At 67.8% G+C, this 56,663-nt stretch carries 50 protein-coding genes (2 of these 50 cut by a window edge); 21 read left to right on the top strand and 29 right to left on the bottom strand.

The genetic code is table 11. The annotated features are described in order from the left end of the window. From ACTOWK_RS03200 to glyA, 3 genes are all read right to left on the bottom strand, one after another. On the bottom strand, positions 1-595 hold the 5' end (the start) of the coding sequence (locus ACTOWK_RS03200; RefSeq protein WP_441328752.1) for a hypothetical protein. 602 nt of this gene lie to the left of the window's left edge; only the first 595 of its 1,197 coding nucleotides appear in the window; its start codon is at positions 593-595; the stop codon falls past the left edge of the window. A gap of 49 nt (positions 596-644) precedes the next feature. After that, entirely contained in the window at positions 645-1,163 is a 519-nt protein-coding gene (nrdR, locus tag ACTOWK_RS03195) for a transcriptional regulator NrdR (protein ID WP_441328751.1), read from the bottom strand. A gap of 147 nt (positions 1,164-1,310) precedes the next feature. After that, positions 1,311-2,564, bottom strand: a complete 1,254-nt coding sequence (glyA, locus tag ACTOWK_RS03190; RefSeq protein ID WP_441328750.1) for a serine hydroxymethyltransferase — start codon at positions 2,562-2,564, stop codon at positions 1,311-1,313. A 227-nt stretch (positions 2,565-2,791) separates the two neighbouring features. Between glyA and lpxO the strand changes: the two genes are divergently transcribed. From lpxO to pyrF, 4 genes are all read left to right on the top strand, one after another. Beyond that, entirely contained in the window at positions 2,792-3,694 is a 903-nt protein-coding gene (gene lpxO / locus ACTOWK_RS03185; RefSeq protein WP_441328749.1) for a lipid A hydroxylase LpxO, read from the top strand. A gap of 289 nt (positions 3,695-3,983) precedes the next feature. Beyond that, complete coding sequence (gene ettA / locus ACTOWK_RS03180) at positions 3,984-5,645, top strand: energy-dependent translational throttle protein EttA (RefSeq protein ID WP_441328748.1); 1,662 nt, start codon at positions 3,984-3,986, stop codon at positions 5,643-5,645. A gap of 376 nt (positions 5,646-6,021) precedes the next feature. After that, a complete protein-coding gene (gene map / locus ACTOWK_RS03175) occupies positions 6,022-6,759 on the top strand; it encodes a type I methionyl aminopeptidase (RefSeq protein WP_057916911.1) in 738 nt (245 codons plus the stop codon). Between the two features lie 186 nt (positions 6,760-6,945). After that, positions 6,946-7,758, top strand: coding sequence for an orotidine-5'-phosphate decarboxylase (gene pyrF / locus ACTOWK_RS03170; RefSeq protein WP_441328747.1), 813 nt, complete (start codon positions 6,946-6,948; stop codon positions 7,756-7,758). 12 nt (positions 7,759-7,770) lie between these two features. Here the strand turns inward: pyrF and ACTOWK_RS03165 are convergent, their stop codons facing one another. Next, the gene (locus ACTOWK_RS03165; protein WP_441328746.1) at positions 7,771-8,640 is read right to left on the bottom strand and encodes a hypothetical protein; all 870 of its coding nucleotides are present in this window, start codon (positions 8,638-8,640) and stop codon (positions 7,771-7,773) included. A gap of 184 nt (positions 8,641-8,824) precedes the next feature. Between ACTOWK_RS03165 and ACTOWK_RS03160 the strand changes: the two genes are divergently transcribed. Beyond that, positions 8,825-9,790 carry an MBL fold metallo-hydrolase gene (locus ACTOWK_RS03160; RefSeq protein ID WP_441328745.1) on the top strand — a complete coding sequence of 322 codons (966 nt, stop codon included), beginning with the start codon at positions 8,825-8,827 and terminating at the stop codon, positions 9,788-9,790. Between the two features lie 52 nt (positions 9,791-9,842). Here ACTOWK_RS03160 and ACTOWK_RS03155 read toward each other — a convergent pair whose 3' ends face one another. The 17 genes from ACTOWK_RS03155 to xerD form a co-directional block, all read right to left on the bottom strand. Beyond that, positions 9,843-10,808, bottom strand: a complete 966-nt coding sequence (locus ACTOWK_RS03155) for a glycosyltransferase (RefSeq protein ID WP_441328744.1) — start codon at positions 10,806-10,808, stop codon at positions 9,843-9,845. Further along, positions 10,792-11,631: a glycosyltransferase family 2 protein gene (locus tag ACTOWK_RS03150; protein WP_441328743.1), complete on the bottom strand. Its 840-nt coding sequence runs from the start codon at positions 11,629-11,631 to the stop codon at positions 10,792-10,794. Before ACTOWK_RS03150 ends, ACTOWK_RS03155 begins: the two co-directional genes overlap by 17 nt. Before the next feature lie 271 nt (positions 11,632-11,902). After that, complete coding sequence (gspD, locus tag ACTOWK_RS03145) at positions 11,903-14,152, bottom strand: type II secretion system secretin GspD (protein ID WP_441328742.1); 2,250 nt, start codon at positions 14,150-14,152, stop codon at positions 11,903-11,905. 9 nt (positions 14,153-14,161) lie between these two features. Continuing rightward, on the bottom strand, positions 14,162-14,980 hold the full coding sequence (locus ACTOWK_RS03140) for a type II secretion system protein XpsN (protein WP_441328741.1): 819 nt from the start codon (positions 14,978-14,980) through the stop codon (positions 14,162-14,164). Then, a complete protein-coding gene (gene gspM / locus ACTOWK_RS03135; protein WP_441328740.1) occupies positions 14,970-15,635 on the bottom strand; it encodes a type II secretion system protein GspM in 666 nt (221 codons plus the stop codon). The genes ACTOWK_RS03140 and gspM overlap by 11 nt, the downstream gene beginning before the upstream one ends. Further along, positions 15,625-16,797 carry a PilN domain-containing protein gene (locus ACTOWK_RS03130; protein ID WP_441328739.1) on the bottom strand — a complete coding sequence of 391 codons (1,173 nt, stop codon included), beginning with the start codon at positions 16,795-16,797 and terminating at the stop codon, positions 15,625-15,627. Before ACTOWK_RS03130 ends, gspM begins: the two co-directional genes overlap by 11 nt. Beyond that, positions 16,794-17,780 (bottom strand): general secretion pathway protein GspK, encoded by a 987-nt coding sequence (locus ACTOWK_RS03125; RefSeq protein ID WP_441328738.1) that lies wholly within the window; start codon positions 17,778-17,780, stop codon positions 16,794-16,796. Before ACTOWK_RS03125 ends, ACTOWK_RS03130 begins: the two co-directional genes overlap by 4 nt. Beyond that, entirely contained in the window at positions 17,780-18,445 is a 666-nt protein-coding gene (locus ACTOWK_RS03120; protein ID WP_441328737.1) for a prepilin-type N-terminal cleavage/methylation domain-containing protein, read from the bottom strand. Before ACTOWK_RS03120 ends, ACTOWK_RS03125 begins: the two co-directional genes overlap by 1 nt. A gap of 29 nt (positions 18,446-18,474) precedes the next feature. After that, positions 18,475-18,963: a type II secretion system protein XpsI gene (gene xpsI, locus ACTOWK_RS03115; protein ID WP_441328736.1), complete on the bottom strand. Its 489-nt coding sequence runs from the start codon at positions 18,961-18,963 to the stop codon at positions 18,475-18,477. After that, positions 18,960-19,394 (bottom strand): type II secretion system protein XpsH, encoded by a 435-nt coding sequence (gene xpsH, locus ACTOWK_RS03110; RefSeq protein WP_441328735.1) that lies wholly within the window; start codon positions 19,392-19,394, stop codon positions 18,960-18,962. Before xpsH ends, xpsI begins: the two co-directional genes overlap by 4 nt. Before the next feature lie 151 nt (positions 19,395-19,545). Further along, positions 19,546-19,980 (bottom strand): type II secretion system major pseudopilin GspG, encoded by a 435-nt coding sequence (gene gspG, locus ACTOWK_RS03105; protein WP_441328734.1) that lies wholly within the window; start codon positions 19,978-19,980, stop codon positions 19,546-19,548. A 227-nt stretch (positions 19,981-20,207) separates the two neighbouring features. Next, the gene (gene xpsF / locus ACTOWK_RS03100; RefSeq protein ID WP_441328733.1) at positions 20,208-21,425 is read right to left on the bottom strand and encodes a type II secretion system protein XpsF; all 1,218 of its coding nucleotides are present in this window, start codon (positions 21,423-21,425) and stop codon (positions 20,208-20,210) included. Positions 21,426-21,564: 139 nt separating this feature from the next. Beyond that, on the bottom strand, positions 21,565-23,319 hold the full coding sequence (gspE, locus tag ACTOWK_RS03095; protein ID WP_441328732.1) for a type II secretion system ATPase GspE: 1,755 nt from the start codon (positions 23,317-23,319) through the stop codon (positions 21,565-21,567). A gap of 313 nt (positions 23,320-23,632) precedes the next feature. After that, positions 23,633-23,869: a hypothetical protein gene (locus ACTOWK_RS03090; RefSeq protein WP_441328731.1), complete on the bottom strand. Its 237-nt coding sequence runs from the start codon at positions 23,867-23,869 to the stop codon at positions 23,633-23,635. A 181-nt stretch (positions 23,870-24,050) separates the two neighbouring features. Further along, the gene (gene purL, locus ACTOWK_RS03085; protein WP_441328730.1) at positions 24,051-28,079 is read right to left on the bottom strand and encodes a phosphoribosylformylglycinamidine synthase; all 4,029 of its coding nucleotides are present in this window, start codon (positions 28,077-28,079) and stop codon (positions 24,051-24,053) included. A 260-nt stretch (positions 28,080-28,339) separates the two neighbouring features. Further along, a complete protein-coding gene (locus ACTOWK_RS03080; protein WP_441328729.1) occupies positions 28,340-29,224 on the bottom strand; it encodes a DsbC family protein in 885 nt (294 codons plus the stop codon). 570 nt (positions 29,225-29,794) lie between these two features. After that, a complete protein-coding gene (xerD, locus tag ACTOWK_RS03075; protein ID WP_441328728.1) occupies positions 29,795-30,742 on the bottom strand; it encodes a site-specific tyrosine recombinase XerD in 948 nt (315 codons plus the stop codon). A 45-nt stretch (positions 30,743-30,787) separates the two neighbouring features. On the opposite strand from xerD, the gene ACTOWK_RS03070 reads away from it, so the two are divergent. Then, positions 30,788-31,291: an RDD family protein gene (locus ACTOWK_RS03070; RefSeq protein WP_441328727.1), complete on the top strand. Its 504-nt coding sequence runs from the start codon at positions 30,788-30,790 to the stop codon at positions 31,289-31,291. Positions 31,292-31,574: 283 nt separating this feature from the next. Here the strand turns inward: ACTOWK_RS03070 and lptG are convergent, their stop codons facing one another. After that, positions 31,575-32,723 (bottom strand): LPS export ABC transporter permease LptG, encoded by a 1,149-nt coding sequence (gene lptG / locus ACTOWK_RS03065; RefSeq protein WP_441328919.1) that lies wholly within the window; start codon positions 32,721-32,723, stop codon positions 31,575-31,577. After that, the gene (lptF, locus tag ACTOWK_RS03060; RefSeq protein WP_441328726.1) at positions 32,672-33,754 is read right to left on the bottom strand and encodes an LPS export ABC transporter permease LptF; all 1,083 of its coding nucleotides are present in this window, start codon (positions 33,752-33,754) and stop codon (positions 32,672-32,674) included. The genes lptG and lptF overlap by 52 nt, the downstream gene beginning before the upstream one ends. Positions 33,755-33,953: 199 nt before the next feature. Here lptF and ACTOWK_RS03055 point away from each other — a divergent pair, with 199 nt between their 5' ends. The 5 genes from ACTOWK_RS03055 (at position 33,954) to ACTOWK_RS03035 (ending at position 40,455) form a co-directional block, all read left to right on the top strand. Then, on the top strand, positions 33,954-35,423 hold the full coding sequence (locus ACTOWK_RS03055) for a leucyl aminopeptidase (RefSeq protein ID WP_441328725.1): 1,470 nt from the start codon (positions 33,954-33,956) through the stop codon (positions 35,421-35,423). Positions 35,424-35,425: 2 nt separating this feature from the next. After that, a complete protein-coding gene (locus ACTOWK_RS03050; protein WP_441328724.1) occupies positions 35,426-35,803 on the top strand; it encodes a hypothetical protein in 378 nt (125 codons plus the stop codon). A gap of 9 nt (positions 35,804-35,812) precedes the next feature. Further along, on the top strand, positions 35,813-36,238 hold the full coding sequence (locus ACTOWK_RS03045) for a DNA polymerase III subunit chi (RefSeq protein WP_441328723.1): 426 nt from the start codon (positions 35,813-35,815) through the stop codon (positions 36,236-36,238). Positions 36,239-36,372: 134 nt separating this feature from the next. After that, positions 36,373-39,141, top strand: coding sequence for a valine--tRNA ligase (locus tag ACTOWK_RS03040; protein ID WP_441328722.1), 2,769 nt, complete (start codon positions 36,373-36,375; stop codon positions 39,139-39,141). 432 nt (positions 39,142-39,573) lie between these two features. Beyond that, complete coding sequence (locus tag ACTOWK_RS03035) at positions 39,574-40,455, top strand: DUF2785 domain-containing protein (protein ID WP_441328721.1); 882 nt, start codon at positions 39,574-39,576, stop codon at positions 40,453-40,455. Positions 40,456-40,484: 29 nt separating this feature from the next. On the opposite strand, the gene rimI is transcribed toward ACTOWK_RS03035, so the two are convergent. From rimI to pssA, 3 genes are read right to left on the bottom strand one after another with little or no spacing between them, the layout of a single operon-like run. Then, positions 40,485-40,919: a ribosomal protein S18-alanine N-acetyltransferase gene (gene rimI, locus ACTOWK_RS03030; protein ID WP_057919919.1), complete on the bottom strand. Its 435-nt coding sequence runs from the start codon at positions 40,917-40,919 to the stop codon at positions 40,485-40,487. 53 nt (positions 40,920-40,972) lie between these two features. Beyond that, positions 40,973-41,341, bottom strand: coding sequence for an alanine acetyltransferase (locus ACTOWK_RS03025; RefSeq protein WP_441328720.1), 369 nt, complete (start codon positions 41,339-41,341; stop codon positions 40,973-40,975). Further along, complete coding sequence (gene pssA / locus ACTOWK_RS03020) at positions 41,338-42,114, bottom strand: CDP-diacylglycerol--serine O-phosphatidyltransferase (protein WP_441328719.1); 777 nt, start codon at positions 42,112-42,114, stop codon at positions 41,338-41,340. The genes ACTOWK_RS03025 and pssA overlap by 4 nt, the downstream gene beginning before the upstream one ends. Before the next feature lie 112 nt (positions 42,115-42,226). Between pssA and ACTOWK_RS03015 the strand changes: the two genes are divergently transcribed. The 3 genes from ACTOWK_RS03015 to ACTOWK_RS03005 all read left to right on the top strand — a co-directional run bounded on the left by ACTOWK_RS03015 (position 42,227) and on the right by ACTOWK_RS03005 (position 45,439). Beyond that, positions 42,227-42,709 carry a DUF4124 domain-containing protein gene (locus tag ACTOWK_RS03015; RefSeq protein WP_441328718.1) on the top strand — a complete coding sequence of 161 codons (483 nt, stop codon included), beginning with the start codon at positions 42,227-42,229 and terminating at the stop codon, positions 42,707-42,709. Positions 42,710-42,894: 185 nt separating this feature from the next. Then, positions 42,895-44,607: a proline--tRNA ligase gene (locus ACTOWK_RS03010; RefSeq protein ID WP_441328717.1), complete on the top strand. Its 1,713-nt coding sequence runs from the start codon at positions 42,895-42,897 to the stop codon at positions 44,605-44,607. A 448-nt stretch (positions 44,608-45,055) separates the two neighbouring features. Further along, positions 45,056-45,439: an H-NS histone family protein gene (locus tag ACTOWK_RS03005; protein ID WP_441328716.1), complete on the top strand. Its 384-nt coding sequence runs from the start codon at positions 45,056-45,058 to the stop codon at positions 45,437-45,439. A 73-nt stretch (positions 45,440-45,512) separates the two neighbouring features. Here ACTOWK_RS03005 and ACTOWK_RS03000 read toward each other — a convergent pair whose 3' ends face one another. Continuing rightward, positions 45,513-46,781 (bottom strand): threonine/serine ThrE exporter family protein, encoded by a 1,269-nt coding sequence (locus ACTOWK_RS03000; RefSeq protein WP_441328715.1) that lies wholly within the window; start codon positions 46,779-46,781, stop codon positions 45,513-45,515. Positions 46,782-46,907: 126 nt separating this feature from the next. Between ACTOWK_RS03000 and ACTOWK_RS02995 the strand changes: the two genes are divergently transcribed. The 6 genes from ACTOWK_RS02995 (at position 46,908) to ACTOWK_RS02970 (ending at position 52,941) form a co-directional block, all read left to right on the top strand. Further along, on the top strand, positions 46,908-48,029 hold the full coding sequence (locus ACTOWK_RS02995; RefSeq protein ID WP_441328714.1) for an MlaE family lipid ABC transporter permease subunit: 1,122 nt from the start codon (positions 46,908-46,910) through the stop codon (positions 48,027-48,029). Between the two features lie 79 nt (positions 48,030-48,108). Continuing rightward, positions 48,109-48,942 carry an ABC transporter ATP-binding protein gene (locus ACTOWK_RS02990; RefSeq protein ID WP_441328713.1) on the top strand — a complete coding sequence of 278 codons (834 nt, stop codon included), beginning with the start codon at positions 48,109-48,111 and terminating at the stop codon, positions 48,940-48,942. After that, the gene (locus tag ACTOWK_RS02985; protein ID WP_441328712.1) at positions 48,939-49,823 is read left to right on the top strand and encodes a CPBP family intramembrane glutamic endopeptidase; all 885 of its coding nucleotides are present in this window, start codon (positions 48,939-48,941) and stop codon (positions 49,821-49,823) included. Before ACTOWK_RS02990 ends, ACTOWK_RS02985 begins: the two co-directional genes overlap by 4 nt. A gap of 46 nt (positions 49,824-49,869) precedes the next feature. Then, the gene (locus ACTOWK_RS02980) at positions 49,870-50,799 is read left to right on the top strand and encodes an MlaD family protein (protein ID WP_441328711.1); all 930 of its coding nucleotides are present in this window, start codon (positions 49,870-49,872) and stop codon (positions 50,797-50,799) included. A gap of 92 nt (positions 50,800-50,891) precedes the next feature. Next, a complete protein-coding gene (locus tag ACTOWK_RS02975; RefSeq protein WP_441328710.1) occupies positions 50,892-51,578 on the top strand; it encodes an ABC-type transport auxiliary lipoprotein family protein in 687 nt (228 codons plus the stop codon). Positions 51,579-51,753: 175 nt separating this feature from the next. After that, a complete protein-coding gene (locus ACTOWK_RS02970) occupies positions 51,754-52,941 on the top strand; it encodes a glycoside hydrolase family 16 protein (protein WP_441328709.1) in 1,188 nt (395 codons plus the stop codon). A gap of 101 nt (positions 52,942-53,042) precedes the next feature. Here ACTOWK_RS02970 and ACTOWK_RS02965 read toward each other — a convergent pair whose 3' ends face one another. After that, entirely contained in the window at positions 53,043-53,636 is a 594-nt protein-coding gene (locus ACTOWK_RS02965; protein WP_441328708.1) for an alpha-ketoglutarate-dependent dioxygenase AlkB family protein, read from the bottom strand. A gap of 231 nt (positions 53,637-53,867) precedes the next feature. Between ACTOWK_RS02965 and ACTOWK_RS02960 the strand changes: the two genes are divergently transcribed. Beyond that, complete coding sequence (locus ACTOWK_RS02960; protein ID WP_441328707.1) at positions 53,868-55,517, top strand: electron transfer flavoprotein-ubiquinone oxidoreductase; 1,650 nt, start codon at positions 53,868-53,870, stop codon at positions 55,515-55,517. A gap of 127 nt (positions 55,518-55,644) precedes the next feature. Here ACTOWK_RS02960 and ACTOWK_RS02955 read toward each other — a convergent pair whose 3' ends face one another. Continuing rightward, positions 55,645-56,663: the 3' portion of a ricin-type beta-trefoil lectin domain protein gene (locus ACTOWK_RS02955; RefSeq protein ID WP_441328706.1), read on the bottom strand. It continues 1,234 nt past the right edge of the window; 1,019 of the gene's 2,253 nt are visible here — the last part of the coding sequence; its start codon lies off the right edge, out of view; the stop codon is at positions 55,645-55,647.

Raw genomic sequence — 56,663 nt, 5'->3', positions numbered from 1 at the left:
GCGCTTGCCAGGCTTTCGGTTTCGTCTGCGCAGCCGTCGCTTCCAGCGCCAGCCGCGACTGTTCGAGCGCCGCCAGGGCCGGCGCCAGCGATGCTTCGGCCGCGCTGCGGCCTGCGCGATCGGCCGGGGCGGCCTCGGGCAAGCTGGCCGCGAGCAATTCGGCATATTCGAAACCGGACCGGTAGGTCTTCAAGTAACCGCAGGCCTCTTCGATCAAAGTGTCCTGCCGTTCTACCGCGAACTCGTCCAGGCGCTTTTGCGCGTCCGCCGTCCAGGCGACGGTCTGATCGAGCGAGAACACCGTCTGGCCGCCCGCGGGTGCTTGCACGCTCAACACGATGCCGTTGCCGCCGACGTTCCATTGGCCGCTGGCGGACTCGACCATCAAGCCGTAGCTGAGGCTCCACTGGAAACGTCCATCGGGCTCGAGCACCAGCTCCGAGCCGGCGTCGTCGGCGCCTTCCAGGTAATAGTGGCCGGCCAGCGCCGCACGCTGCCGCTGCTCGATCGGATCGGCGGCCAAGGCCCAGCATGGCAGCAGGGCCAGCATCAACAGGGCGAGCGTCAGCAGTGCGGATCGGTATGCCTTCAACATGCGCGAACTCCCTTCGCCGCGTAACAGTGGCCCGCGCCGGCCGAAGCGCTCAGCGCTTCTTCTTGTCCGGACGCGGCTCGTCCTCGCCGAGCAAGGGCAGTTGCCCCTCGCCCGGTATGTCGCGTTCGAGCCGGTCGAGCTCTTCGCGGAAATCGGCGACGTCCTCGAACGAGCGATACACCGAAGCGAAACGCACGTAGCCGACGTGATCCAGCTTGCGCAGTTCGGCCATGACGAACTCGCCGACCCGGCGCGAGGCGAGCTCGCGCTCGGCGGTCATGCGCAGTTGGTGAACCACCGCGCGCACCGCCGATTCGATCTGTTCTTCCGAGACCGGCCGCTTCTGCAGGGCGCGGTCGAAACCGGCGCGCAGCTTGCGCGCGTCGAAAGCCTCGCGGCGGCCGTCGCCCTTGATGATGACCGGCAGCTTGAGTTCGATCGTCTCGATCGTGCTGAAACGCTCCCCGCACGCCTCGCAGACGCGACGGCGGCGGATCGTCGCGCCGTCGTCGGACACGCGCGAATCGATGACGCGGGTGTCCTGGTGCTGGCAGAAGGGGCAATGCATCAGCGCTCCACCCGGGACTCGGGATTCGGGACTCGGGACTCGGATGAAAGCTCGGCTGCGCCCTGCAGTCGTTGCCTGACGATACGCTCAGATTCGGGACTCGGCGCTTCGCCGAGTCCCGAACCCCGAGACCCGAGTCCCGAGGGCTTACTCATACACCGGGAACTGGGCGCACTGCTTGGTCACGTTTTCGCGGACCCCGGCGATGACGTTCTCGTCCTTCGGGTTGTCGAGCACGTCGCAGATCCATTCGGCCAGGGCGACGCAATCGGCTTCCTTGTAGCCGCGGGTGGTGACCGCCGGGGTGCCGATGCGCAGGCCCGAGGTGACGAAGGGCTTTTGCGGGTCGTTCGGCACGGCGTTCTTGTTGACCGTGATGTGGGCCAGGCCCAGCGCGGCTTCCGCGTCCTTGCCGGTGATGCCCTTGCCGATCATGTCGACCAGCATCAGGTGGTTCTGCGTACCGCCGGACACGATCTTGTAGCCGCGCGCGATGATGGTCTTGGCCATCGCCTGAGCGTTCTTGACCACCTGCGCCTGGTATTCCTTGAATTCCGGCTCCAGCGCTTCCTTGAAGGCGACCGCCTTGGCCGCGATCACGTGCATCAGCGGACCGCCCTGGATGCCCGGGAAAACGATGCTCTGCAGCTTCTTGACCAAGTCCTCGGACGGGTCCTTGGCGACGATGATGCCGCCGCGCGGGCCGCGCAGGGTCTTGTGGGTGGTCGAGGTGACGACGTGGGCGTGCGGCAGCGGGCTCGGGTAGACGCCTGCGGCGATCAGGCCGGCGACATGGGCCATGTCGACGAACAGGATCGCGCCGATCTTGTCGGCGATGGCGCGGAAACGCGCCCAGTCGACGACCTGCGAATAGGCGCTGAAGCCAGCCACCACCATCTTCGGCTTGTGCTCGACCGCCAGGCGCTCGACTTCGTCGTAATCGATCAGGCCCTGGTCGTTGACGCCGTACTGCACAGCGTTGAACAGCTTGCCGCTGGCATTGACCTTGGCGCCGTGGGTGAGGTGACCGCCGTGAGCCAGGCTCATGCCGAGGATGGTGTCGCCCGGATTGAGCAGGGCGAAGTACACGGCCTGGTTGGCCTGCGAGCCCGAATGCGGCTGGACGTTGGCGTAATCGGCGCCGAACAGTTGCTTGACGCGGTCGATCGCCAACTGCTCGGCGATATCGACGTATTCGCAACCGCCGTAGTAACGCTTGCCCGGATAGCCCTCGGCGTACTTGTTGGTCAGGACGCTGCCCTGGGCTTCGAGGACGCGCGGGCTGGCGTAGTTTTCCGAGGCGATCAGCTCGACGTGGTCTTCCTGGCGACGGACCTCGGCGGCGATGGCCTGGGCGAGTTCATCGTCAAATCCGGCAATACGGGTGTGGCTCGGGAACATTACGCGGCCTCGGGAGGGGAGAGAACGGACGGGAGGGAGGGGGAACCTCGCATCAGGCCGGGCCGTATGGATCCGCGGGCGGGCTTGACGTAAGACTTGAAATGTTAGCCTAGGGGCGTATGGCGGCCAACCGCCAAAGCGGGGCTGCCACCGGCCCCGGTGCCGACGGACAATACAGCCTGCGCGCTCCGTCGCCTCCCCCTGCCTTGCTTCTGGATGTCCCGACCGTGAAATGGGTCTTCGTTTTCCTGTTCCTCGCCAGCGCGGTGTATGTGCACCTGCGCGGCCGCGTACGCCACCGTCTTGGCCGCCAATTGCTCGATCATTCGACCTTCATGGCGCCGATCAACGTGCTGATGTACGCCTGTTCGCGCGTGCCGACCACCGCCTTCCTGAGCCCGGACCAGCACTTCCCCGAGCTCGAACCGCTGCGCGCGCGCTGGCGCGACATCCGCGCCGAAGCCCTGCATCTGCGCGCGATCCAGCAGATCAAGGCCGCCGACGGCTATAACGATGTCGGCTTCAATTCGTTCTTCCGCCGCGGCTGGAAGCGCTTCTACCTGAAGTGGTACGACGACGCCCACCCCTCGGCGGCCGAGCTGTGCCCGGTCACCACCGAACTGCTGCGGCAGATCCCGGGGGTCAAGGCGGCGATGTTCACCGAGCTGCCGCCCGGCGGCGAGCTGCGCCCGCACCGCGACCCCTATGCCGGCTCGCTGCGCCTCCACCTGGGCCTGGACACGCCCAACGACGACGCCTGCTTCATCGACGTCGACGGCACCCGCTACAGCTGGCGCGACGGCGAGTGGACCATGTTCGACGAGACCTATATCCACTGGGCCCAGAACGGCTCCGAGCAGAACCGGATCATCCTGTTCTGCGACATCGAACGGCCGATGCGCTGGGGCTGGGCGCGCGGCCTGAACCGGTTCATCGCCAAAAACCTGATCGCCGCGGGCGCCTCGCCGAACATGGAAGGCGACAAGACCGGTGGCATCAACCGCCTGTTCAAGTACTTCTACGCCCTGCGCCTGAAGACCAAGGCCCTGCGGGCGCGCAGCAAAGGCACGTATTACGCGCTCAAGTACGCCCTGGTCGCCGGCGCGATCGCGCTGATCGTCTGGCTGTAACCCCATCGGCGAAGCTGAACCCAGGCACGGCAGGGCTTTCGAGCTTTCCGACCCTGCCCGCAACGAGGCGCCGGCCGTCTGAGGCGCCGATCCGGCCGCCGTACCGCCCCGGCGGCCCTTTCCGGGCCTCGCCAGCGGGGTCTCGGCGGTTCCCCGTCCCGCTACATCCGTGCCATCCCGCCGGCCCTCGCGCTGGAACGCAGCCAGCGCCTGCGGGATAATCGCGGTTTCCCGCCCCGCCCCAGGCCATCCTCGGCCCGGCTCGGCGCGTCCATGCTTCGGAGCCCGCATGCAATACATCTACACCATGAACGGCGTCAGCAAGACCGTGCCGCCGAAGCGTCAGATCATCAAGGACATCTCGCTGTCGTTCTTCCCCGGCGCCAAGATCGGCCTGCTCGGCCTCAACGGCGCGGGCAAGTCGACGGTGCTGAAGATCATGGCCGGCGTCGATACCGATTTCAGCGGCGAAGCGCGCCCGGCCACCGGCATCAAGGTCGGTTACCTGGCCCAGGAACCGCAGCTCGACCCGACCCAGACCGTACGCGAAGCGGTCGAAGTGGGCGTCGGCGACGTGCTCAGCGCGCAGGCCGCGCTCGACAAGATCTACGAGGCCTACGCCGAAGAAGGCGCCGACTTCGACAAGCTCGCCGCCGAACAGCAGCGCCTGGAAGCGATCCTCGCCTCCGGCGATGCGCACACCCTCGAGCACCAGTTGGAAGTCGCCGCCGACGCGCTGCGCCTGCCGCCGTGGGACGCGATCATCGGCAAGCTGTCGGGCGGCGAGAAGCGCCGCGTCGCGCTGTGCCAGCTGCTGCTGCAGAAGCCCGACATGCTGCTGCTCGACGAACCCACCAACCACCTCGACGCCGAATCGGTCGAATGGCTGGAACAGTTCCTGGCGCGCTACACCGGCACCGTGGTGGCGGTGACCCACGATCGCTACTTCCTCGAAAACGCCGCCGAGTGGATTCTCGAACTCGACCGCGGCCGCGGCATTCCGTGGAAAGGCAACTACACCGCGTGGCTGGAGCAGAAGTCCGAGCGCCTGAAGCAGGAAGAGTCCGGCGAAAAGGCGCGCCAGAAGGCGCTGGCCAAGGAACTGGAATGGGTGCGCAGCAACGCCAAGGGCGGCCGCAGCAAGGGCAAGGCCCGTCTGGCCCGCTTCGAGGAACTCAACTCGGTCGAATACCAGCGCCGCAACGAAACCAACGAGATCTTCATCCCGCCGGGCGAGCGTCTCGGCAATTCGGTGATCGAGTTCAAGAACGTCTCCAAGTCGTTCGGCGACCGCCTGCTCATCGACGACTTGAGCTTCATCATTCCGCCGGGCGCGATCGTCGGCATCATCGGCCCCAACGGCGCCGGCAAGTCGACCTTGTTCAAGATGATCACCGGCCAGGAAACCCCTGACACCGGCGAGATCGCCAAGGGCCCGAGCACCAAGATCGCCTACGTCGACCAGAGCCGCGACAAGCTCGAAGGCAACCACAACGTCTTCCAGGAAGTGTCCGGCGGCGCCGACATCCTCAACATCAACGGGGTCGAGATCCAGTCGCGCGCCTACATCGGCCGCTTCAACTTCAAGGGCCAGGACCAGCAGAAGCTGGTCGGCACGCTCTCGGGCGGCGAACGCGGTCGTCTGCACCTGGCCAAGACCCTGCTGCAGGGCGGCAACGTGCTGCTGCTCGACGAACCGTCCAACGACCTCGACGTCGAAACCCTGCGCGCACTCGAAGACGCGCTGCTGGAGTTCCCGGGCTGCGCGGTGGTCATCTCGCACGACCGTTGGTTCCTCGACCGCATCGCGACCCACATCCTCGCCTTCGAGGGCGACTCGCATGTGGAGTTCTTCCAGGGCAACTACCGCGAGTACGAGGACGACAAGAAGCGTCGCCTCGGCGAAGAAGGCGCACGTCCGCACCGCCTGCGCTTCAAGGCGCTGAAGTAAGGTCCCGGGCCGCCCGCGCTCAGCGCGCGGGCGGCTTGGCCGCATCGACCCTGTCGACGATGCAGCTGTCGTTCGCCCTCTCCGAGGGCCGTGGTGCTGCCGCTGTCGGCCATCTTCGGCCTCTCGATCGGCATCGCCCGGTTCGAAGGTCTCGCTGCGATCGCGATCTTCGTCATGTTGTCGGGCTCGTTCGTCGCCGCCTTCATGCCGGCTTTGCACACCAGCCTGGAGGACAGTGCGATCATCGCCTCGATCACCACCGTCGCCAGCGCGGCGATGGCGATGCGGGTCCGCGCACTGGCCTCAGCCCAGGCCCGACGATGCGCACCGACCGATCGCCGCCGCCCAGCCTCCCCCACCGACCGAGGAGCGCATCATGACCGTCGAACAAGCCTACGAACTCGAAGGACTGCGCCGTGCGGGCGCGTTGGTCTCGGGCATTCTCGCGACCATGCGCGAAGCCGCGGTGGCTGGCGCGGTCTCGCGCGACCTCGATGCGATCGGCGCGCAGATGATGCGCGCGGCCGGCGCGCGCTCGGCACCGGCGCTGACCTACGACTTCCCCGGCGCGACCTGCATCAGCATCAACGCGGTCGCCGCGCACGGCATTCCCGACGGCAGCGTGTTGCGCGACGGCGACCTGGTCAACATCGACGTCTCGGCCGAACTCGACGGCTACTTCGCCGACACCGGCGGCAGCTTCGTGGTCGGCACCGCGAGCGAGGCGCAACAGCGCCTGCTCGATGCCACGCGCGAAGCCCGCGATGCGGCGATCGCGCAGTTGCGCGCCGGCAACCTGATCAACAGCATCGGCCGCACCGTCGAAGGCATCGCCGCGCGGCGCGGTTTCCGGGTGATCCGCAACCTCGGCAGCCACGGCGTCGGCCGCTCGCTGCACGAGGCGCCCGGCAGCATTCCCGGCTACTACGACCCGCGCGACACCCGCCGTCTGCACGACGGCATGGTGATCACGATCGAACCCTTCCTGGCCACCCATTGCACCCAGGTCGACGAAGGCGACGACGGCTGGGCGATGCGTTGCCGGCGCGGTTATGCCGCGCAGTTCGAACACACCGTGGTCGTTACTCATGGGGCGCCGATCATCGTTACTTAAGGGATTCGGGATTCGGGACTCGGGGACTCGGGACTCGGGACTCGGGATTCGGGATTCGGGAAGCGGGAAGCGGGAAGCGGGAAGCAAATCGCAGCGGGGGGATAGGACTCCTGCGGCGGCGTTGAAAACGAAACAGGCGCGTTCGTAGTCCACCTAAACACGGCATCACCACGAGGAAGGGTATCGATGAGCTTCATGCAGGCATTGCGTCAACGTTGGCAACAGGCCGGCACTCTGGTCTGCGTCGGTCTCGACCCCGAGCCGGCGAAGTTTCCGGCGCGTTTCGCCGGCGATGCCGATGCGGTGTTCGCCTTCAATCGCGACATCATCGACGCGACCGCCGAATACGCCTGTGCGTTCAAGCCGCAGATCGCTCACTTCGCCGCGCTCGGCGCCGAAGACGCCCTCGCCCGCCTGGTCGCCTACGCGCACGCGAACCATCCCGGCATCCCGGTGATCCTCGACAGCAAGCGCGGCGACATCGGCAGCACCGCCCAGCATTACGTCACCGAAGCCTTCGACCGCTACGGCGCCGATGCGGTCACCGCCAACCCCTATCTCGGCCGCGATTCGGTCCAGCCCTTCCTCGACCGCGCCGACCGCGGCGTGGTGGTGCTGTGCCGCACCTCCAATCCCGGTGCCGGCGATCTGCAGGACCTCGACGTCGCCGGCCGCCCGCTGTACCAACACGTCGCCGAGAAGGTCGCACGCGAATGGAACGGCCACGGCAATTGCGCGCTCGTGGTCGGCGCGACCTGGCCGTCGCAGTTGCGCGAAGTGCGCGCGATCGTCGGCGAGGTGCCGTTCCTGGTGCCCGGCGTCGGCGCGCAAGGCGGCGATGTCGAAGCGGTGGTGACGAACGCCAAGACCGCCGACGGCACCGGCCTGATGGTCAGCAGCTCGCGCGCGATCCTCTACGCCTCCAGCGGCGACGACTATGCCGCCGCCTCGGCCGCGGCGGCGAAATCCCTGCGCGACGAGATCAACCGCTACCGCTGAGCTACCGCCTGACTAGCTGGCGAACACCTGCAGCCCGCCGTCGCGATGGGTGAACAAGGCGCGCGACAGGTTGTAGCTCGACGACAGCGCGATCTCGTCGGCGATGTCGCGCAACGAGGCGACGCTGTCGTCGTCCTCGCTGCCGCACAGCATCAGCTCGTCGCGCGCGGCGATCGCGAACACCGGGTCGCCCTTGATCTCGATGCGATCGCGCCAGTGATCGAACAACAGCACCATGCTGGCGTCGTAGTTACGGTCGAGCCGCGCGACGTAGCGCCCGCCGCCGCCCTGCACGTCGAGTTCCGGCAGGAACCGGGTCAGGTTGTCGAGCGCCTGGGTATACAGGCTCTCGCGGTCGAGACCGCGCCGCTCGGCCTCCGACGGCGACAGGAAACTCATCGAATCCGGGGTGTCCTCGACATAGGTCAGGACCAGGTCGCCGGCCAGGGGCTCGACGATGAAGGGCAGCATCGACTCGGTGCCGAACGAGCGCGCCTGCTGCAACGCGGTCTCGTGCCAGCCGCGCGTCTTCAGCACCGGCAGGATCACCGCGTTCGCGGCCTCGGGCCCGCTGACGAAATCGCGCTGGATCGCGCGCGCGCCGGCCAATTGCTCGGCGAAGATCGCGTCGAGCTCCTGCGGCGCGCCGAGATAACGCAGGTAACTGTTGCCGAGGAAGTGGGTGGCCTTGAAGCCGTCCGGCAGGTGCCAGTCGACCCGGGTATCGGCCGTCGCCGCGCCATGCCCGATCTCGACCCGGGCCTCGGGCCAGGCCGTGCGCACCGCCGCGGCGTAGCGCTCGGCGAAGGTCACCAGATCCATCGGCGCCGCATGTTCCGAACCGGTTGGCTTGCTGCCGAACAGCTTGCTGAAGATAGACATGACCGACTCCCTGTCGATTGACCGACCCCCTGTGGTCGCCCGACCGACTATACGGCCGGGTTCGAGCCCGCAACGGCGCGACACCGCATTTTCCGACTGGCGGCACAGGCGGCGAGCGAGCGCCGCCGCAGAAGCGTCTGCTCCGATGTGACTTGGCCCGGGCCCGAGGCATTAGGCTGTGCGCATGGCCGCCATCGATACCCTGTCCCGCAGACGTTTTCTCGCCGCCACCGGTGGCTTGGCCCTCGCCGGGCTTGCCGCGCCGAATGTTCGCGCCGCGCTGGCCGAGTCCGCCGCGGCGTCCCGGCGCTCGCGCCTGATCCTGCTCGGCACCGCCGGCGGCCCGACCCCGAAGGCGCTGCGCGCGGCGCCCGCGCAGGCGGTGGTCGTCGACGGCGCGGTCTACATCGTCGACTGCGGTAACGGCGTCGCAAGGCAGATGGCCCTGGCCGGACTGGCGCTCGGCGCGATCCGCGAGGTCTTTCTTACCCACCACCATTCCGACCACAACGCCGACTACGGTAACCTGTTGTTGTTGGCCTGGGCCGCCGACCTGCGCCGGCCGGTCGGCACCTGGGGCCCGCCGCCGCTCGCACGCATGACCCGGCGCTTCCTGCAGCTCAACGCCGAAGACATCCGCACCCGCATCGCCGACGAAGGACGCCCGCCGCTGGCGCCGCTGATCCGTCCGCACGAACTGCGCCGCGGCGGCGTGGTGATGCAGGACGAACGAGTCAAGGTCACCGCGGCCCTGGTCGATCACCCGCCGATGGCGCCGGCCTTCGCCTACCGCTTCGACTGCCCGGACCGCTCGATCGTGTTCTCCGGCGACACCCGGCCGTCGCCGGCCCTGGTCGAACTCGCCCGCGATGCCGATGTGCTGGTGCACGAGGTCATGTACCTGCCCGCGCTGGAACGCCTGATCGCCAGCGAAGCCCAGGCCGAGCGCTTGCGCCGACACCTGCTCGACAGCCACACCACCACCGAGCAGGTCGGCCGCCTCGCCACCGAAGCCGGAGTGAAGACCCTGGTGCTGAGCCACTTCGTTCCGGGCGGCGACCCCTCGCTCACCGACGAGGTCTGGCGCGACGCGGTCGCACCGCACTACGCCGGGCGCCTGGTGATCGGCCGCGATCTGATGGAGCTTTGAGGCCTGAGGCTCGACAGCCCTCAGCGATGAAGCATCGACGCAACGCTGCTGCTCAACGCCACCACGCGCGCAAAGCCGCGACCGGGAAACGCCCCCAGATCGCCGCGAATACGCCGGCACGCACCAACGGGCCGCGCCGCGCCGCTTCGAACTTGCGGAAATAGCGCCACAGGCCACGATGCTTGTGCCACTCGACGAAGAACGGCCGCGAGCGGCTGGATACGCCGCGCACGTGCACGACGCGGACCCGATTGGCGACCGCGACGACCGCACCGGCTTCGCGCACGCGCCGGCACAGGTCCAGGTCTTCGGCGTGCAGGCGATAGCCCTCGTCGAAGCCGCCGATGCGAGCGAATAGTCGCCTCGGCATCAGCATCAACGCGCCCGAGGTCGCCTCGACCTGCTGCACGGCCTGCGCATCGTCCGGCGCGACCGCCATCTTCGGCGCCGCCCACGGACGCAGCACGCCGGCCAGCATCGCGCCGAAATCGGGGTCGCGGCGGCGCACGGCGACATCGCGCTCGCCTTGTTCGTTGATCAGGTCGGCGCTGAGCAAGGCCTCTCCGAGCGGCACCGCCAAGGCATGCAGTTGCAGCAAGGTATCGCGCTCGACCATGCAGTCGGGATTGACGAAGACCAGCCAGTCGTCCTCGTCCGCCGACGGCTCCAGATCGGCCACGCCCTGGTTGCAGCCGACCGAAAAGCCGGGGTTGTCCGGGTTGGCGATGAAGCGCAGGCGCGGGTCGGCGGAGGCGTGGCGCTGGACGATGTCGAGGGTGCCGTCGTCGGACTGGTTGTCGACGACGCGGATCGCCTGGATGCCGAGGCTGTCGCGCAGCCGGCTCAGGCATTCGTCGATCGTCGCCGCGCTGCGGTAGGTGACCACGATCGCCTTGAGTGCTGGTTCGTTGAAAGCTGGCTCGTTGAAACCTGGCTCGTTGAGAGCAGGCCCGGTGACAGCCGGCGCGCGCTCGCCGGCGCCGATGCGCGCCTGGCCGGGGTCAGAGGAAGAGATCACGTTGCGGTTCCGGTGGGCCGACGCGGTCGAGGCGTTCGGCGAGTTGTTGGCGCAGGTCGCGCAGAGGGTCGTGCATGAGGAAGTTCGCCAGGCGCGCATGCCAGTCCGGCCAGCGCGCGGCCAGCGCGTCCATGTCGCCGTCGCCGGGCCGGCCTTCGCCGCCGCGCGCGACATAGGCGGTATCGCACAACACGTTGCGCCAGCCCAGTCCGGACAGGCGCAGGGACAGATCGGTCAGGGCCGCATACCAGGAACCGTAGCTCGCCGCGTCGAGGCCGCCGGCTCGGCGGCGCGCGCTGCCGCGCAACAGCACCGCATGGCCGATCGCGGCCGGCAGTTCCGGGTGCAGCGCCGGCATCTGCTGCAAGGCCCGCGACAGGCGTTCGGCGTCTTCGGCATCGGGCAAGGGGGAGATTTCGCCGATCCTCGGCCAGGCCGCGGCTTCGCCGGCGTTGCACCAGGGCGTGGCCGAGGCGATGGCGCCGTCGGCGGCCAGGCACGCGCTCATGCGCGACAGCCAGCCCGGCGCCGGCACCGCGTCGGGCGCGAGCACCGCCACGTCGGCATCGCCACAGACGCTCAGCACTTCATCCAGGTGGGCGACCTCGCCCAGGCTGCGCTGGCGGCGGCTGTAGTCGGCCTTGAGCGCGGTGCGCTTGAGCCAGCGCTCGACGATCGCGTAGCCGCGAGGCCCGGCGCGGGCGTCGTCGGCCAGCCATACCCGCGCACCCGGCGGCGTGCACAGTTCCAGTGCGGCGAGGCAGGCATCGAGTGCGTCGTCGTCGGCACCGACCGGCACTACGACGATGGGCAATTCAGTCATGGCGGGGTTCTATCACGAAGCCGCATGGTCCCATAGCCGGCCGGGCAAGGGAGTGTTCGTCAAGGCGGTCGTGGGCGGCGGGCATGGTCCGAGGTATTCGACCCGATGCCGGGTCACGACGGCGTGGTCGCCGCGCCGGCGACCTGCAGAACAATGGAGGCAGCAAGCCGGCGACGATCCACAAAGCAATGAGGCCGGCAAACCGGCGGCGGCCCGCAAATGCAATGGGGCCGGCAAGCCGACCCCATGCAAACACTGCGCAGCGCGAGGCTTACTTCCTCGGCTTGGGCTGCCTGGGTTGCAACGGTTCCATGGCGCGGAAGCGACGGCTGTACTCATCGGTCAGGTCGCGCGATTCCTGCGGGTTGCGCACCAGAGTCGGGGTCAACAGGATGATGGTCTCGCGACGCGTGGTCGCCGACTTCTGCGTGCCGAACAGTGCGCCGAACACCGGGATGCGGTTCAGACCCGGCAAGCCGCCCGAACTGCGTCGGGTTTCGTCGTTGATCAAGCCCGCGAGCATCACCGTCTCGCCGCTCTGCACCGCCGCCTCGGTCTTGAGCTTGCGGGTGTTGACGGTAACGTTGGGGCTGTTGTTGTTGAGCCGTGGGCCGACCGAGCTGACTTCCTGGACGATGTCCATGAACACCATGCCGTCGCGGCTCACCCGCGGACGTACCTTGAGGATCACGCCGGTATCGAGGTACTGCACCTGGCTGACGGTGTTGTTGTTGCCGGTGCCGGCGTTGACCGAGACCGATTCGATCGGGATCTTGGTGCCGACGTTGAGCGAACCCTCGGCGTTGTTGCGCACCAACAGCGACGGCGTCTGCAGCATGTGCACGTCGGTGACCGCATCCAAGGCCTTGAGGATGGCCGCGGCGTTGTTCTTGATCAGAGACCACGACAGACCGTCGCCGGCGACGCCGCCGATGCTCGCCGCAACCGTGCTCCACTTCGGCGGCACCGCCGGATTGGTGCTGCGGTTGAGGTCGCCGAAGCCGTTGTCGATGGTGGCGCGGTCGAGGAACCACTTCACGCCGTACTCGAGCGTACCGTTGAGTTCGACCTCGGCCACCTGCGCTTCGATGTGCACCTGCATCGGCATGACGTCGAGCTTCTCGATCACGCCGCGGATCGACTTCCAGGCCTGCGGGCTGCTGCGCACCAGGATCGAATTGGTTTCCTCGACGGCGGACACGCCGACCTTGGCGCCGTCGACCTCGAGCGTGACCGTGCCGTTGCCGGACTGGCGCGAGCCCAGCGATGCGCCGCTGCCGAGGCCGCCACCGCCGGAGTCCGAGCCGCCGTCGCTGCCGCTCTTGCCGATGTCGGCACTGGAGCCGTTGTCGCTGTCGCGCAGCTCGACCGATTCCAGCCCGGGCATCAGCGAAGGCGCGCCGTCGCCGCCACCGCCGTTGCCGCTGCGGTTGGAGCCGTACACTTCGGCGAGGCGGTCGGCGAGGTCCTTGGCCTTGATGTATTTGAGTTCAAGGGTGAACAACTGGACGTTGTCGCCGGCGCTGTCGATGCGGTCGAGCCAATCCTTGATGTCGTCGAGGTAATCGGCCTGCGGCGTGATCACCATGACCGCGTTGGCGCCCTCCAGCGGCATGAAACGGAACATGCCCGAGACCGGCGACTTGCTCTGTTCGCCGAACACTTTTTCCAGGTCGGCGACGACCTTGGTGGCCTTGCCCGACTGCAACGGGAACACGCCGACCGACATGCCCGACAGCCAGTCGACGTCGAACACTTCGATCGTGCGCAGGTAGTTTTCGAGTTCGGCGCGGGTGCCGCCGACGCTGATCACGTTGCGCGAGTTGTCGACGGTGACGATCGCGTTCGGACGCGCGTACGGCTTGAGGATCTTTTCCATCTCGGTGGCCGAGATGAACTTCAGCGGCACCGTGCGCACTTCGAAGCCGCGCGCGGCCGTGGCCGAGCCGGTGCGCGGCGCGACGTTGCCGGCCAGGGCCTGGTCGGACGGAACGATGTTGTAGCGACCGCCGGTGTAGACCAGGCGCGCGTTGTTCCAGCTCAGCACCATCTCGAGCAGGTTCAGCGCCTCCGCGGCGCTGACCGGCTTGGGCGTGCCCAAGGTCACGGTGCCCTGCACGCCCGGTGCGATCACGTAGTTCTGGCCCAGCATGTCGCCCAGGATGGCCTTGGCCACCGCATGCACCGACTCGCCTTCGAAATTGAAGGTGGCGGTGCCGTTGGTCGCGCCCAGGCCCGGCGGCGGCGCCGCGGCGGCGCTGCGGTTGATGACCTGGCCGGTGCCGCGGCGGATCTGCGCCTTCGGCCCCTCCTCGTCGACCTGCCCTTCCAGCGGCTGCTGGACGACGCCGTCGCGGACCAACCTGGCGCGGGCATCCTCGCCCTTGGGTCCCTTGAGGGAGGCCGGGTCGCCGTTGCGCTGCACTCGCGGCGACATCACGCTGGCGCACGACGCCAGTTGCGTGGCGATGATCGCCGCGGCGAGGGCGTGGGTGGCGTATTGCTGAGGACGTAGCTTCATGCGTTCACTCTACGGCGTGTTGGCCGGTGGTTGAGCGGCTTGTTGCTGCCGCAGTTGCGCGCGACGCGCTTCGATCCGCTTGCGGATGGCTTCCATCTGCGCCTGCTCGGTGAGCGGCGCGGATGCGTTGTTGTCGGTCTGTCCGGCTTCGTTGGGCTTGGTTTGCGGGGGCGGGGGCTGCGGCACCTGCGAAATATTCGGGACGCGATTGGGCTGCGGCGACGGCGGCGGCGGTATCGACGGCGGCGCAGGCACCGGACGCACGCCCGGTTGCGGCGCGCTGCCCGGCTGCGGCGCGGCGACCGCGGTCGGCGGTTCGCCGCCCTGGCCGTTGAACACGCGCAGGTCGAGTTCGCGCCGGCCTTCCGGCCCTTCGAACACGGCCCGGCGCGGCTCCAGCGAGGTCAGGCGCCAGGCCGGGTGCGACTCGGGCACTTCGCCGAGCTTGACCCGCACCGACTCGCTGCCGTCGGCCGGCTGCAGGAAGGCCATGGACAGCTGCGGAGTGATCAGCACGCTGGTCAGCAGGTAGTCGAATGCGGCCGCCTGGTTCTCGCCCTCGCCCTTGCCCTGCATGAAGAAGGGCTTGGGCCGGCGGTCGTCGACGAACAACGGGCGCGCGGCGATTTCGCTGTACTTGGTCAAGGGGCCGAGCGCGTCGGTGGCGCTCTTGCGCACCTGCGGCAGGGCCTTGACCAGGCTCGGGTCTTCATCGAGCGGATCGACGCTGCGGCCCATACCGGCAAGCGCCAGCACCCAGGTCAACAGCGCCCAGCCGGCGGCGGTGGCCAGCAGCCAGGTGCGCGGGCTGGCGTCGTCAAGGCGCATTGGGAGTCACCGCCGGTGCGTTGGCATTGGAAGCGGCGGCCGGCGCCGGGCTCGGCCGCAGGTAGCCGTACAGATCGAAACTGACGTCGAGGCCGCCGTCGTTGGCCGGGCCGGCGGTGCCGGGCACGAAATAGCCGCGCGTCGACAGCAGGTTGAGGTTGCCGACGAACAAACGCGGCGAGCCGCTTTCGAGCGAATACAGCACCGCCGCGGTTTCGGGCGCGCCGCAGCGCAGGCGCACTTGCACCACCACGCGCGCGTAGCGGTCGCGCCGCGGCTCGGCCAGCGGCGAGCGATTGACGATGCCGCAGCTGCGATTGCCGGGGCTGGCCTGCAACACCACCGTCTCCAGGCGCTGGACCAGGCCGGCGGTGGCGAGTTCGGCGGTGGCCTCGGGCAGGAAGCCGGGACGGCTGGCCTGCTGCTTGCGCACTTCTTCCAGGCGCAGGCGGATCTGCGGCGCCTGCTTGAGCTCCATGCGTTGGCGCAGTTCGCGCTCTTGCAGACGGTCGATCTGCTCGCCGGCTTCGATCATCGGCACCGTCCACCACGGATGGACCAGCACCGCATAGGCGATCGCCAGCGCGGCCAGCAGCAGGCCCAGCGCGAGCCAGCGCTCGCGGTCGGCGGCCCAGGTACGCCAGTTACTGCTCACGCGCGGCCTCCGGGGTCTGCGGCTTGGGCGGGCCGATCTCGGCGGTCAGGGTGAAACGGTCGCGGCTGGTCGCCGGGTCGGGCTGGACCGCGCCGGTCAAGGCTGGCGAGCGCCACAGCTTGGTGCCCTGCAGCTTGCCGATCAGCGACGAAGCCTCGCGGCTCAAGCCGATCATCAGCAGGCTTTCGTCCTCGATCGCGAGCTTCTCCAGATAGGTCGAATCGGGCAGGCGACGGCTGAGTTCGTCGATCACCTCAACCGTGCTCGGGCGCGCGGCGCGGGTGCGGTCGAGGAAGGCCTGGCCGTCGATCAGGTCGACCAGCAGCTGGCGCTGGGTCGCGGCCTGGCGCGCGGCGTTGGCGTTCCTGGCGATGGTCTGCTGCAAGGTCTGGGTGGCCTCGCGGCGGTTTTCGAGCACTTGCCACATCGCCGCGGCGAGCGCGAACAGGGCGACCGCGGCCAGGGCCAGGTTCCAATAACGGAAGGGGTCGCTGCGGGTACGACGCTGCGACGGCGGCAGCAGGTTGACCCCGAGCGGCACGCCGTCGGCGCCGGCCACCTCGATTCCCGACAGGGTCGAGGCCAGCGGACCGATCGCGGCGAGCTGCGGGTCCAGCGATTGGCGCGGCACCGCCACCAGTTCGGCGTCGAGCTGGCCGTCGCCGTCGCGGCGGGCCAGCACGCGCGCGTCGTAGGCGACGGCATCGGCGGTGAAAGGCGTTTGGCGGTCGATCTCGAAACCGACCACGTCGCGCAGGCGGTCGGCCGCGGCGGCCGGCAAGGTCAGGCGCCGGCGCAGGCTCGCGGCCGGCGGCAACAACAGCCAACGCGGCAGCTCGCCGACGCGCGGCGGCAGCAACGGCGCCAGCGGATCGGCGGCGATGGCGCCGGCCGGTGCATTCAAATCGGCCAGGCTGGGCAGCACCGCGAGGTCGCGCACTTCGTTGGCCTGCTGCAGACGCAGGCGCACGCTGTCGCCGTCGACCTGCAACAGCAAGCGGCCGCGATCCACGCCCAAGGCCTGGCGCATGCGCAACGGCAACCACGAGGCCAGGGTGCGTCCCCACCACGAAAAGAAGCCGCCCGCTCCGGGTGCGAAGCGTGCGCTCAAACGTCTGAACCGGTTTTCCCCCAACCGGCTTTCGGCAACCTGCGAGTTCATCGTGACGAAGCTCCCTCCTCCCAACGCAGCGGTGTATAGGCCATTCCGGGAACGGAACTCCCCCCTGCACGCACAACCACCCGCAACACCGATTCACGACCATCCGCTAGCCGTGCGCGGCTGTCGATACTATAGGTGCCGCTGCGTTCGCCGACGAGACCGGCGAGTTCGCCGCCGACTTGCGCACCCGTCAACTGTGACCCGGGCGGCGTTCTGCGCCGTTGCTCGATGAGCTGTGCGCCGTTCATCCCCATAGCATCGAGTACTTCCTTCGCTGCGAATGCCGGTTCGGGACGCGTACGGCCGCTGTAAACCGTGACCAGCGGCTCGATCTTGGCATACAAGGCCGGCGTCATGCCCAGCACTTGTTCCAACTCCGCAACGCTTTCGAATTCGGCATCCTTGGCGCCGTAAGCGCGGCCGGCGGACGCGTAGTCGGCGTCTTCGGCGCCGCCTGCGGGTTGGGTCAAGGTGTCGGCGTCGCGCCAGTCGAGGATCGCCGAGGCCAGGCGCGCGGCCTCGCCCTGTTCCATCCCGCCCACGCCCTGGATCAACGCGGTCAGCAAGGCGATATCGCCCTGGTTGAGGTCGACCTTGCCGTTCTCGTCGACGATCTTGATCTCGAGCTTGGCCTCGCCGAAGCGCCACGGGTTCGGGCGTCCGTCGGGCTGCCATTGCAGTTTGGTGTCGGTCATCGCCACCCGCGTCATCGCGTATTCGAGCCCGGCGCGGGCGGCGTTCTGCGCTACCAGGCCGCGCACCAGCACCCGCCCTTGCAGGTTCTCGGTGCGCGCCGACAGCGCAAATGCGCCAATCAGCGCAGTCAGCAACGCGATCACCCACAGCACCAAAAGCAGCGCCGCACCACGCGATCGTCGAGACGCGGTTGCCGCATCGCGACGTTTTCCAATGCAGACCGGCCGCTGCGCCGCGCGCCGCGCGATGCCCTCTGCTGTCGTCCTCGTTGCTCGGACCGTGCGCATCACAGCTCCGGCACGAAGCCGCCGGCCGTCGCGCTGGCCAGCGGCAGAGACACCACCAGCGGCGGCCAGGCGCGGCCGTCGCGGTCGGTGAGTGTGACTTCTACGAACAACGGCAGTTGCTCCGGCGTCTGCCAGCGCTCTTGCCACTCCCCCAGTTCGCCGCGTTGCGGATCCATGGAGCGATAACGGAAGCGCGCCGACTTCAGGCCCTCGACCAGCAGCTCGGGCGGACGCTCGCGTGCCTCCTTGATGGTTTCGCCGGCCAGCACCATCGACAAGGAGAGCAGGATGCGCGCCTGGTCGCCATCACCTTCGATCACGAAGTCGTGCAGGTACGGCCCGCCCTGGCCCAGGTAATCGGGCAGGTCGGCGACGAAACGCAGGCGGTCGGGTTCGCCGACGAAGCGCTGCGGCACCGCGGTGCTTTGGTCGAACGCGAACGGGATCGGCCGGGTCGCGGCGATGCGCTTGCGCAAGAAGCCTTCGACCGCGCGCTCGCGTTCGCTGCGTTGGGCCAGAGCCTCGGCGCGCGTGGCGGTCTTGGTCGCCGCCGACAAGGTCGCGAACGCGAGGGTCAAGCCGGCGACCAGCAAGACCATCGCCAGCAACACTTCGATCAAGGTGAAACCGCGCGCACGGCGATACGACGGCGGGACGGCCTGCATCGCCCTCATCGGCCCGGCCATGCGCGCCATCAGAACTGCACCTCATTGGAGGCGGTCGCGCTGCGCAGGGTGCGCAGCAACAAGCGCCGACCGCCGCCGCCCTCGCCCCACTCCACCGCCAGCTGGACTTCGAACAAGCGCATCGCGTTCGGATCGATCGGCTGCGACGAGGCCGGCATGGGATCGCGCCACGGCGCCACGCCGAGGGTCCAGCGATAGCGGCCGTTCTCGAACTCGCCGCTGCGTTGGCCGGGCTTGAGCGGCTGCCCGACCCCGACCTGGTCCATCAGCGATTGCGCATACAGCGCCGCGCGGCCGGCGTCGCTGGACCAGCGCACCTGGCGCGTCGCGCCGGACAAGGTGCCGAGCAACAAGGTCAGCGCCATCGCCAGCAAGGCGAAGGCGACGATCACTTCGAGCAAGGTGTAGCCGCGTTCGCGCGACGACGGCGCGCGACCCAGCGCGCCGAAACGGCGCAAAGCACCGGCCGAGGCGGCGGGCAGCGCAGGCGCGCTCATCGCGGCGCCTCGCCGCGCTTGAGCTTGACCTCGCCGGTCAGCCAGGCGACATCGACGTTCCACGCCGCCTGTTTGACGCTGAGCTTGACCCGCCCGCCGGTGGACGCGCCGTCGGCGAAGAACACGATCGCGCCCTCGCCGCGACGCGGCTGCACTTCGCGCGCACCGGTGAAAGTCACCCCGACCGCCTTGGGAATGTCGCCGCTGCGCCCGTTCGGCGCGGTCCAGGTGTGCGCGGCCGGATCGATGGTGAACTTCTGCGAACGCCCGGTCGAGATCGCCTGGCTGCGGGTATAGCGCAGTTGCGAGGCGACTTCCTTGGACGCCGAGCGCAACTGCATGCCGCTCAGGCCACCGCTCATCATGCCGACGGTCAACACGCCGATCGCCGCGATCAGGGCGATCACCAACAGCATTTCCAGCAGCGACATGCCGCGCACCGAAGCCGGCCGCGGCGGGCCGCTCGCGCGGCTCGCACCCACGGCGCACGCAGGAGCGCGCCGGACGGCGTTCGCCCCGGCCCGGTCCCTCCGCCCTCCGGCGGAGGGCCTGTGCCGCAGGCGTTTCATCGCAGGCGCTTACTCAGTTGTTCTTGATGTCGCCGTCGACGCTGCTGCCGCCGGCCTTGCCGTCCTTGCCGTAGCTGACCAGGTCGTAGGGACCGCTTTCGCCCGGCTGGCGGTACTCGATGGCATGACCCCACGGGTCCTTCAGCTCGGTGTCCTTGGCGTACGGCCCCAGCCAACCGTTGGCGTCGGCCGGCTGTTTGACCAGTTCATCGAGCGAACCCGGCAGGCGGCCGGTGTCCATCTGGAACGAGTCGATCTTGCCGGCGAGGGTCTGCACCTGGCCCTTGGCTAGGTTGTAGTCGCCGCGGTCCTTGCCGCCCAGCACGCGGTTGCCGACGAAGGCCAGAACTGCGCCGATCAGCACGATCACGATGATGATCTCGATCAGGCTCATACCGCTCTGGCCGGCCGGGGACGGGGAACGGGTAATCGAACGGGGATTGCGCATCTCAGTGATCATCCATAGTGGTGGGTTCTGGACCGATGTTGTGCTTCAACGGACGAGCGATGGCAACGGGGTCGACCGGCTGTCCGCATCCGAAGATTGCATAGGATTCTGTTCCGCGCCGATTGGCGAAGTTCGCGCGAATCGGGTTCCGGTACAGCCGGCGTTCAAGCGAACGGCATGAACGGGCGCCCCGGGAGCACGGCAGGCGAACGCGACCGGCGCCATGCTCAACCGATCGCATTGGTGAGGTCGTACAAGGGCAGCAGCACCGCCATCACGACCGTGGCGACGACGCCGGCCAGCACCACCGTCACCACCGGGACCAAGGCGGCGAGCATGCGGTCCAGAGCCATGCCGGTGTCCTGCTCGAAGGTCTCGGCGGTCTTCATCAGCATCGCGTCGAGCGCGCCGGACTCCTCGCCGACCTGGATCATCTGCAGGGCCAGGCGCGGGAAACGCTTGCCCTTGCCGAGCGCGGTCGACAGCGCGACGCCGTTCTTGACGTCTTCGCCGGCGGCGTCGACGTCGGCGGCGAGGATGCGGTTGTTGAGCACGTTGCGGCCGATGCCGATCGCAGTCATCAGCGGCACGCCGTTGCGCACCAGGGTGCCGAGCGTGCGCGCCAGGCGGGCGGTCTCGATCTTGCCGATCAGCGGGCCGACGAACTTGCGCTTGAGCAGCCAGGCGTCGAGCGCCTCGCGGAACGCCGGGTCGCGGCGCTTGCGGTCGAACCAGAGGAAGCCGACAGCGGGAATCGCAATCAACACGATCCACCAGTCGCGCACGAACAGACCGAGCCAGAGCACCACCTGGGTGAACATCGGCAGTTCGGCATCGAGGCTTTCGTACATCGCGCCGAACTGCGGCACCACGTAGCCGAGCAGGAACATCAGGCTCACGCCGACCATGACCATCAGGATCGCCGGATAGATCAGCGCGTTGATGACCCGGCCCTGCAGCACGCGGCTGCGTTCGAGGTAGTCGTCGAGCCGCGACAGGGTCTCGTGCAGGTTGCCGCCGGCCTCGCCGGCCCGGACCATGTTGATATACAGGCGCGAGAAGGTGCCATGCTGGCGCTCCAGCGCCACCGACAGCGAGGTGCCGCCGCGCACCGCGTCGCGGATGTCGGCGACCGTGCTCTTGGCGGTGTCGTCCTCGGGCAGGTCGAGCAGGATGGTCAGCGCGCGGTCCAGCGGCTGGCCGGCGCCGAGCAAGGTCGACAACTGCTGGGTGAACTGCACCAAGCGCGCCCCGGTGAAAGGCTTGGGCTTGAACAAGGCCTTCCACGACGAAGACGCCCCGGCCTCCGAGGCCAGCTTGGCCTCGACCGGCAGGTGACCCTGTTCCTGCAGGCGCTGCACGACTTCGGTACCGCTCGCGGCCTCCATCTGGCCATCGAGCAGCTCACCGCGCGCGTTCAGGGCTTTGTAGTGGTAGAGGGGCATCGATGGGGACTCGGGACTCGGGACTCGGGACTCGGGACTCGGGACTCGGAATCAGGATCGCAGCAACGGGCGAGGACACACGCGAGTCGGGCTCTTGCGAGTCCCGAGTCCCAAGTCCCGAGTCCCGCTGCTCCAGCGCTTACGCATCCTCAGTCACCCGCAACACTTCCTCGATCGTGGTCTGTCCGGCGAGCGCCTTGACGATGCCGTCCTCGTACATGGTGCGCATGCCGGCGCTGTCGCGCGCGATCTGCTCGATCTCGCCCATGCCGGCGTGACGCATCACCGCGCGGCGCAGTTCGTCGTTCATGACCAGGAATTCCATGATCGTGGTGCGGCCGTGGTAACCGCTCGGCGCCAGCGCCGAAGCGCGCGGGCGGAACAGGTAGATATCGCCCTCAGGCTGATAGCGGCGCAGGTTGAACTTGTCGATTTCCTCGGGCGAGGCGAGGTATTTCTCGGCATGGGTCGGTTCGAGACGGCGCACCAGGCGCTGGGCCAGGATGCCGTTGATCGTCGAGGTCAGCAGATAATCCTCGACGCCCATGTCGAGCAGGCGGGTGATGCCGCCGGCGGCGTTGTTGGTATGCAGGGTGCTGAGCACCAGGTGGCCGGTCAACGCCGACTGGATCGCGATGCGGCAGGTCTCCAGATCGCGCATTTCGCCGATCATGATGATGTCCGGGTCCTGGCGGACGATCGAACGCAGCGCATGCGAGAAGTCGAGACCGATCTGCGGCTTGGCCTGGATCTGGTTGATGCCTTCGATCTGGTACTCGACCGGGTCCTCGACGGTGATGATCTTGACGTCGCTGGTGTTGAGCTTGCTCAGCGCCGTATATAAGGTGGTGGTCTTGCCCGAACCGGTCGGGCCGGTCACCAGCATGATGCCGTGCGGCTGGTCGAGCACCTTCTGGAACTGCGGCAGGAATTCGTCGGTGAAGCCGAGCTTGTAGAAATCGAACACGACCGTCTCGCGGTCGAGCAGACGCATCACCACCGATTCGCCGTGCGCGGTCGGCACGGTGCTGACGCGCAAGTCGAGCTCCTTGCCCTGAACCCGCAGCATGATGCGGCCGTCCTGCGGCAGGCGGCGCTCGGCGATGTTGAGCTTGGCCATGATCTTGATGCGGCTGATCACCGCGGCGGTGAGGTTGGCCGGCGGGCTCTCGCCCTCGGCCAGCACGCCGTCGACGCGATAGCGCACTTTCAGGCGATTCTCGAACGGCTCGATGTGGATGTCCGAGGCACGCAGCTCGACCGCGCGCTGGATCACCAAATTGACCAGCCGGATCACCGGCGCCTCCGAGGCCAGGTCGCGCAGATGCTCGACATCGTCAAGATCGCCCGCGCCCTCGCCTTCGGCGGTCTCGACGATCGCGCCCATCGCGCTGCGGCCCTGGCCGTACCAGCGCTCGACCAGGTCGCCGACCTCCGAGCGCAGGGCCACGTAGGGGCGGATCTCGCGCTGAGTCGCCAGACGCAAGGCGTCGAGCTGGTAGATGTCCTGCGGGTCGGCCATCAGCACGTCGACGTGGCTTTCGCCCTCGGCGACCGGGCAGACCGCGAACTGCTTCATGAACTTGGGCGTCAGCGCCACCCCCTCGGGCGGCAACTCGGGCGCGTCCTTGATGCTGACCAGGGGCAGCTCCAGTGCCGCGGCCACGGTTTCGGCGTGATCGCGCTCGGACACCAGCCCCAGCCGCGCCAATAGCGCGAGCAGACTGCCGCCGGTTTCCTCCTGGAGCCGGCGCGCACGCGCCAGGTCGGGCTCCTTGAGGCGCCCCTTCGCCAGCAAGGCGTCGACGATACGGAGATCGACCGCGGCCTGGGCGTCCCCGCTCGCCGGTACAGCGTTGGCGGTCGGTTCGTTGGATGTGGCTACTGCGTTCACGTCACCCTCCTGCGCGTGATCCCCGGACTTTAGCAGTTTCGTTCGCAGTCTCGACCAGCCCTGAACAGCGCCGGTGAGCAACGGTGAGAAAGGCACAGTCGTCGAAGCGAGATCGAGGATGCCCGGCGCGAGTCGCAGGGCTTCGGATTCATGAACAGGGGCGAGTAAGGACTGAAAGATCAGTCACATTTTATTCGTGCGGACGCCATCGGCCGGCCATGCGGTGGCAGTGGAGCTGTGCTAATCGGCGCTGTGCTAATCGGCCATGTGACGACACCGTCCTTGGACATCTACCCGCCCTCGGCAACAACCGTCAGGCCAACCGCTGCTCATTGAACCGGCCAGCCTCCAGCCAGCTCTCGTGAATTTCGTTCGCCGCCCCGTCTTCGTACTCCACCGTATAGACGATGCCGGGCGGGAACCGGGAAAAGTAATCGCCGGATGGTCTTTCCTCGAAAACTCCTACTACCCAACCGACGCTTCCTGGGCGAAGCGATTCGACCGCTGTTTCTGCGACTCGGACGATATCGTTGTAGGTGAACTTGCTCATTCACACTCCCGTATCGAGTACTGGCTCAGCCGTTCGAATTCGCATGACTCGCATGCGTTCGTCTCCGAATCTACACCGGCAAAGCCCGCGACCACACTGAGTGCGGTGCGACTAAGCAAAACGGGCGCCGTATGGCGCCCGTTTCACCGTCATCAATCGGTCATGCCGACCAGGCCGGCGCTTACCCCACCCACACCCGCGCGTTGCGGAACATGCGCAACCAGGGCGAGTCGCCGCTCCAGTCGCGCGGCGACCAGCTGAAGTTGGCGTTGCGCAGGGTGCGCTCGGGGTGCGGCATCAGGATCGTGGCGCGACCGTCGTTGCTGGTCAGGCCGGCGATGCCGTCGGGCGAGCCGTTCGGGTTGAGCGGGTAGCGGTCGGCGACGCGGCCGTCGCCGTCGATGTAGCGCAACGAGACGTTGGCGGCGGTCTGGTCGAGGTTGCTGGCGAAGCTGGCCTGGCCTTCGCCGTGGGCGACCGCGACCGGGATGCGCGAGCCGGCCATGCCGCGGAAGAACAACGACGGCGACTCGGCCACTTCGAGCAGACCCAGGCGCGCTTCGAACTGTTCGCTGCGGTTGCGCAGGAACACCGGCCAATGCTCGGCGCCGGGAACGATCGGCTTGAGCTGGGCCAGCATCTGGCAACCGTTGCAGACGCCGAGCGAGAAGCTGTCTTCGCGGGCGAAGAAGGCGGCAAAGGCGTCGCGCAGGGCGCTGCGTTCGAGGATGCTGGTGGCCCAGCCGCGGCCGGCACCGAGCACGTCGCCGTAGCTGAAACCGCCGCAGGCGGCGAAGCCCTTGAAGTCTTCCAGTTTGAAGCGGCCGCTGATCAGGTCGCTCATGTGCACGTCGAAGGCTTCGAAGCCGGCCCGGTCGAAGGCCGCGGCCATTTCGATCTGGCCGTTGACGCCCTGCTCGCGCAGGATCGCGACCTTCGGCCGCACCCCGGTGTTGATGAAGGGCGCGGCGACGTCCTCGGCGGTATCGAAGCTCAGCTTGGGCTTGAGACCCGCGGCGTTGAAGTCGCGCGCGATCGCGCGCTCTTCGTCGGCGCACTCGGGGTTGTCGCGCAGCTTCTGCAGCGCATGGCTGGTCGACCACCAGGCATCGAACAGCTCGTCCCAACGCCACTCGACCAAAACCTTGCCGTCTTCCTTGACCCGTATCGCCGCAGCCGTGGTCGGCTTGGCGATGCGCTGCGCGCAATCGATCAGGCCGTGGCGGGCGACGAGGTCGGCGAATTCGGCGCGGTCTTCGGCGGCGATCTGCACGATCGCGCCGAGCTCTTCGTTGAACAGGGTGCGGAACGGATCCTCGCCCCAGCCGTCGAGGCTGATGTCGAGGCCCAGGCGCGAGCAGAACGCCATTTCCGACAACGCGGCGAAGGCGCCGCCGTCGCTGCGGTCGTGATAGGCCAGCAGCACGCCGGCTTCGCGCGCGTCGCGGATCAGTTCGAAGAAATCGCGCAGGCGCTGCGGGCTGTCGAGGTCGGGCACGCCGGTTTCATGGCGCGTGCCCTCGCCGGGCAGGCCGGCGAAGGCCGGCAAACCGCCGTCGCTGCCGGCTTCGGGATGGCACTGGGCCAGCACCGAACCGCCGAGGCGCTGCTTGCCGGCGCCGAGGCCGATCAGCCACAGCTCGCTGTCGGGGTCGCGCGACAACAGCGGGGTCAGTTGCTGGCGCACGTCGACCACCGGCGCGAACGCGCTGACGATCAACGATACCGGCGAGACCGACTTGTGCATTACGGGACTCGGGACTTGGGACTCGGGACTCGTAGGAGCCTCGTTTCCATCTTGTCCTTCACCTGTCTGCCCTGCACGAGTCCCGAGCCATTGCGCCTGCATCGACAGGGAATCCTTGCCGACCGGGATGCTCAGTTCGAGTTCCGGGCACAGCTCCAGACCGACCGCCTTGACCGCGTCGAACAGCAGCGCGTCTTCGCCCGGATGCGATGCGGCCGCCATCCAGTTGGCCGACAGCTTGATGCGGTTGAGCGATTCGACCGGTGCGGCGCACAGGTTGGTGATCGCCTCGCCGACCGCCATGCGCGCGGCGGCGGCGGCGTCGAGCAAGGCCAACGGCGTGCGTTCGCCGATCGCCATCGCTTCGCCGACGTAACCGTCGAAGTCCGACAAGGTGATCGCGCAATCGGCCAGCGGCAGCTGCCAGGGGCCGATCATCTGGTCGCGCGCGACCAGGCCGCCGACGGTGCGGTCGCCGATGGTGATGAGGAAGTTCTTGGCCGCGACGGTCGGATGCGCGAGCACGCGCAGACCGGCATCGCGCAGGTCGAGCCCGTCCCACTGCAGCGCCGGCCACGGCGCGTCGGCGGGGTAACGGGTGTCGCGATGCATCTTCGGCGGCTTGCCGAACAGCAGGTCCATCGGCAGATCGATCGGCCAATCGGCGTCGCCGATCTTGTTCTCGCCATACACCGTCTCGACCGTCGCGCCGTAACCGACCACCAAGCGCTCTTCCGCGGTCGCATAACCGGCCACCGCGAAGGGGCAGCGCTCGCGCTCGCAGATCGCGGCGAAATCGGCGACGCGGTCGGCCGGCAAGCCGAGCACGTAGCGTTCCTGCGATTCGTTGCACCACAACTGCATCGGCGACAAAGAGGGATCGTCGCTCGGCACCTTGGCCAGGTCGATCACGCCGCCGAGGCTGGAATCGTGCAGCAACTCGGGGATGGCGTTGGACAAACCGCCGGCGCCGACGTCGTGGGCGCTGTCGATCGGGTTGGCTTCGCCTAGCGCGACGCAGCGGTCGATGACTTCCTGGCAGCGACGCTCCATCTCCGGGTTGTCGCGCTGGACGCTGGCGAAGTCGAGCGCTTCGGCGCTGTCGCCGGAAGCGACCGAGCTGGCGGCGCCGCCGCCGAGGCCGATCAGCATCGCCGGACCGCCGAGCACGATCACCGCATGGCCCGGCTTCAGGCCGAGCTTGGCGACCTGGACCCGGTCGATCGCGCCGAGACCGCCGGCCAGCATGATCGGCTTGTCGTAGGCGCGGGCGAGGCTGGCGTTGCCGGCCCGGCCTTCGGCCAGCTCGAAGCTGCGGAAATAGCCGACCAGGTTCGGGCGGCCGAATTCGTTGTTGAACGCGGCCGCGCCGATCGGGCCGTCGAGCATGATTTCCAGGGCCGGCGCCATGCGCGGATTGAGTTCGCGCTCGCCCTCCCACGGCTGCGGCAGGCTCGGGATGCGCAGGTGCGAGACGCTGAAACCGCACAGGCCGGCCTTGGGACGGCCGCCGCGACCGGTCGCGCCTTCGTCGCGGATCTCGCCGCCGTTGCCGGTGCTGGCGCCCGGGAACGGCGCGATCGCGGTCGGGTGGTTATGGGTTTCGACCTTGATGCAGAACGCCGAGGGCACCTGCGCTTCGGCCGCATAGGCCTGGCTGCCCGGCTGCGGGCGGAAGCGCCGGGCCGGATAGCCTTCGACTACCGCAGCGTTGTCGCTGTACGCCGACAGGGTGTTCTCCGGCGTGTGCGCGTGGGTGTTCTTGATCATCTTGAACAGCGACTGCGGCTGCTCACGGCCTTCCAGCGTCCACGAGGCGTTGAAGATCTTGTGCCGGCAATGCTCGGAATTGGCCTGCGCGAACATCATCAGTTCGACGTCGGACGGCGTGCGGCCGAGCGCGGCGTAACGCTCGCGCAGGTAGCCGATCTCGTCGTCGGCGAGGGCCAGGCCTAGGCGCCCGTTGGCCGCTTCGAGCTGGTCCAGGGCGATGCGTTCGAGCTCGCCGCGCGCGGGCACCGCGAACAGCGCCGCCGCATCGTCGCGCGCTTCCAGCAGCGACTGGGTCATCGGGTCGTGCAGGACCTTGGCCAGCGCGCCCTGGGTGGCGGCGTCGCTCGGCCAGCCTTCGAGGTCGTAGCGGGTACCGCGTTCGACGCGTTTGACCGGCTGGCCGGCGCCGCGCAGCAGCTCGGTGGCCTTGCTCGCCCATGGCGACAAGGTGCCGAGGCGCGGCGTCACATAGCGCGAGACCGCCGCGTCGCCGCGGGCGGCTTCATGCGGTTCGGCCTGGAGGATGCGGCGCAGGGTCGCGTCGTCGGGCGTAGCGCCGGGCTCGGGCTCGACCCAGTAGACGGGCCAGGCATCGAGCAGGCGGACACTCGGATGAAGGGCGGACAGTCGAGCTTGGAGACGCTCGCGGCGGAACGAAGACAGGGCCGAATGGCCCTCGAGGACGATCATGTCCGGGGAACCGTGCAACGCAGGGCCCGGTATTGTATCCAAAACCGCCGGCGAGCTTCGGCCTCGCCTCCGACCGGGCTACTTGGGAGCCGAGGGAACGCTTCCCGGCTCGGCCGGCGCCCCGCCCAACTCTCGCCTCCCGGACGTTTCCGCCCAAAGCCGGACCAGGCCAACCATGACGCTTCCAGAAACGACATCGCCGCCCAATGGGCGGCGATGCGGTCGAAGCGGGGCCCGAAATCCGGGCGAACCATTCGCTGTCAGCGTCCGCCGGTCGGCACGGCGACGGCCGCGGTCGGCTTGGCGCCCGAGGGGGCCGGCTTGGCCTCGGCGGCGATCTTGTCCAGCGCCTCGCGCAGCTGCGCCGGCGGCACGTAGCCACCGAGCTGGATGCCTTCGCTGGTCAGGATCATCGGCGTGCCGGTCAGGCCGGCGCGCTGGCCGACGTTGTACTGCATGGTCACGGTGTTCTTGCAGTCCTTGTTCGGGACGCCGTGCTCGCTCTTGGCGTCGGTCAGGGCCTTGCGGCGGTCGGCCGCGCACCATACCGAGACCATCTTCTTGTAGTCCTCGCTGCCGATGCCCATGCGCGGGAAGGCCAGGTACTCGACCGCGATGCCCTGGCGGTTGTATTCGGCGATTTCGCTATGGAGCTTGCGGCAGTAACCGCACTCGACGTCGGTGAAGACCGTCACTGTGTGCTTCGGATTGGCCGGGGCGAAGACGATGCGCTCGCTGGCCGGGATGGTCTTCAGCAGGTCCTTGCGCATGCCGGCCAGGCTGTTTTCGCTGAGGTTCTTCTTGGCCTGGGTGTCGAACAGTGCGCCGCCCGAGCCCGGCAGGAACAGGTAACGGCCGTCGTCGCTGACGTACACGACCTGGCCCTGGGCCAGCGCCTCGCGGAAACCCGGCACCGGCGACGGGCCGACCTTGTCGATGCTGACGTTGGGATTGAGCTGGCGGATAGCCGCGACGGCCAGCGCATCGGCACTGCCGGCCTTGACCTCCGGCGCCGAGCCCGTGGCGGCGGCCGTGGCCTTGGCGGGGGCGGCCGGCTCGCTCTTGGCGGCGGCGCCCTGCGGCGCCTGGGCACAGGCGGACAGGCTGATCGCGCCGAGCACGGCGAAAATGATGCGCTTCATCAATCGAATCCTTGGCGTTCTGAGGTCGGGGTCTTGGACCGCTCGACGAGGAATAGGTTCTGCCGATTGTGGCACGGCCGGCCATACGAACGCCGTTCCGCAACCGCAGTCACACGGCGAAGTGGCGATGGGGGTCGCGGTTTGGGGTGTGGGTGGCTCACTCAGACGCATGCCCCGCTACGTGCCCTCCCCTGTAGGAGCGGCGTAAACCGCGACTGCGCAAGCTACCGCTACAGCAAGGCCCCATTTCATGCACAAGGCCGTCCCGCCGGGCCTCCAAGGGTAGGAGCGGCGCGAGCCGCGACCGCGCAACTGCGGCCTGCGGCGCCGATCGGATTCCGGCAGGGGGCCCCAAACATGGCGGCAGTGCCGCCGGCCGCTTCGTTGGGGTGCTCGCGATCTGAGCGGACGTGCCCGGCCCGGCGCAGCGCGCCGGGCGTTCGCCAAGCCCAGGCGGCAGTGCCGCCGGCCGCTTCGTTGGGGTGCTCGCGATCTGAACGGACGTGCCCGGCCCGGCGCAGGGGCGCCGGGCGTTCAGAGCAGCAGGCGGCAGTGCCGCCTAAGCGCTGCTCTTCACCCCCTCGGATGATGCTGAGCATGAAGCCGTTTGAGCTGTTCGCGCGCCACCAGGGTGTAGATCTGGGTGGTCGACAGGGAGCTGTGGCCCAGCAGCATTTGCAGGGCGCGCAGGTCGACGCCGTGGTTGAGCAAATGGGTGGCGAAGCTGTGGCGCAGGCCGTGGGGGCTGATCTTGGCGGGGTCGATCCCGGCGACGGCGGCGTAGCGTTTGACCAGGTGCCAGAACTCCTGCCGGCTCGGGGCCTCGCCGCTCGCGGCCAGGAACAGCGGCGCCAGCGCGCGTTTGCCGGCCAGCTGCGGGCGCGATTGCGCCAGGTAGCGCTCGAGCCAGTGCTGGGCCTCTTCGCCCAGCGGCACCAGCCGCTCCTTGCTGCCCTTGCCGGTGACCCGCAGCACGCCCTGGCGCAGGTTGACCGCAGTCGACGGCAGATTGACCAACTCGCTTACGCGCAGGCCGGAGGCGTACATCAATTCGAGCATGGCGCGGTCGCGCAGCCCCAGCGGCTCGTCGACCGTGGGGGCCGCCAGCAAGGCTTCGATCTGGCTTTCGGCCAGGGCCTTGGGCAAGGAGCGCGGCAATTTCGGCGGCGCCAGCAATGCGGTCGGATCGTCGCTGCGGTCGCCGCGGCGCAGGCGGAGGGCATAGAACGCGCGCAAAGCCGACAGCAGGCGGGCATTGCTGCGCGGCGAATAGCCTTCGCGGGTGCGCCAGGCCAGGTAATCGAACAAGACCGAGCGGTCGGCATGGGCGATACCGCTGCCGTCGCGCCAGCGCGCCAGGCCTTCGAGATCGCGGCGGTAGCTGTCGAGGGTCTGCTGGGCCAGGCCGTTCTCGGCCCAGATCGTGTCGAGGAAGGATTTGATCGCCGTGTCGTCGGCGTCGCCCAGCGGCGGCAAGGCCATCGCCTGGCTGCGGCGTTCGGCGGGTGTACTGGCACTCATCGCCGCAGCTTAGCAGGCGGTCCGGGCTGCCTATATCCTGATGCGATGAGCTCGAACGACACCATCGCCGCAGATGCTGCACCCGCGAAGCCCGCCCCCACCAAGCCCGCCGCCCTGGTCGGCTGGCGCCTGCTCGCGCTGTTCTACGATTTTTGGCCGGCCGCCGCGCTGTGGCTGGTCGCGAGCGCGGCATTCACCATCGCCTACACCTTGTCCGGGCATGGGCAACGCGAAAACATTCCACCGTTCAGCGCCCTGCAGTGGGCGCTGTGGTTCGTGTGCTGGCTGATCGCCGGCGGTTACGCGACGTTGAGTTGGCGCCGCGGCGGGCAGACCCTGGGCATGCGCCCCTGGCGCCTGCGCGTGACCGGTGCCGACGGCGCTGCGCCGACATGGCGCGCGCTGTGGATCCGCTATGCGGTCGGCACGCTGTCCTTGGCGACGCTGGGGTTGGGCTTCTGGTGGGCCTGGTTCGATCGCGACCGCCTGACCTGGCACGACCGCGCGAGCGGGACGCGGATGCAGCGGTTGCCGAAGCGGCCGAAGTGAGTGGCCGCGAGCGATTGCAGAGCCCTGTGGGACCACGAGTGCGGGCCGGACCATCACTGTAGGAGCGGCGCGAGCCGCGACCACGAGATCGCTGCGTTCTTGAAGATGCCGCGTTGCTTGAAAAGCGGTCGCGGCTTGCGCCGCTCCTACCCTGGAGTCGCGACGCGTCGGGATCAACGCTTGGAAGGGGCTATGCGTGAGCTGAAAGTTGCGACCCCGGCCCGGCGCAGCGCGCCGGGCGTTCATCGAAAGCGCGAGCCAGTGGCTCGCGAGCGCTTTCGATTCACCCCGACCTGCGTTTGAACAGATAGGCCGAGACGGCCAGCATCACCACGGTCGGTGCGGCATAGGCCAGGCGGAAGTCGAAGCGGAACACCTTGGCCAGTTCGACGAACTGGGTCTGCAACTGCCAGAACAACAGCGCAAACACGATGCCGATGAACAAGCGCTTGCCCATGCCGCCGCTGCGCAGGCTGCCGAAGGCGAACGGAATCGCCGCCAGGCATAAGGTCAGCACGTTCAGCGGGTAGAACCAGCGGCCCCAGTAATAGGCCTCGAATTCGGCCGCGTCGAGGCGGTTGCGCTCGCGGTCCTCGATCGCCTTGTGCAGGGCCTTGGCGCTGAGGTAGCGCGGGCGGTTGCTGCCGCTCATCAATGCCGCGCTGTCGAGCTTGGACTGCCAGCGCTCTTCGGCGACATGGACTTGCTCGGCCGATTTGGCCAGGAAGGTGGTGCGGGTGACATCGCGCAGCAGCCAGCCGCCCGGACGGTGCTCGGCGATCTTGGCCAGCGCCAGCGACACCAGGCGCCCGTCATCGCCGAACTGGTACAGGCTGACGTTGCGCAGCTCCAGCCAGCGGTCCTGGCCTTCGCTGCGTTCCTGGCCCTGGCTGGCGCTGAGGATCACGTCGCCCTCGCGCGCCCAGACCCCGGAATACTGGGCCACGACCTGGTTGTTGGACTTGGCCGCGGTCTTGAGCGCGTCGGCGCGACGCTGGCCTTCCGGCGCGAGGGTCTCGCCGTTGACCACCATCAGCAGAGTCAGCAGCGCCAGCGCGCCAGCCACAGCGAGGCTCAGGCGCCGACGCGACAGGCCCACCGCGCGCAGCACGGTCAGCTCCGAGGTCGAGGCCAGTTGGCCCAGCGCCATCAGCGCGCCGATCACCGCGGCATACGGGAACAAGGCGTAAGCGCGGCGCGGCACGGTCATGGCCATATACGCCAGGGCCTGCATCGCGCCGTAGCGGCCCTTGCCGACGTCGCCGAACTCGCCGACCAGGCTGAGCATGAAATCCAGGCCCAGCAGCACTGCCCAGGTCAACAGCACCGTGCCGAGCACGGTCTTGCCGACATAGACGTCGTGGATTTTGGGGAACGGCTTCATCGCGCGCTCCGCTTGCGGGCGACGCGGCCATCGCGGAAGTACAGCCAGCCGGCGACCGCCAACAGCGGCAAGGTCAGCCACCACAGGCCGAGGAAGGTCGGGATCTTGCCGTCCTCGATCCAGCCCTTGCCCATCATCATGAAGTTGTTGCCGATCAGATAGGCCAGGAAGCCCATCAGGATGCTGCCGTAACGGGCCTGGCGCGGGGTGCTGCGCGCCAGCGGCACCGCCAGCAGGGCGAAGGCCAGCGCCAGCAGCGGCGGCGCGATCCGGTAATGCAGCTGGGCCGCGGCCTCACGGCGCGGATCGCCGAACAACTGCATGGTCGACATCATTTCCGGCAGAGAGGGGTCGTAGCGGTCTTCGCTGGCCGGCAACAGCACGTCGTTGCTGGCGTAGCGCATGAGCCGATAGTTGAGACCGCCGTCCTTCGGGCCCTCGACCTCGAAACCGTCCTCCAGGGTCAGATAACGGTCGCCGTTCGGGCGCACCGTCAGGTGACCGGTCTTGGAGGTGGTGACGTCCTGGCGGTCGGGCTTGTTGCGATAGATGAAGATGCGCTCGAAACGAGTGCCATCGTTGGACATCGCACCGACGTAGATCACCCCGTTGTCGTTGGGCAGGCCGGTGAAGGCGCCCGGCTCCAGGCCGGCCACGATCAGGCTGCGGCTGGCTTCGTTGATCATCTCGCGCGAGGCGCGGTCGGCCCAGGGGCCCAGCCACAGCGAGCAGGCAGCGACCACGGCCACGATCGGCCCGACCACCATCAGCAGGGGCTTGAGCAGCCGGCGCGGGCCGACGCCAATCGAGGCGATCACCGGCATTTCCGAATCGCGATAGAGCCGGCCGATGCCCAGCATCAGCCCCAACATCAATGCCAGCGGCAGGATCAGCGGCAGCCACTTGATCAGCACCAGGCCGAGCTGCAGCAGCATCAGCCCGGCCGGGACCTTGCCCTTGGCGATGTCCTCGAGCACGTCGGTGAAGGCGCCGCCGACGCTTACGATCAGCAACACCACCAGGGTCGCGAAGACGGCCTGGGCGAATTCGCCAGTCAGGTAACGGTCAAGCTTGAGCATCGGGCTTCGGCATCGGGCGGGCTTGCTTTAAACTCGGGGGTTCGTTCGACGGCCGACCTGTCCGCTGGCGCTCCGGGATTCCCGAAGGCGCGAGGTCGAGGACCCAGGACGGCGGCACGGGCATCGAGCCCGGACCGACGCCCGATAAAGCCGATCGATTGTACGGACAAACTCTTCTTGGCTGCTGGGAATCTGTTGGATGACCCTCGAATTCGACCTGAACCGCGACGCGCTCGCGGCCGCTCAAACCGATTGCGTCGTGGTAGGCGCCTTCGCCGACAAGACCCTGACGGCTGCCGCGCGAACGCTGGATGAAGTCAGCGGCGGGCGCCTGACGGCCTTGCTCGAACGGGGCGACATCAGCGGCAAGACCGGCAAGACCTCCCTGCTCCACGACCTGCCCGGCGTGACCGCGCCGCGGGTGCTGGTGATCGGCCTCGGCGAAGCCGGCAAGTTCGGCGTCGCCCAGTATCTCAAGGCGGTCGGCGACGCCGCGCGCGCGCTCAAGGCCGGCCCGGTCGAGCATGCGCTGCTGACCCTCAGCGAAGAGCCGGTGACCGGCCGCGACGCCGCCTGGGCGATCCGCCAGGCCGCCATCGCCGCCGACCATGCCTGCTACCGCTACACCGCCACCCTCGGCAAAAAGAAAGACGAGCCCGGCCTGCGCAAGCTGTCGATCCGCGGCGACGACGCCACCGCCCTGGCCCAGGGCCAGGCGATCGCCGCCGGCGTTGCGTTCGCGCGCGAGCTCGGCAACCTGCCGCCGAACATCTGCAACCCGGCCTACCTGGCCGAGCAGGCGCAGGAGTTCGCCGGCCGCTTCGACAACACCTCGTGCGAAGTGCTGGACCGCGAGCAGATGCAGGCGCTCGGCATGGGCTCGCTGCTCGCCGTGGCCCGCGGCTCGGCCAATCCGCCCAAGCTGATCGTGCTCAAGTACGACAACGGCGGCGACGCCAAGCCCTACGTGCTGGTCGGCAAGGGCATCACCTTCGACACCGGCGGCATCAACCTCAAGGTCCAGGGCGGCATCGAGGAAATGAAGTTCGACATGTGCGGCGCCGCTTCGGTGCTCGGCACCTTCGTCTCGGCGGTCGGCATGCAGTTGCCGATCAACCTGGTGGTGATCGTGCCGGCGGTCGAGAACATGCCCGACGCCGACGCCTACCGCCCCTCGGACGTGCTGACCAGCATGTCCGGCAAGACCATCGAAGTCGGCAACACCGACGCCGAGGGCCGCCTGATCCTGTGCGATGCGCTGACCTATGCGCAGCGCTTCGAACCGCAAGCCCTGCTCGATGTGGCGACCCTGACCGGCGCCTGCGTGGTCGCGCTGGGCAAGTTCGCCACCGGCCTGATGAGCAAGGACGACGACCTCGCCGCCGAGCTGACCAGCGCCGGCGAGCAGGTCTTCGACCGCGCCTGGCGCCTGCCGCTGTGGGACGAGTACCAGACCCAGCTCGAATCGACCTTCGCCGACGTCTACAACATCGGCGGCCGCTGGGCCGGTGCGATCACCGCCGGCTGCTTCCTGTCGCGCTTCACCGAAGGCCAGCGCTGGGCGCACCTCGACATCGCCGGCGTCTCCAACGAAGAAGGCAAGCGCGGCCTGGCCACCGGCCGCCCGGTCGGCCTGCTTTCGCAGTGGCTGCTCGAGCGCACCGCCTGACGATGAAGCGCAATGCGCTGATCCTCGCGGCGATCACCGGCCTGGCCAGCGGCATCTACTCGATGTCGCCGCCTGCGCAGGCCGGTTTCACCCTGGTGGATTGGCTGTTCGTGGCGCTGGGCCTGTTCTGGATCTTCATGTGGCTGCATGGCGATCAGCAGGAGTTCGGCCATCGCCGCTCGCCGTGGATGAACATCGGCATCGTCGTGCTGGCGATGCTGTTCGTGCCGATCTATCTGGCCCGCACCCGGCCGGCGGGAAGCAAGCTCAAGGCAGTCGGCGCGTTCTTCCTGATCCTGCTCGGCTGGTTCGCCCTGAACATCGGCGGCGCCCTGCTGGGCTATTTCGTTTTCGGCGGCTCAGCCGCATATACCGGTTGATACCCGCCCATGGCCCGCGCTGACTTCTATCTGATCCAAACGCCGCGCTTCAAGGAACAACCCTTGCGGTTGGTCTGCGAGCTGGCGCGCAAGGCCCACGACGCCGGCCTGCCGACCCTGATCCTGGCGCGCAACGCCGAACAGGCCGAAGCGCTCGACGACATGCTGTGGGACATGGGCGAAGACGCCTATATCCCGCACCAGATCGCCGGCGCCGACCTCGAAGAGGAAGAGGCCGAGGTGCTGATCGCCGCGCCCGAAGTCGACGCGCCGCTGCGGCCGCTGGTGATCAACCTGCGCGACGCCCCGGTGCAGGACGGCTTCGACCGCGTGCTCGAGGTGGTGCCCGCCGACGACTCCGGGCGCGGCCCGCTGCGCGAGCGCTGGAAGCAGTACCAGGCCCGCGGGCTGACCCTCAACAAGCACGATATGTGAGAGGCGGGGATTGGCGATTCGGGGTTCGTAAAGCGAATCCGCCCAGTTCCGACCGGCACTCTGCTCGTTAAGTTTTTACTCGTTCGCTGTTGCTTCAACCCATCCCAAATCCCGAATAACGAATCCCGGCCCCCATGTCCCTCGCCTCCAGCTACGACCCCAAGCAGTTCGAAGCCCGCCTCTACGAACAGTGGGAGAGCAGCGGCGTATTCAAGCCGCGCGGCGAGGGCGAGCCCTACTCCATCCTGTTGCCGCCGCCGAACGTCACCGGCACTCTGCACATGGGCCATGCGTTCCAGCACACCCTGCAGGATGCGTTGATCCGTTATCACCGCATGCGCGGCTACGACACCTTGTGGCAGATGGGCACCGACCATGCCGGCATCGCCACCGAAATGGTGGTGGCGCGCAACCTCAGCCGCGAAGGGCTGACCCGCGACAGCCTCGGCCGCGACGGCTTCATCGAGAAAGTCTGGGAGTGGAAGGGCCAGTCGGGCGACACCATCGAACGCCAGATGCGCCGCCTCGGCACCTCCGGCGACTGGTCGCGCTCGATGTTCACCATGGACCCGATCGCCTCCGAAGCGGTGATCGAAGCCTTCGTGCGCATGCACGAGCAAGGCCTGATCTACCGCGGCCAGCGCCTGGTCAACTGGGACCCGGTGCTGAAGACCGCGATCTCCGACCTGGAAGTCGTCAACGAAGAAGAAGACGGCTTCCTGTGGTCGATCGCTTACCCCCTCAGCGACGGCAGCGCCACCCTGGTGGTCGCCACCACGCGCCCGGAAACCATGCTCGGCGACACCGCGGTCATGGTCCATCCGGAAGATGAGCGCTACGCCCACCTGATCGGCAAGACCGTGACCCTGCCGCTCAGCGGCCGGGTGATCCCGGTCATCGCCGACGCCTACGTCGACCGCGAGTTCGGCACCGGCGTGGTCAAGGTGACGCCGGCGCACGACTTCAACGACTACGCGGTCGGCCAACGCCATAGCCTGCCGATGATCAACATCTTCACTCCCGAAGCGGCGGTCAACGACAACGCCCCGGCGAAGTACGTCGGCCTGGACCGCTACGAAGCGCGCAAGGTCGTGCTGGCCGATCTGGAAGCCGAAGGCCTGCTCGTCGAGACCAAACCGCACAAGCTGCAGGTGCCGCGCGGCGACCGCACCAACCAGGTGATCGAGCCCTATCTGACCGACCAGTGGTTCGTGAAGATGGACGACCTGGCCGCGCGCGGCCTGCAATTGGTCGAGCAGGGCGATATCCGTTTCGTCCCGGCGAACTGGATCAACACCTACCGCCACTGGATGGAAAACATCCAGGACTGGTGCATCAGCCGCCAGCTGTGGTGGGGCCACCGCATCCCGGCCTGGTACGACGCGCAGGGCAAGATCTACGTCGGCCGCGACGAAGCCGACGCGCGTGCGCGCGGCGGGATCGGCGCCGACGTCGTCCTGTCCCAGGACCACGACGTGCTGGAAACCTGGTTCTCTTCCGGCCTGTGGCCGTTCAGCACCATGGGCTGGCCGGATGCGGCGACCATGGGCGCGCGCGGGTTCGAGCGTTTCGTGCCGTCGTCGGTGCTGGTCACCGGCTTCGACATCATCTTCTTCTGGGTCGCCCGCATGATCATGCTGACCGACCACTTCACCGGGCAGATTCCGTTCAAGGACGTCTACATCACCGGCCTGGTCCGCGACAAGGACGGCCAGAAGATGTCCAAGTCGAAGGGCAACGTGCTCGACCCGATCGACCTGGTCGACGGCATCGAGCTCGAAGACCTGGTCGCCAAGCGCACCATCGGCCTGATGAACCCGAAGGACGCCGCGCGCATCGAGAAAGCCACGCGCAAGGAATTCCCCGACGGCATCCCGAGCTTCGGCGCCGACGCCCTGCGCTTCACCATCTCGGCGCTGGCCACCCACGGCCGCGACATCAAATTCGACCTGGGTCGCGCCGAGGGCTACAAGAACTTCTGCAACAAGCTGTGGAACGCGACCCGCTTCGTGTTGATGAACACCGAAGACGCGAATTTCTCGGGCGCGCCGCAGCCGAAGACCGATGCCGAGCGCTGGATCCTGGCGCAGTTGGCGAAGGCCGCGGCCGAAGCCGAGACCCATTTCGCCGCCTACCGGTTCGACCTGCTGGCGCAGACCTTGTACGAGTTCGCCTGGAACGCGTTCTGCGACTGGTTCGTCGAACTCGCTAAACCGGCCCTGCAGGGCGAGGACGCGGCCGCCGCCGACAGCACCCGCCACACCTTGCTGTACGTGCTCGAACGGCTGTTGTCGCTGCTGCACCCGCTGATTCCCTTCGTCACCGAAGAACTGTGGCAGCAGGTCGCGCCCAAGCTCGGCATCGCCGAGACCACGATCATGTTGCGCCCGTACCCGCAGGCCGCCGACTTCGGCGCCGACTACGCCCAGGCCGAGGCCGACGTGGAGTGGCTGAAGGCCATGGTCTCGGCCCTGCGCAAGGTGCGCAGCGAGCTCAATGTTTCGCCGCAAAAGAACGTCGGGCTGCTGTTGGCTAAGGGCGATGCCGCCGATCGCGATCGTGCCGCGCGCTTCGACTCGCAACTGCGCTTCCTCAATCGCCTGGAAAGCATCGAGTTCGTCGCCGACGCCAACGACGCGCCGCCTGCGGCCTCGGCCGTGGTCGGCGAGTTGACCTTGCTGGTGCCGCTCGAAGGCCTGGTCGACCTGGGTGCCGAGCGCACGCGCCTGGACAAGGAGATCAAGCGCGTCGCCGGCGAAATCGGCAAATGCCAGGGCAAGCTCGCCAGCGAAACCTTCGTCCAGAACGCCCCTGTCGCCGTGGTCGAACAAGAGCGCAAGCGCTTGGTCGACTGGAACGCTCAGTTGGAAAGCCTGACTGCGCAGCGCACCAAGCTGGGCTGAGCCGGCCCGGGCGTCGTCCCGGCCGTCCCGGCGCCGGTCGTTCAAAAAACCGTGGCTTGGCCACGGTTTTTTTTGTGCCCTCAGTTTTTGGCGAAAGGCAGAAGCTAAATCCCCCCTACCCCCCTTTTTCAAAGGGGGGAAAGGCGTGGCTACTCGACGAGGTGCGAGCACGTGCCGCGTTCTGGATACCGAGACCGGAAGCCCGAGCTCAACCTCGCCTTCCGGCTCCCGATTCCCCATTCCCGAAACTAAAGCGCCGAACCTCAAGCCTCAGCCATGCGCACTCCCCCCTTTGAAAAAGGGGGGCAGGGGGGATTTGCTCTTGCTCCACCCCATCGAACCCCAAGCACCCGCACCAACCCACAATCCCGGCCCTTGCGGCGCTGCAACGCCGCGACCTAGGCTGCCCCTAGTCCCGGGGGAAACAAGTCCATGCGTCTCGTCCTCTTGTTCGGCGCTTGCCTGTTAGCCGCACCCGCCTTCGCCGGCGTCTGCCCGCCTGCCGGGCATACCGCGGCGTCCCTGCAAGCCCTGAAAGCACGCCAGTTCGCCTTGCCCGATCCAGCGGAAAAACAAACGCTGGCGACCGGTCTGATCGGCTGCCTCTCTGCCTCCGATCCGGAGCTCCGCGACGGCATCGCCTTCGAAGCGCTGAGCCAGTGGATGCGCGGCGGCGATTTCGACGCGAGCGCGCTGCGAACGATGCGCGATTCGTTGTACGCATCGCTCGACGGCGACGACCCGCAAGGCTTCGGCAAACCGTTCGCGGCCCTGGCGCTGTCGGAAGTCGCACGCACCGACCGGATCAAGCCGTGGATGACGCCGCAGGAGAGAGCGGCGATGGTCGAACGCGCTGCGGCCTACGTCGAATCGGTGCGCGACTACCGCGGCTATGGCGAAGGCGAAGGCTGGCGCCACGGCGTCGCCCATGGCGCCGACTGGCTGATGCAACTGAGCTTGAATCCCGCGCTCGAACGCGCGCAGTACCAGCGCATGCTGGCCGCGGTCGCGGCCCAGGCGGTGCCGGGCAACGGTCATGCTTATGTGTTCGGCGAACCCGAACGCCTGTCCCGGCCGCTATTGTTCACGGCCAAGCGCGGGCTGCTGTCGGCTGCCGATTGGCAGGCCTGGTTCGCCGCGTTATCGGCGAAGGTCGGCAAACTCGACCGCGCCGACTACGCCGGCTGGCTCGGTCGCCGTCACGATTTGACCGCGTTTCTGAGCGGTCTGTATGTGCAGGCCGATCAAAGCGAGGACGCGTCGATCGAAGCGCTGAAGCCGGCGATCCTGGCGGCCCTGAAGCAGGCGCCGTGACCGCGCGCCGGCGGAACCTGTAAGGCCGGTTATTCCTCGGGAAACAGCTCGATCGCCATGACCAGGGCGTCCTCGCGTCCGCCGCGTGCCGGGTAATAACGCGGGCGGCGGCCGATCTCGTTGAAGCCTTCGTTGTGGTACAGCGCGATCGCGCCGGAATTGGACGGACGCACTTCCAGGAACACCCGTTCGGCGCCGCGGCCGCGGGCGATGTGGACCAGCGCGCGCAACAGCTTGCGGCCGTAACCGTGGCCGTGCGCCTCCGGAGCGACGCAGACGTTGAGCACGTGCGCCTCACCGGCCGCCACACTCATCAGGAAGTAGCCGATGATGCGCTCGCCTTCGGACAGCACCCAGGCCGGGTAATCGGCGCGCAGGCAGTCGCGGAAGATGCCGGGGGTCCAGGGGAACTCGTAGGCGCGGATCTCGATGGCATGGACGACTTCGAGATCGTCCTCGCGCATCGGCCGCAACGCGGCCGGCGCCGTGGCCGGATCGAACTCGGACGCCTGCGCGCTCACCTCGTCGCGCTCCCGCGCCGCAGGGCCCGCAATTGCGGCCATAGCGCGCGTTTGGCGGCGGCATCGCCGCGCAGCGCCTGCGCATCGAACAGCGCCAACACGGTCGGATCGTCGGCGCCGCGACGCGCGGCGCGCAGCACGGCGCGCAGCAAGGCATCGCCGGTGCCCGCGCTTCGTCCGGGGGAGACCGGGCGCGCCGGCTCGGCGCGCTCTGCGGTCGCGACCGCTTCGGTCGAAGCGGCCGGCACCGAGGCCTCGCGTGCAACGACCGCCGGCTCCTCGACCTTGTCCGAAGCCAGCGTCATCACCGAGTGGCCCATCGCCTGCAGCCATTCGCGCTGCTCGGCGCTCCACAACGCGCTCATGGCGGGCCGGCCTCGGCCGGCGGCGTGCGCCGCAGACGCCGATAGACGGCCGAGACCGGGCCGGACAACGCGTACGGCGCGAAGATCGCCAGCAACACGCGCGGCGGGTCGATCGCGATCGCGATCACCACCACCACCACGATCAGGATCGCCAGGAACGGCACCCGGTCGTTGCGCGGGCCGCTGCCCTTGAAGCTGAAATAACGCATGCGGCTGACCATCAGCAGGCCGGCCACCACGGTCAGGGCCAGTGCGCCGTAGCGCAATTGCTCGCCGACCAGGTCGAAGCTGTGGCAGGTCCACACGAAGCTCGCCACCAACCCGGCCGCGGCCGGGCTGGCCAGGCCGATGAACCAGCGCTTGTCGACCTGGCCCACCTGCGAATTGAAGCGGGCCAGGCGCAGCGCCGCGCAGGCGGCATACAGGAAGGCGCCGATCCAGCCGATCTTGCCGGGGATCACCCCGTCGAGCTTGGTCGACTCCAGCGCCCAGTGGTACATGACCAGGGCCGGCGCCAGGCCGAAGCTGATCAGGTCGGCCAGCGAGTCGTACTGGACCCCGAATTCGCTCTGGGTGTTGGTCAGGCGCGCGACCCGGCCGTCGACGCCGTCGAGGATGGCGGCGATGAAGATCGCCATGCAGGCCTCGTCGAAGCGGCCCTGGGTGGCGGCGATGATCGCGTAGAAGCCGGCGAACAGGCCGCCGGTGGTGAACAGGTTGGGCAGCAGGTAAATGCCGCGTCCGCGCGGGCGGGGCGTGTGATGGGGTTCCATAACTGGGAAGTGTAGCGCTTGCCTGTGCCTCGGCAGGATGCTGCAATCGTCGCTTCCCCCGCTCGACCGGCTTTACGCCGTCCGTTCCGTTTGCCTGCCTCGGAGCTTCGCTATGCCCTGCCCGTCCCGCCACTCGCTATTTCGCGCCTTTCCGGCGCTCGCCGCCAGCGCGGTCCTGATCGCCCTGCTGGCCGCGCCGGCGGCTGCCACCGAGCTGTACCAGTGGAAGGACGCCAACGGCGTCACCCACTACTCCGATTCGCCGCCGCCGAACCAGGGCGGGGTCAAGAACCGGGTGATCAAGAACAAGTCCGGCACCGCCACCTCGGCCCAGTCCGCCAGCGAGGATGCCCCGGCCGAAAACGCCCAGTGCCTGACCGCGCGCGGCAACCTCAAGCAACTGCAGAGTTCGGCCTCGGTCGGCGTGGACGCCAACCGGGACGGCAAGCCCGACAACGTCCTCGACGCGCAGCAGCGCGCGGCCCAGGTCCAACTCGCCGAGTCGGCGGTCAAGGCCTATTGCACGCAGCCGGCGGCCCCGACCGCGGCACCGGCGCCGGCGCGTTCGTCGACCGCCAAGCAGGGCGAAGCCTGATCCAGGCCCTGCGGCCTGAGCACCAGTTGCTCATGAGCACGCCCCCGGCGGCCTGATCCAGGCCGCCCATCCCTCCCCGGACCGGCCGCTGCCGCTCCGGGGACCGGCCCGACCCATCCCGACGGACGGAGCCACCGCCTCGGCATGGCAAACTGTTCGCTTTCCACGTACGCGAACCCCAGCCGATGCGTCTGTCGCAATTCCATCTCCACACCAGCAAGGAAACGCCCGCCGAAGCCGAAATCGTCAGCCACAAGCTGATGCTCAAGGCCGGCATGATCCGCAAGCTCGCCGCCGGCCTCTACACCTGGTCGCCGCTGGGCCTGCGCGTGCTGCGCAAGGTCGAGCGCGCGGTGCGCGAGGAGATGAACGCCGCCGGCGCGATCGAAGTGCTGATGCCGTCGGTGCAGCCGAAGGAGCTGTGGGAAGAGACCGGGCGCTGGGAGAAATTCGGCGGCCAACTGCTGAAGATCCAGGACCGCAAGGAAGCCTGGTACTGCTACGGCCCGACCCACGAGGAAGTCATCACCGATTTCGCCCGCAACGAGCTGGCCAGCTACAAGCAGCTGCCGGTCAACTTCTTCCAGATCCAGACCAAGTTCCGCGACGAGATCCGCCCGCGCTTCGGGGTGATGCGCGCGCGCGAGTTCCTGATGAAGGACGCCTACTCCTTCCATCTCAGCGACCAGGACCTGGATCGCGAATACCGCAACATGTACGACACCTACAGCCGCATCTTCACCCGCCTGGGCCTGAAGTTCCGCGCGGTGTTCGCCGACACCGGCGCGATCGGCGGCAGCGCCTCGCACGAGTTCCACGTGCTGGCCGACTCGGGCGAGGACGCGATCGCGTTCTCGGACGGTTCGGACTACGCCGCCAACGTCGAACTCGCCGAAGCGGTGGCGCCGCATGCGCGCGCCGCGGCCGCCGAGGCCCTGCGCAAGGTCGACACGCCGACCCAGAAGACCTGCGAAGACGTCGCTGCGCTGATGGGCATCGCCCTGGCGCGCACGGTCAAGTCGGTCGCGATCGTCGGTGCCGACGGCGAAGGCAAGCCGCAGTTCGTGCTGGCGCTGGTGCGCGGCGACCACATCGTCAACGAGATCAAGCTGTCCAAGCTTGCCGGCCTGGCCGAATACCGCCTCGCCACCGAAGCCGAGATCCTCGAACACCTCGGCGCACAACCTGGCTTCCTGGGCCCGGTCAAGCCGATCAAGACCATCCGCGTGATCGCCGACCGCAGCGTCGCGGCGATGCACGACTTCGTGGTCGGCGCCAACGAAAACGGCTACCACCTGGCCGGCACCAATTGGGGCCGCGACCTGGCCGAACCCGACGAGGTCGCCGACATCCGCAACGCCGTCGCCGGCGATCCCTCGCCCGACGGCCAGGGCACGCTCGGCATCGCCCGCGGCATCGAGGTCGGCCACGTGTTCCAGCTCGGCCGCAAATACGCCGAAGCGATGAAGCTGACCGTGCTCGACGAAACCGGCAAGGCCGCCACCCCGGCGATGGGCTGCTACGGCATCGGCGTGTCGCGCATCGTCGCCGCGGCGATCGAACAGAACCACGACGAGGCCGGTATCGCCTGGCCCGAGGCGATGGCGCCGTGGCAGGCGGTGGTGTGCGTGATCAACCCCAAGAACGACGCCGCGGTGAGCGAAGCCGCCCAGGCCCTGTACCGGGAACTGCTGGCGGCCGGAGTCGATGCCGCACTCGACGATCGCGGCCTGCGCCCGGGCGCGATGTTCGCCGACATGGAACTGATCGGCGTCCCGCACCGCGTGGTGGTGTCCGAGCGCGGCCTGGCCGCGGGCAGTTTCGAATACCGCCACCGCCGCGCCAGCGAAGCCGAGAATCTCGACCGCGCCGCGGTGCTGGCGCGGATCGCCGGATAAGCCCGGCGATTACCTTGCCGCTTACCTCCCTGCCCCAATGGAATAGGTCGGGGAGGTAAGTCCGGGAGGTAAGTCGGGCGAGATAAGTCGGGGATGGCCTGCAGCGGGCACGAGCGGCACCGATCGATTATCGGTAACAACCGGAATACCGCCCGCCCGTACGGTGCGCGCGGTTTATGGCAAATACATTGCAAACCGCGCCCGGCGGCACGACGGGACGGGGCCGCGACGAGACATGCCTGCCTACTACCTTCGTGCAGTTAGCACCGCGGCCAATACCCGATTACATTAATCCACGCGTCGACGGCGAATCCGATGGATTCGCCCCCTATAAGAACGCGAATATCTACACGGACCTTCGGCACATTTACGCGGAGGGAATGTGCCTTTACTATTCCGCCGCGCGCCAGGGACTGGCCAAAATCCGAACCCACTCCCCGGAGGCTCCATGTCGATCGATCTCTCCACGTTGTCCGCGAAAGAACTCGAGTCACTGATCAGCCAGGCCAAGAAACGCAAGACCACCCTCAACAAGCGCAAGCCCATTGCTGCAGTGCGCAAGAAGGTCGCGACCTTGCTCAAGACCGAGGGCTACACCCTCGAAGAATTGTTCGGCGCCGCCGCGCCCAGCAGCCGCGCCACCAAGGCGACGAAGGCCCCCAAGCCCGCTGCCGCGGACCGCAAGGCCCGCAAGCCGCTCGGCAAGGTCGCACCGAAGTACCGCAACCCCGGCAATACCGCGGAAACCTGGACCGGCCGCGGCAAACAGCCGCGCTGGCTGGCCGCGTACGTCGCCGCGGGTCGCAAGATCGACGATTTCCTGATCAAGTAATCGGCGATGCGCAGCGAAGAGGCCGGCCTTGCGCCGGCTTTTTTGTGGGCGCGGGAAAATCCGCGGCCCGGGCTTAGAGATTCCGCCGCGCCGGCAGCAACAGATTGCCGAATATCAGCCCGGCGATCAGCGCCAGCAGGATATTGAGCACGGCCAATACCGCATCCTGGCCGACGTTGACGTCCTGCTGCTGGATCATCGACAACAGGCCGCGCAGGCTGACGCTGCCGGGGACCAGCATGATGATGCCGGGCACGCGGATGATCGCGCCGGGCCGATTACCCCAACGGGCATAGGCATTGCCGACCGCGGTCAGGGTCAGCGCGGCGAGGAATATCCCGGCCGGGCTGCCCCAGGCCAGGCCGACGAAGCGGGAAATCAGATAACCGCCGGCAGCCGCGGCCATGACCTTGGGATAATCGCTGCGATGGGCGCGGAACAACACCGCGAACGCGTAGGCGGCTATCGCGATGCCGCACCACTCGACCCAGGCCTCCTGCGGACGCGAAGCACGGATCTGCGGCTGCAGCCCGATCAGGTCGGTCAGGTACAGCGCGATCACCGTGCCGACCGCGAGTTTCACCACCGTGGTCAGGGCGCCGGCGAAGCGCGCCGTGCCCGAGACCAGGTGCTGGCTGGTCAGCTCGTTGACCGCATTGGTCAGGGCCAGCCCGGGCAGCAATACGATCAGCGATGCGATGATCACCGTGTTCTGGTTCAAGGGCGCGATGAAGCTGGCGACCAGCACGGTCATGCTGGCCGCGAACATCGCCGCGATCGCTTCCAGCGCTTCCTTGAAGCGCGGGCGCGAGCCGGAGATGTCGACCAGCAGGCCGATCATCAGGCCGTTGATCGCGGCCACGCCGATGTCCAGCCACGGCAGCCGCAGCAGGCTCGCGACCGCGCCGGCGGCGAGGCCATAGGCGACCACCTGCATGGCGCGCCAGCGCTTGCTGCGCGGCCGGTCCAGTTGTTCGAGCGCAGCGTGGCCGGCGGCCAGGTCGAGACGCCCGGCCATGACCTCTTCGGCGATGCGGTCGGTCTCGCTGAGCCGGTACAGATCGTTCTCGCCGGGCGGCAGCCGGATCACCCGCGTGGTGTCGCTGTCGCCGAGCGGCCGGTTGGGATCGCTGAAGGTCAGGATCAGGCCGGTCGGGTTGGACCACGGCTCACATTCCAGACGCAGCTTCTGCGCGACCGCCGTCACCGCCCCCTCCAGGCGCTGGGCGGTGGTGCCATAGCTGTGCAAGCGCTCGGCCAGCTCGACGACGAAGGCGATGCGGGCGGCATAGCTGGTGGCGCTGAGCGGATGCGGAGTCGACATAGCGGCGAAGCATCGCATGCGCGCGCGCCGCTGGGCAGACGGGCCGCGCGACCGGTTCGGGCTTCGGTCGGTCAGTCGGTCGGCCGGCGCTGCACGTGACACTCACCTTGCCGTCACTAGCCTGTATTCTCCGCCCGAGGCTCTATGACCGTACCGACCACGCACGCGCCGGAAATCACCGCCGATGGCCAAGCGCCCTCGCGGCTACGCCTTTCCGGATGCTGGACGCTCGAGCACGCGATCCATATCTCCGAAGCGCTCAAGGGCGCCCCGGAAGGCGCCACCCAGATCGACGCCAGCGGGGTCGAACGGCTCGACTCGGTCGGCGTGCTGCAGCTGATGCGCTATGCGCGCCGGCACGAGCTCGATTTCGATACCGCCTTCAGCTTCCACGACAGTCACCGCGCCCTGGTCAGCGCGATCGAGGACGTCGCCGACGAACGCCCGAAGAAGAAACGCGAGTACGGCTTCCAGGCCGCGCTCGCGCGCCTGGGCTTCGCGGTCACCGACAACTGGAAGGAAGTGCTGGCCCTGGTCGCCTTCTTCGGCGAAACCCTGGTCAAGATGCTGCGTCTGTTCAAGGACCCGGGCCGCTTCCGCCCGACCGCCACGGTCCACCACATGGAGCAGGTCGGCCTCGACGCGGTGCCGCTGATCGCGCTGCTGTGCTACCTGGTCGGCGCGGTCGTGGCCTTCCTCGGCTCGACCATCCTCAAGGACTTCGGCGCGACCATCTTCGTGGTCGAGCTGGTCAGCATCGCCTTCCTGCGCGAGTTCGGCGTGCTGCTGACCGCGATCGTGCTCGCCGGCCGCACCGCCAGCGCCTTCACCGCGCAGATCGGCGCGATGGTCAGCCGCGAAGAGGTCGACGCCATCCGCACCCTCGGCATGGACCCGATCGACCTGCTGGTGATCCCGCGCGTGCTCGCCCTGCTGGTGATGCTGCCGCTGCTGACCTTCATCGCCATGGTCGCCGGCTTGCTAGGCGGCCTCACCGTCGGCGCCTACGGCCTGGACATTCCGCCGCAGCAATACCTGGCGCGCATGCACGACACCATGCAACTGCGGCATTTCCTGGTGGGCCTGTCGAAGGCGCCGATCTTCGCCCTGCTGATCAGCCTGATCGGCTGCCTGGAAGGCCTGCAGGTCGAGGGCACCGCGCAGTCGGTCGGCGAACGCACCACCTCGAGCGTGGTCCAGGCGATTTCGCTGGTGATCGTGCTCGATGCCTTCTTCGCGATCTGGTTCATGGAGATGGGCTGGTGAAGCGGGGACTCGGGACTCGGGACTCGGGACTCGCAAGGCGGCTTGCGGGCGCGTGCGTGCCCGACGCGGAGAGAGCGCTGTGACGAGTCCCGAGTCCCGAGTCCCGAGTCCCGAAGACGACGCCCCGATCATCCGCATCCGCGGCCTGGTCAATCGGTTCGGCGAACAGGTCGTGCACGACGGCCTCGACCTGGACGTGCGGCGCGGCGAGATCATCGGCGTGGTCGGCGGCTCGGGCACCGGCAAGTCGGTGATGATGCGGTCTATCCTGGGCCTGCGTAAGCCCGATGCCGGCGAGATCGAAGTACTGGGCATCGATGCGCGCAACCCCGACCCGCGCCTGCGCCGCGAGATCGAGCGCAACACCGGCGTGCTGTTCCAGGACGGCGCGCTGTTCTCGTCGCTGACCGTCGGCGAAAACGTGCAGGTGCCGCTGAAGGAGTACCACAGCGACCTGCCCGATTCGCTGCGCTACGAACTGTCGCTGCTCAAGGTCAAGCTGGCCGGCCTGCCGGCCGACGCGATCGACAAGCTGCCCTCGCAGCTATCGGGCGGCATGCGCAAACGCGCCGGCCTGGCGCGCGCACTGGCGCTGGATCCGCCGCTGCTGTTCCTCGACGAGCCCACCGCAGGCCTCGACCCGATCGGCGCGGCCGCGTTCGATCGCCTGATCCGCACCCTGCAGCAGGCGCTCGGCCTGACCGTGTTCCTGATCACCCACGACCTCGACACCCTGTACGCGATCTGCGACCGCATCGCCGTGCTCGCCGACAAGAAAGTCATCGCCTGCGCGCCGATCGCCGAAGTCGAAAAGCTCGACCACCCCTGGGTGCAAGAGTATTTCCACGGCCCGCGCGCGCGCGCCGCGCAGGTCGCGCGCGACCAGAACCTCGCGGATGCGCCGCCTCGATGAGCGCCTGGGGACTGCCGGCCGACGCGCTGTGGAGCGTGTCGCTATGGGGATTGCTGTGCACCGCCGCGGCCTTGCTGTGGTGGCCGAAGGCGCGCGCGGCCAGCCTGCTCCTGCTCGGCGCGGTGGTGGCCGGCGCGCTGTTGCGCGGGCTGCTCGATCCCATCGCGCTGGTGTCCTTCGCCCTGCTCGGCCTCGCCGCCTCGCTGGTACGGCCGACGCGCGGCAGGGGCTGGCGCATCGCCGGCCATGTGCTGTTCGTGCTGGTCGCCTTCGCCCTGGGCCTGCACCTGATGCCGGGCTTCCACAACCCGCAATGGCTGACCGATCTGCGGCTGACGCCCGATGCCGCGCCGATGTCGCTGTACTTCAATTTCGACAAACCCTTGGCCGGGTTCTGGCTGCTGCTGTGCTGGCCCTTGCTGAAGCGCTTCGGCGAAGGCGAACGCCCGCTCGCCGCCTCGCTGTCGGCCGGGCTGATCGGCGCCGCCGTGGCCGCGCTGCTCTGCCTCGGCCTGGCGCTGGCGCTGGGCGTGATCGCCTGGGCGCCGAAGTGGCCGACCTTCGGCCCGGCCTGGGCGCTCAACAATCTGCTGTTGGTCGCACTGGCCGAAGAGGCCATGTTCCGCGGCTATCTGCAGGAGGCCTTGCAGCGGCGCTGGCGCGAGCTGCGCCACGGCGCGACCTACGCGACCATGCTGTCGGCGCTGGCCTTCGGCCTGGTCCATGCCGGCGGCGGCTGGCGTTGGGTGTTGCTGGCGAGCCTGGCCGGCCTGGCTTACGGTTGGGCCTATCGCAAGGGCGGCCTGTTCGGCGCCGTGCTCGCCCACTTCGGCCTCAACCTCATTCATTTCACCGCGTTTACCTATCCCATGCTGGCATGATGCCGGCCATGAAACACGGCAACGCCCCGTCGTTCAAAGGTGCCTGATGGAAACCAAGGCCAATTACGTCCTCATCGGTGCGTTCACGATCGTCGTGACGCTGTTCCTGCTGTTGTTCGCCCTGTGGGCGGCCAAGTACTCCTCGGAGAAGAGCTGGCGCGAGTACGCGGTGATCTTCAACGAACCGGTCACCGGCCTGTCGGAGGGCAGCACCGTGCAGTACAACGGCATCTCGGTCGGCACCGTGCAGCAGCTGAGCCTGGCACCGGACGACCCGCGCCGGGTCATCGCCAAGCTGCGCCTGCAGGCCGACGCGCCGATCAAGACCGACACCCGCGCCAAGCTGTCGCTGACCGGCATCACCGGCAGCCCGATCATCCAGCTCACCGGCGGCAGCCCGAACAGCCCGGCGCTGGCCGATGCCGAACGCAGCAGCGACATCCCGGTGATCCAGACCGAGGCCTCGGCGCTGCAGAACATCGCCGACACCGCCAACCGCCTGGTCGCGCGCATGGACCAGGTGCTCAGCGACGACAACGTCAAGCACGTGTCGAACACGCTGGCCAACATCGAATCGCTGACCGGTTCGATCGCCGGCCAACGCGAAGACCTGCGCGCGCTGATCACCAACGCGCGCAAGTCGAGCGAGCAGCTCGCCGTCACCCTCAACACCACCAACCGCGCGGTCGAGAGCGTCGACCGCGAACTGGTCGACAAGCTGCCGGGCTTGATTAGCAAGCTCGACAGCACCCTGACCAAACTCGACTCGGCCGCGACCGGCGCCAACGGCATCCTCACCGACAACCGCGCCGCGATCAGCAGCTTCGCCAACGACGGCCTGGCCCAGCTCGGCCCGACCCTGAGCGAACTGCGCTCGCTGGTGCGCGACCTGCGCCGGATCAGCGACCGTCTCGACAGCAACCCGACCCGCTACCTGCTGGGCCGCGATGCGACCAAGGAATTCGAGCCTAAATGAGGCGCTTGGCTGGGTTATCGAGTGCGTGCTTATCGACTGCGTGGCCGGCCGAGCGTAGCGGCGAACCTTCGACTCATGTTGCGAAGACGATCATGACTCAGACTTTCCGATTCAATGCAGCTTCCTGCGGCTTCGCTTGCGTACGTCGCTTCGGTTGGCTCCTCGCGAGCGCGGCCGCGCTGACCTTGGCCGGTTGCTCGTCGATCCTCGGCGAGAAGCCGAAGACGCCGACCGTCCAGTACGCGCCCGATCCGCGCGTGCAGGCCGATCCGTCCTGGCCGAGCGCGAACTGGCAGTTGGCGTTGAGCACGCCGAACGCGGCGCGCATGATCGACAGCCTGCGCATCGCGGTGCGCCCGACCGGCAACGAGATCGAGGTCTACAAGGGCGCGGCCTGGGCCAAGCTGCCGAGCAGCATGATCGAGGACGCGCTGCTGCGTACGCTCGAGGACTCCGGCAAGATCGCCGCGGTCGCGCGCCAGGGCAGCGGCATCGGCGGCGACTACAAGTTGGTGCTCGATATGCGCCGTTTCGAGTCCGACTACGGCCAGGGTGCGGCGGTGCCGTCGGCGACCATCGAGATCAACGCCAAGCTGATGCACAACGCCGATCAGAAGGTCGTCGCCTCGCACACTTTCCTGCAGGCGCAACCGGCCGCGACCACCGCGGTGCCCGACGTGGTCGAAGCGTTCGAGCGCTCGCTGGAAACCATCACCGGCCAGATCGCCGGCTGGACGCTGACCTCGGGCGACGCGCACGACAAGACCCACAAGCGCTGATCGCGTTGCGGCCGTCGCGGCCGCACCCTTCCCCAGGCCGCCGCGGCGCCGGCCTCTCGCGAACATCGCGTGAAGGCTTTGCGCAAGAATGTACGCGGTGACCGGCGACACAAGCCGCCCTGGACCCGCTACCTAGACTGCCCTGGCGCCGTCGTGGCGCACACAGGGGATAGGCATGACCGCACCGTTCTCGCAACGCCGTCGCGCCAGCGCCCGGCGCGCCCTGCTCGCACTTGCGATGGCCCTGGAACTGATCGTCTGCGCCGGTCTGGCCCAGGCCACGCCGCCCGGCACCATCGACTACGAAACCATCGGCGCGACGCCGCTGCATGCGCTCGGCCGCGACGTGCAGGCGCCCGACACCACTACCAACGTCTTGTTCGGTGCGCAGCTGGCGAACCCGCAACCGGTCACCTACGAGCAGATCGTGTTCGCGGTGCGCGATGGCGCCGACCGCAACTTCGACCTCGGCCACCAGAGCGGCTATACGGTGGGCACCAGCGTGCGCGAACTCACCGGCAACGGCCGCTTCCCGGTCGGCCAATATCGTTACTGGGTTTCCTACTACGCCAACGGGCGCTGGACCGATCTGGCGCCGCAACGCAGCTTCGCCGTAACCGCGGCGCCGGTCACCGACCCGACCGCGACGCGCCCGCTCGGCGCCGGCACGAACTGGGTCTATCGCTTCGGCGACGAGTTCGACGGCAGCGCCGTCGATTGGACTAAGTGGGCCGACGACTCTTCGGCCGAGGCCGACCACGGCCACGGCAACCCCGGCAATCAGCAACTGGAATGGAACCAGGGCAAGAACTGTTCGGTCGGCAACGGCGTATTGTCGATGCTCGCCAAGCGCGAGACCGCGACTTCGCCTTCGGGCCGCCGCTACGACTGGACTTCGTGCCTGCTGTCCTCGCACAAGCGCTACAACTTCCGCTACGGCTTCATCGAAGCGCGCATGAAGTTGCCGGCCGCAGCCGGCTTCTGGCCTGCGTTCTGGACCTTCCAGGCCCCCGGCGCGCAGCAATGGAACGAGACCGACGTGTTCGAGTATTACTCCGACAACAAGAGCCGGCTGTACTTGAACCAGTACGTGATCAAGAACGGCGTCGAGCAATTGGACGGCTACATCCACGCGCCCGGCTTCGACCCGAGCGCCGGCTACCACGTCTACGGCGCCGACATCGCCCCCGATGCGACGCGCTTCTACATCGACGGCCGACTGGTGCGCACCACCGCCAACGTCAGCCAGATCGACACCTCGATCCTGATCGACCATTTCGTCTACGCGGGCAAACCGCCCGCGGCGACGACGCAATCGGCGACCACCTGGGTCGATTACGTCCGCGCCTGGCAGCGGCCGTAAGCGGAGGACGCCCGGCCGCGCTGGCTCTTGAGTAGGAGCGGCGCAAGCCGCAACCGCGCCGACTCAACTGCGACGCAAGCCACCGCAAAGCCAAGACCATCTCAAGCCCGCGGCCCGATCACCCGAAACGTCAGGTTGATCCGCTCGCCCACCGGACGCACCGTGCGCGGCAGCGCATGGCGAAAATTCGCCTGTGTAGGCCCCGACATCACCAGCAGGCTGCCGTGCCCCAGTTCCAGCGCACCCTTCAGCTCTGCGCGGCGCCGGTGCTTGAGTGCGAAACGCCGCGTCGCCCCCAGGCTCAGGGACGCGATCACCGGCCTTCGCCCGAGCTCACGCTCGTCGTCGCTGTGCCAGCCCATCGCATCGCGGCCGTCGCGGTAACGATTGGCGAGCACGCTGTTGAAACCGACGCCGAGTTCGCTCATCAGCCGCTCACGGATCGGCGCCAGCGCAGCCGGCCAGGGATGCGGGCGGAAGTCGGCGCCGGAGTACCGGTAGTGCGCCTCGGGATCGCCGATCCAACTGCTGAGCCGCGGCGAATCGTGCTCGCGCCCGAACAGGCGGATGCGGTGCACCTCCCAGCGGATGTCCTCGACCAGGGCGGCGTGCAGGGCATCGGCGGCGTGGCGCTCCAGCCAGTGCGGATCGAAAGCCAGTTCGGCGTCTTCCAGAGGCAGGCGTTGCAAGGGCATGGCGGCACGCTAGCACGCGTCGCGCGGGCCTCGCGATCCGGATCTTGCGCCGGCCCGGCCCCGGCCAGCCGGGCGCCATACGCCCGTCGCCGCGATCGTCCGGGAACGCGTGCGCAACAGTACGCAAAGCGTTTTAAACGCCGGCGCAATGCGACGCCGGTCCGGGCCGATTTGGCGCTGCCGCCGCAAACCCGCGACAATAGGCGGATCGCACGCCAGAGTCCCGCCAGCATGAGCGAACAGCCGATCGATACGGTCCAGCCGTCCGACACGCCAGCCATCGAAATCGAACGCGACGTCATGGAATACGACGTCGTCACCGTCGGCGCCGGCCCGGCCGGGCTGTCGTTCGCGATCCGGCTCAAGCAGCTCAATCCGGAGCTGTCGGTCTGCGTGATCGAAAAATCCAGCACCATCGGTGCGCACATCCTGTCCGGCGCGGTGATCGAGACCGGCCCCCTGGACGCGCTACTGCCGAACTGGCGCGACAACCCGCCGCCAATCTGCGTGCCGGCCACCGACGACGAGTTCTGGCTGCTCAGCAAGAGCGGCGGCCGCAAGCTGCCGGTGCCGCCGGGCATGCACAACAAAGGCAACGTCATCGTCAGCCTCGGCGCGATGTGCGCCTGGCTGGCGCCGCAGGCCGAAGCCCTGGGCGTGGAGATCTACCCCGGCTTCGCCGCCGCCGAGACCCTGCACGACCCCGACGGCCGCGTCGCCGGCGTGCGCATCGGCGACATGGGCATCGCCAAGGACGGCAGCCACAAGTCCGGCTTCACCGCCGGCATCGACATCCGCGCCAAGGTCACCGTGTTCGCCGAAGGCGCGCGCGGCCATCTGACCAAGCGCCTGATCAAACGCTTCAAGCTCGATGCCGACAGCGACCCGCAGGGTTATTCGATCGGCATCAAGGAGTTGTGGCAGGTGCCCGAAGACCGGGTCAGCCCGGGCAAGATCGTGCACAGCTTCGGCTGGCCGGCCGACAGCCACACCTACGGCGGCAGCTTCCTGTATCACCTCGACAAGGGCCGCATCGCGCTCGGCTACGTCAGCGGCCTGGATTACCGCGACCCCGACTACAAGCCGTGGGAGGCCTTCCAACAGTGGAAGAACCATCCGATGGTCAAGCCGCTGCTCGAGGGCGGGACCCTCGTTTCGGCCGGCGCCCGCGCCATCGTGACCGGCGGCTACCAGTCGCTACCGAAAGTCGAGATGCCCGGCGCCCTGCTGATCGGCGATACCGCCGGCCTGCTCAACGTGCCCAAAGTCAAGGGCACCCATCAGGCGATCCGCTCCGGCATGCTCGCCGCCGAACACCTGGCGCAGTCGCTGAGCAGCGAGGGCTTCGACGCCAAGCTGCGCGCCTCCGACGCGATGGCCGAGCTCAAGAAGGTCCGCAACATCAAGCCCGCGTTCAAGCGCGGCCTGTGGTTCGGCATGCTCAACGCCGCCTGGGAAACCGTCACCGGCGGACTTTCGCCGTGGACTTTGAAGAACAAACCCGACTGGTCGTCGCTGCAAAAGCTGGGCGAAGCCGAACAGCCCAAGCGCGACTACGTCGACCGCAGCCTGGCCCCGCGCGATCGCCTGGCCTCGGTGTACTTCGCCGCGACCGAGCACGACGAAGACCAGCCGGTGCACCTCAAGGTCGCCGACACCAACATCTGCATCACCCAGTGCGCCGAGGAATACGGCAACCCCTGCACGCGCTTCTGCCCGGCCGGCGTCTACGAGATCGTCGAAGAAGCCGGCGCCAAGCGCCTGCAGATCAACTCGGCGAACTGCGTGCACTGCAAGACCTGCGACATCAAGGACCCGTACGAGATCATCAACTGGGTCACCCCGGAAGGCGGCGCGGGGCCGAATTACCAGAACCTCTGAGCGGTATTACAGCCAGCAATCCGAAAAACGAAAACGGCGCGATCAGTCATGATCGCGCCGTTTTTTGATTCCATCGTTCGCACGCAACACCATCGGTCTGCATACGTAGAAATGGAACGCGGCTCGGTTACTTCCAATAAAATGTCCAGCGTTGATTCAGTCCGAGGTGGCAGTCCCACATATGCACTCTGGATCCGTTGTACTGCCCGTAGCCGGGATCGTCGAGACAGCGATTGCTGAGCCGGCTGCGGATTTCTCCGCGCAGCGCCCACGACTGATGGGGCAGACCATTGCACTGCCACATCCTGACCGGAGCTCCGTTGTCGGACCGACCATTTGCGACTTCGAGGCAATTGTTACCGTAACCGAGGATCTGCCCTCTCGCACCCAATCGCCATTTTTGCTGCGGATTCGAGTTGCAATCCCACAACTGCACCGGAGTACCGGACGCGGTGCCGGCCCCTTGGACATCGAGGCATTTCCCGTCCTTACCTTTGATTTCTCCACTGAGAGAGTCGAAGAACCATGTCTGATGCGGCGTATTGCTGCTGTCCCAAAGCTGGATAAGAGTGCCATTAGCGGAAGAACCAGCGGCAGCGTCCAGCACCCGTCCACCGCTGGCCACGACAGCCGAGCCATTGAAGTACCAAGACTGATTGCTGGTACCGGCTGAATCCCATAACTGCAGTTGCGATCCGTTCGCGGTACCGTAGGCCGCTACGTCGAGCGCACGGCCACTGCCCACGCCGATGATCGCTCCGAGCTCGTTAGCGAAAGACCACTGCTGGTGGACTTCGCCGCTGCAATCCCAGACTTGAATCGCAGAGCCAGCAGAAGTCGCTTTGCCTCGCACGTCGAGGCACTTGCCTCCGACGCCGACCATCCATCCGGACTTGGCGGTATCGACGACAGTCGATGCGCGGAACGTCGCGATGATGGGCATGGTCTGGTTGAGGGTCTGCGCCGTATCGGCTTGACCGCTGACGCCGCATACGAAACCGCCACAGCTCGTCAGTCGCGGATTGGAGAAAACCCGATAAGAGGTCTGGCCCGGATCGCCGTACGCCATGATGTCGTAGAAATTGCCGCTGCCGGCACCGGCCTTGTAGCCGAACGAATACGCGTAAGCGCCGTACTGCAGGCTGC

The sequence above is a fragment of the Lysobacter sp. CA196 genome (assembly GCF_052078695.1).
Lineage (GTDB): Bacteria > Pseudomonadota > Gammaproteobacteria > Xanthomonadales > Xanthomonadaceae > Lysobacter.
The sequence above is the reverse complement of the archived record's forward strand: the minus strand, read 5'-3'. Positions and strand labels throughout refer to the sequence as shown.

Excerpts from the sequence above, each read along its gene's own strand:
- gspG (WP_441328734.1), bottom strand. The coding sequence starts at position 19,980 with ATGCGCAATCCCCGTTCGATTACCCGTTCCCCGTCCCCGGCCGGCCAG.
- gspD (WP_441328742.1), bottom strand. The coding sequence starts at position 14,152 with ATGAAGCTACGTCCTCAGCAATACGCCACCCACGCCCTCGCCGCGGCG.
- ACTOWK_RS03150 (WP_441328743.1), bottom strand. The coding sequence starts at position 11,631 with ATGACTGAATTGCCCATCGTCGTAGTGCCGGTCGGTGCCGACGACGAC.
- ACTOWK_RS03140 (WP_441328741.1), bottom strand. The coding sequence starts at position 14,980 with ATGCGCCTTGACGACGCCAGCCCGCGCACCTGGCTGCTGGCCACCGCC.
- ACTOWK_RS03040 (WP_441328722.1), top strand. The coding sequence starts at position 36,373 with ATGTCCCTCGCCTCCAGCTACGACCCCAAGCAGTTCGAAGCCCGCCTC.
- ACTOWK_RS03055 (WP_441328725.1), top strand. The coding sequence starts at position 33,954 with ATGACCCTCGAATTCGACCTGAACCGCGACGCGCTCGCGGCCGCTCAA.
- ACTOWK_RS03070 (WP_441328727.1), top strand. The coding sequence starts at position 30,788 with ATGAGCTCGAACGACACCATCGCCGCAGATGCTGCACCCGCGAAGCCC.
- ACTOWK_RS02970 (WP_441328709.1), top strand. The coding sequence starts at position 51,754 with ATGACCGCACCGTTCTCGCAACGCCGTCGCGCCAGCGCCCGGCGCGCC.
- ACTOWK_RS03160 (WP_441328745.1), top strand. The coding sequence starts at position 8,825 with ATGGCCGCCATCGATACCCTGTCCCGCAGACGTTTTCTCGCCGCCACC.
- ACTOWK_RS03130 (WP_441328739.1), bottom strand. The coding sequence starts at position 16,797 with ATGAACTCGCAGGTTGCCGAAAGCCGGTTGGGGGAAAACCGGTTCAGA.
- xpsI (WP_441328736.1), bottom strand. The coding sequence starts at position 18,963 with ATGAGCGCGCCTGCGCTGCCCGCCGCCTCGGCCGGTGCTTTGCGCCGT.
- rimI (WP_057919919.1), bottom strand. The coding sequence starts at position 40,919 with ATGCGCGAGGACGATCTCGAAGTCGTCCATGCCATCGAGATCCGCGCC.
- ACTOWK_RS03005 (WP_441328716.1), top strand. The coding sequence starts at position 45,056 with ATGTCGATCGATCTCTCCACGTTGTCCGCGAAAGAACTCGAGTCACTG.
- ACTOWK_RS03010 (WP_441328717.1), top strand. The coding sequence starts at position 42,895 with ATGCGTCTGTCGCAATTCCATCTCCACACCAGCAAGGAAACGCCCGCC.
- ACTOWK_RS02995 (WP_441328714.1), top strand. The coding sequence starts at position 46,908 with ATGACCGTACCGACCACGCACGCGCCGGAAATCACCGCCGATGGCCAA.
- map (WP_057916911.1), top strand. The coding sequence starts at position 6,022 with ATGACCGTCGAACAAGCCTACGAACTCGAAGGACTGCGCCGTGCGGGC.
- nrdR (WP_441328751.1), bottom strand. The coding sequence starts at position 1,163 with ATGCATTGCCCCTTCTGCCAGCACCAGGACACCCGCGTCATCGATTCG.
- lptF (WP_441328726.1), bottom strand. The coding sequence starts at position 33,754 with ATGCTCAAGCTTGACCGTTACCTGACTGGCGAATTCGCCCAGGCCGTC.
- glyA (WP_441328750.1), bottom strand. The coding sequence starts at position 2,564 with ATGTTCCCGAGCCACACCCGTATTGCCGGATTTGACGATGAACTCGCC.
- ACTOWK_RS03165 (WP_441328746.1), bottom strand. The coding sequence starts at position 8,640 with ATGTCTATCTTCAGCAAGCTGTTCGGCAGCAAGCCAACCGGTTCGGAA.
- xpsF (WP_441328733.1), bottom strand. The coding sequence starts at position 21,425 with ATGCCCCTCTACCACTACAAAGCCCTGAACGCGCGCGGTGAGCTGCTC.
- ACTOWK_RS03125 (WP_441328738.1), bottom strand. The coding sequence starts at position 17,780 with ATGCGCACGGTCCGAGCAACGAGGACGACAGCAGAGGGCATCGCGCGG.
- ACTOWK_RS03050 (WP_441328724.1), top strand. The coding sequence starts at position 35,426 with ATGAAGCGCAATGCGCTGATCCTCGCGGCGATCACCGGCCTGGCCAGC.
- ACTOWK_RS03120 (WP_441328737.1), bottom strand. The coding sequence starts at position 18,445 with ATGCAGGCCGTCCCGCCGTCGTATCGCCGTGCGCGCGGTTTCACCTTG.
- purL (WP_441328730.1), bottom strand. The coding sequence starts at position 28,079 with ATGATCGTCCTCGAGGGCCATTCGGCCCTGTCTTCGTTCCGCCGCGAG.
- ACTOWK_RS02980 (WP_441328711.1), top strand. The coding sequence starts at position 49,870 with ATGGAAACCAAGGCCAATTACGTCCTCATCGGTGCGTTCACGATCGTC.
- ACTOWK_RS02985 (WP_441328712.1), top strand. The coding sequence starts at position 48,939 with ATGAGCGCCTGGGGACTGCCGGCCGACGCGCTGTGGAGCGTGTCGCTA.
- xerD (WP_441328728.1), bottom strand. The coding sequence starts at position 30,742 with ATGAGTGCCAGTACACCCGCCGAACGCCGCAGCCAGGCGATGGCCTTG.
- ACTOWK_RS02975 (WP_441328710.1), top strand. The coding sequence starts at position 50,892 with ATGACTCAGACTTTCCGATTCAATGCAGCTTCCTGCGGCTTCGCTTGC.
- ACTOWK_RS03000 (WP_441328715.1), bottom strand. The coding sequence starts at position 46,781 with ATGCGATGCTTCGCCGCTATGTCGACTCCGCATCCGCTCAGCGCCACC.
- ACTOWK_RS03045 (WP_441328723.1), top strand. The coding sequence starts at position 35,813 with ATGGCCCGCGCTGACTTCTATCTGATCCAAACGCCGCGCTTCAAGGAA.
- ACTOWK_RS02965 (WP_441328708.1), bottom strand. The coding sequence starts at position 53,636 with ATGCCCTTGCAACGCCTGCCTCTGGAAGACGCCGAACTGGCTTTCGAT.
- xpsH (WP_441328735.1), bottom strand. The coding sequence starts at position 19,394 with ATGTCGCTGCTGGAAATGCTGTTGGTGATCGCCCTGATCGCGGCGATC.
- ettA (WP_441328748.1), top strand. The coding sequence starts at position 3,984 with ATGCAATACATCTACACCATGAACGGCGTCAGCAAGACCGTGCCGCCG.
- ACTOWK_RS02960 (WP_441328707.1), top strand. The coding sequence starts at position 53,868 with ATGAGCGAACAGCCGATCGATACGGTCCAGCCGTCCGACACGCCAGCC.
- pssA (WP_441328719.1), bottom strand. The coding sequence starts at position 42,114 with ATGGAACCCCATCACACGCCCCGCCCGCGCGGACGCGGCATTTACCTG.
- ACTOWK_RS03035 (WP_441328721.1), top strand. The coding sequence starts at position 39,574 with ATGCGTCTCGTCCTCTTGTTCGGCGCTTGCCTGTTAGCCGCACCCGCC.
- pyrF (WP_441328747.1), top strand. The coding sequence starts at position 6,946 with ATGAGCTTCATGCAGGCATTGCGTCAACGTTGGCAACAGGCCGGCACT.
- ACTOWK_RS03025 (WP_441328720.1), bottom strand. The coding sequence starts at position 41,341 with ATGAGCGCGTTGTGGAGCGCCGAGCAGCGCGAATGGCTGCAGGCGATG.
- ACTOWK_RS03090 (WP_441328731.1), bottom strand. The coding sequence starts at position 23,869 with ATGAGCAAGTTCACCTACAACGATATCGTCCGAGTCGCAGAAACAGCG.
- ACTOWK_RS03015 (WP_441328718.1), top strand. The coding sequence starts at position 42,227 with ATGCCCTGCCCGTCCCGCCACTCGCTATTTCGCGCCTTTCCGGCGCTC.